The organism is Streptomyces sp. NPDC096132 (assembly GCF_044763345.1).
GTDB lineage: Bacteria > Actinomycetota > Actinomycetes > Streptomycetales > Streptomycetaceae > Streptomyces.
Window position 1 is genome coordinate 110,757 of the sequence record NZ_JBIWGA010000022.1, and the last position, 56,274, is coordinate 167,030.

A 56,274-nucleotide genomic window follows, 5' to 3' on the forward strand; every position below is an offset into this window, starting at 1 on the left:
CAGCGGTGCACCGCCGGCGAACGCCACCTTGAGTTCGTCGAGCCCGACGGTGTGCAGGGGCGTGGCTCCGGTCCGGTGCGCAGCGGCGGCGGCCTGGTCGAGCTCGCCGAGAATCTTCTCCCAGATCCGGGGCATCGACTGGAACACGGTCGGGTGCGAACGCGCGATGACGCGGCTCAGGGCGTCCTGGCGGGGGCTGAACGAGATGATCCCGCCGGCGACCAGCGGGATGTAGACGCTCGTCTGCCGGTCGACGATGTGTGCGAGGGGCAGGTAGCTGATGGTGCGGTAGGGGCGTGGGGAGTGTTCCGTCGTGGCGAAGCCCGAGGCGACGGTGCTGAGGTTGCGGTGGGTGAGCGGCACCGCTTTGGGGGTGTTGGTGGTGCCGGAGGTGAAGATGATGGCGGCGATGTCGTCCGGCGTGACGCGGGTGGCCCGCTCGGTCACGGCGTCCGGCTGTCGCTCCAGCAGTGCGCGGCCCGCGGCGAGGGTTTCGGCGTAGCTCTGCTGCCGGGTTCCCGCGGGGGCGGCGGGGCTGTCCGGGTCGAGGACGACGACCCGGCGTACGTCGGGTGCGGTCAGCGCGATTTCCCATTGTCGGCGCTCGGCCGGGCCCTCGATCACGACGGTGGTGATCCGGGCGTGAGCGGCCTGGGCCCGCACCTGTTCCGGGGCCAGCGTGGGGTAGAAGGTGCTGGGTATCGCGCCCGCGTGGAGCACGGCCTGATCGGTCAGCCAGTGCTCCGGCCGGTTCGCCATCATCAGCGCGACCCGCTCCCCCGGCGCGACACCGGCGGCGATGAGGCCCGCTGCGAGCGTCCGCACGTGCTCGCGTACGGCCTCGCCGTCGAGCACGCACCAGCCCGAGGAGTCGGCGGGCGGGGCGTCCCACTCCGGTGCGGGAGAGAGATCGTCGGCGAACCAGGACAGGGAGGGAGGATCTTGGGAGTTGGTGAGCAGGTCGGTCAGTGTCCGACTGGCCGATGACGGCACTGTCATGGCTGTTCCTCTTGGCTGGACGTGTCGGGACGAACGCAACGCTGTGGGGGCACCGCGGCGGGCGCGGTCAGCGCTTTCACCGGGCGCAGGGGGGCGCCGCCGTGCCGGGGTCGACGGTCACGGCGGCGCGTTCCGGGTCAGTTCTGCCAGAACGTCTTGGACAGCTTCCGGCGCTGCTCGCGCTTGTCGCGGTCGCGGAAGTCGCGGACGCCCTCGGTCAGCGCGCGCCCGATCCACTCCGACTCCAGGGCCAGACCGAAGTCGATGTTGTCGGCGCCGTACTTGAGGTACTTCTTGGTGCGCTCGACGACACGCGGCTCCTTGGCGAGCATCACCTCGATCAGCGACTCGACCTCGGCGTCCAGCTTCTCGGGCGTGGTGAGGCGGTTGATCAGGTCGTGGCGCTCGGCGGTCTCGGCGTTGAACAACGCGCCGATCAGGTTCCACTCCTTGGTCTTGCGGCGGCCTGCGAACCACGCGAGACGGTTGGTGCCGCCCCAGCCGGGCGTGATGTCCCAGTCGATCTCCGGCATACCCCACCGCGACCGGTCCGTGGCCACGACGAAGTCGCAGACCAGTGTCAGTTCGAGTCCACCACCCACCGCGATGCCGTCGACCTTGGCGATGGTGACCTGGGTGAGGTCCTCGATGATCTTCGCGGTCTCCTGGTACAGCCGGATCTGCCGACCGATGCTCTCGTCGGGCCAGTCGCTGAACTCGGCCACGTCGTCGCCGGCGCAGAAGGTGTTGCCCGCGCCCTGGAACACCACGATGCGGCACTCCACGTCGTCGCGGATCTCCCGCACGGCCTCGTTCAGCTGCTGGGACAGGTCCCGGTCGAGGGCGTTGTGCACCTGAGGCCGGTTCAGCGTCAGCGTGGTGACGGGTCCGGATCGCTCGATGATCAACTTCTGCTCGGTGCTCATGCCGACCTCCCTGAGGTGGTTACTTGTAAATCGAGACTTACTTGCAAAACGAGACCTTAGGCACGGACGGAGGCGTGCGCAAGTGTTAGATTCGAGATCGCGTCAGACGTTTTCCGGCAGCAGACACCTACCGGCTAGGGGAGTTCAGGGTGAGTGACATCGACGTGCGGCCGGACGCCGTCTACCTGACCTCGCAGGCCGTCGGCAACGCCTGGTCCTGGCTGGTGATGCGAGAAGCCGTGCTCCACGACGTCCGACGGTTCGGGGAGTTCCAGAGCCGGCTGGACCTGGCCCGCTCCACCCTCAGCGCACGGCTGTCGCAACTGGAGGAGGGTGGGCTGCTCACACGTGGCCCGGAACACGCGAGTTCGGCGGAGGAGTACCGACTCACGGCCGCCGGCGCGGACTTCTTCGACTGCCTCATGGTGGCGATGGCGTGGGCGGACCGTTGGTACTTCGCCGACACGACTCCGCCGCTACGGGTCACGCATCGGGGGTGCGGTGGCCCGGCGTCGCCGGAGTACCGCTGCGGGGCATGTCAGAAGGTCGTGGTGGCGCAGGACGTGACCGCGCAGCATGCCGAGCGCCGGCTGGGCGTCACCCGGCTGCCGGGCCAGTATCACCGGGCACCCGACTACCGACTGCTCGAACGCAACCGGCCGTGTTCCATCGCCCGCTCGCTCACGGTCATCGGGGACTGGTGGAGCAGCATGGTCGTGCGTGAGGCGTTCTTCGGGGTACGCCGTTTCGACGAGTTCCGGAGCAACCTGGACGTGTCGACGAACATCCTGGCGAACAGGCTTGCCCACCTCGTCGAGCAGGGGATCCTGACCAAGGTCCCGTACCAGAAGCGCCCGATTCGTCATGAGTACCGGCTGACGAAGAAGGGGCTCGACTACTACACGATCCCGCTGGCGGCCATCACCTGGGGCGACCGCTGGAAGAATCCGGGCGAGCCGCTCGTTCCACTCCGGCACACGCCGTGCGGGGAGTCGCTGCGTCCCGTCCTCAGCTGCGGAACCTGTGCGGCGCCCCTCTCACGGGCCGAGGTCGAAGTGGCTCGTTGAGAAGGGGCGCCGTCACGTGCGTGGCGTCGTGTCAGAAATGGCACGGCATGGCGCGGACGGCGTGCACGAAGTTGCTGGTGAGGTGTTCCGGCTCACTGGCCTGGATCTTGGGAACCTGGGTGAGCAACTCCCGGAAGATCGCCCGCAGTTGCGTCTTGGCCACCTGGTTGCCCAGGCAGTAGTGGGCCCCGCCGCCGCCGAATCCGACGTGCGGGTTCGGGTCACGGCTGAGGTCGAACCGGTCCGGGTCGGCGAACACCTCGCCGTCCCGATTGCCGGACGGGTAGAACATCACCACCTTCTCGCCGGCCGCGATCGGCTGACCGCCGAGTTCGAAGTCGGCGACCGCCGTGCGGGCGAAGGTGTGCACGGGCGTCGCCCAGCGTACGAACTCCTCCACCGCGGTCATGATGCGGCCGTCGAAGTCGGCCTGCAGCCAGGCGCGTTGGTCGGGGAACTCGGTCAGGGCGCGCAGCGTGTGACTGGTGGTCTGGCGTGTCGTGTCGGTGCCGGCCACCGAGAGCAGGACGAAGAACGAGGCGATGTCTCCGCTCGTGAGCCGCTCGCCGTCGATCTCCGCCTGCACCAGGCTCGTCATCAGGTCGTCCTGTGGTGCGCGCCGTCGCTCCTCGGCCATCTCGAACGCGATGCGGTGCAGATACTGGCGGGCCTCGCCCATCACCTGTGCGCGCGGCCGCCCGGCCAGGAACTCCGGGTCGGCCGCGCTGAGCAGGGCCTCCGCGGCGTTCGCGACGTTGTCGCGCTCCTCGTCCGGGATGCCCAGCATGTCGCCGAGGGTGCGGACGGGCAGCTTGGCGGCACACTCGCTCACGAAGTCGGCACCGTCTCCGGCCTCGATGAGGCCCTCGACGATCTGCTTGGCGTTGGCGTCGATCTGGTCCTTGAGACGACCGACCTCCTTCGGCGTGAAAGCGGCGCTGACGAGCTTGCGGATCCGGGTGTGCCGGGGCGGGTCCATCACCAGGAACGACTGCGCCTGCTCCATGATGTCCTGCGGGAAGACGTCGAACATGACGCCCTGGCCGGACACGAACACGTCGTTGCGGCGGCTGACCTCGACGATGTCGGCATGGCGCACGACGGCCCAGAAGCCCGGCATCGGCGGCTGCGGCAACGTGCTCTCGGCCTGCGGGTGCCACGACACCGGGCGCTCGGCGCGCAGCACCGCGAAGTCGAGCTCCCGCTCGGCGGACTTCCGCGACCAGAACGAGAAGGTCGACAGGTCGATCGCGTCGTAGGGCCGTTCGGCGGCGAGGGTCATGGTCATCGTCTCCTTTGTGGTGCGCCGTACTTATCGCCGAGGCTAGGCAGACGGTTCCCCCCGCAGAACGCCGTGCCACGAGATTCCGCTCTGCGGCACACGTATGCCGGTCCCGCTCAGAAGGAGGCCTCGTCGACCTCCATGAGGGAGTCGTCGGTCGACTCGGCGACGCGGAGACGGACGGCCAGTTCTGGCAGCACGGTCCGCGCGAAGAACTGGGCGGCGGCGACCTTCCCGGCGTAGAAGCTCCGGTCCGCCTCCGGCACATCCGCGGCTTCGAGACGGTGTACGGCGACCTGGGCCTGGCGGATCAGCAGGTATCCGACCATCAGGTCGCCCATGCCGAACAGCAGGCTCGTCGTGTTCTGCCCGACCCGGTGAATCGCTCCGGACCGGTGCACCCGCCGTAGCTCCGCAACCATCGCCTCCACAACGCGCACCGCATCACTCAGGGTGGTCGCGGAAGCCGTCAGGGATTCCTCACGCACGGACTCGGCCAGCCCGAGTATCTCGGCGCACAGGGCGCCGAACGCCCGCCCTTCGTCTCGGACGATCTGGCGGAAGAAGAAGTCGTTGCCCTGGATCGCGGTGGTGCCCTCGTAGATGGCGTCGATGCGGGTGTCCCTGACGTACTGCTCCAGGGGGTAGTCGCGCAGGTAGCCCGAGCCGCCAAGGATCGTCAGCAACTGGCCGAGCTGTTCGTACGAGCGCTCGGATCCGACTCCCTTGACCAGCGGCAGCAGCAACTGGCTCCGTGCCATGTCCGCGGACGGATCACCGCCCGTGTCCCGGGCGATGGCGATCCTGTCCTGCACCGAGGCCGTACAGCTGACCAGTGCCCTCAGCCCTTCGGCGTACGCCTTGGCCAGCATCAGGCTCCGACGCACCTCCGGGTGCCGGATGATCGTCACGCGGGGCGCGGTGGGATCGGACGACGCGGCCAGGTCGGCCGACTGGATGCGCGTCCTCGCGAACTCCAGGGCGTTGAGGTAGCCGGTGGACAGGGCCGCCATGGACTTCGTCCCCACGTTCATCCTGCTGTGCTCGATGAGCTGGAACATCTGCGCGATGCCCCTGTGCACGTCTCCCAGCAGCCGGCCGACGGCCGGGCGGCCCGCTTCCTGACCGAAGCCGAGTTCGCAGGTGGCCGACCCCTTCAGACCCATCTTGTGCTCGATGCCGGTGGCGAAGACGCCGTTGCGGGCGCCGAGTTCACCGGTTTCCAGATCGACATGGAACTTCGGTACCACGAACAGGGACAGTCCCTTGGTGCCGGGACCTGCACCGACCGGGCGGGCGAGCACCAGGTGGACGATGTTGTCCGCGAGGTCGTGCTCGCCGTTGGTGATGAAGCGCTTGACGCCCTCGATGTGCCAGGAGCCGTCGTCCTGGGGCACGGCACGGGTCCGGATGGAGCCCACGTCCGAACCGGCGTCCGGCTCGGTGAGCACCATGGTGGTGCCCCAGCCCCGGTCGACGACGAGCTGCGCGAGCCGGCGTTGCTCCTGGGTGCCGTTGCGATGGATCATCCCGGCGAACGCCGGGCCCGACAGGGCCATCTGGAGGGCCGGGTTGGCTCCCTGAAGCAGCTCCGAGACCGCCCAGACCAGCGTCTTCGGTGCCACCTGCCCGCCGAGTTCGGGCAGGGTCTCCAGGTTCCACCATTCGCCGGCCCGCAGCAGGTCGTACGACGTGCGGAACGCCTCGGGCAGGGTCACCGAGTGGGTGGCCGGATCGAACACCGGCGGTTCTCGGTCGGGGACCGAGAACGTGTCGGCGAGCGGCCCTTCGGCCAGCTCCGCCACCTCGCCGATGATGTCCCGGACGAGTTCCTCGTCGAAGTCGCCGTAGGGCCCGGCGCCCAGGTGGGCCCGGGAATCCGGCATCTCCAGAAGGTTGAACAAAAGGTCACGGACGTTGCTCTTGAAATGGCCGGACATCGCGGGCCGCCTCCTGTGTTCTGACTCTTGGGGCATGCCGACGAGAACTCGGGGCCACGTCGTGCAGGCCGGTGCTAACTGGCGGCTTCCTGGAGCACGCGCCGGTACAGCAGGCGCGAGACTGCGCGTGCCGTGTCGACGACGGGCTCGCCCAGCTCCATCAGTCGGCGGTACGGGGTGCGCATGCTGGGGGCCGCGAGGGCGATCGCCGCCACCCCGCGTCCCGCGGAGTCGAAGACCGTCGCGCCGACAGCGCTCACCCCGTGCTCGGTCCCCTCGACGTTGATCCCGAAGCCACGACGGCGCGTCAGCGCCAGCTCCCGCAGCAGTGCCGCGAACTCCGGACCGGCCGCCTCGGTCCTCAGCCGTAGCCCCTGGGGGTACAGCTCCGACAGTTCCTCGTGTGTGAGGGTCGCCAGCAACGCCTTGCCACCGGAGGTCAGATGGGCGGGCAAGATCTTGCCTACGCGGGTCCGGACCCGTCCCGGACGTACGTTCTCCGCACCGCCGACGAACCGGGTGCCGGTTCCTTCCAAGGTGACCAGATGAACGGTCTCCCCCGTGACGGCCGACAGTCTGTCCAGGTGGTCCTGGGCCTTCTCGACCAGTCCACCCGGTGCGTGTGATTCCGTGGCCACCATTCTGAGCGCCGGTCCGGGCCGGTAGACATGGCGGCGGTCCTGCACCGCGAAGTCGTGGTGCACGAGCATCGCCAGCAGTCGATGGGCCGTGGACGCGGCGATTCCGAGATCGCGTGCGACGTCCTGGACGCGGAGCGACTCGCGCTCACCGAGCAGGAAGATCAGACTCAGTGCGCGGTCGACCGAGTTCAGCGGGTATGCGGGAGTGGACAACGACCTCACCGTCCCTTCCTCAGTGTGCGTAGCGGTCCAGGAGCACACGCTTGACGAGCTTGCCGGTGGGTGTACGCGGCAGCTCGGTGGCGAAGTCGATGCTGCGCGGGACCTTGTAGCGGGCGATCCGCTCACGGAGGTAGCCGGTGAGTTCCTCGGCGAGTTCCTGACCGGGCTCGGCTTGCGGCGCCGGCAGGACGACGGCCTTGACCGACTCCCCCATCTCCGCGTCCGGCACCCCGATGACGGCGACGTCCTGGACCTTCGGATGCAGCGCGAGGGCGTCCTCGATCTCCTGCGGGTAGATGTTCACCCCGCCGGAGATGATCATGAAGTCCTTGCGGTCGGTGGGGAAGAGGTAGCCCTCTTCGTCCAGGTAGCCGATGTCGCCGGTCGTGGTCCAGTTGGGATGCCGGGGGTGCTGGGCCCGCGCCGTCTTCTCCGGGTCGTTGTGGTATCGGAAGGCCAGCAGTTCCCGCTCGAAGTAGATGAGGCCGACCTCGCCGGGGGGCAGTTCCTCGCCGTCCTCGCGGCAGATGTGCGGGATGCCGAGCTTGGACTGTCCGACCGAGCCCGGCTTGCGCAGCCATTCCTCGGTGCTGATGACGGTGAACCCGTTGCCCTCGGTCGAGCCGAAGTACTCGTACAGGATCGGACCCCACCAGTCGAGCATCGCCCGCTTGACGTCGACCGGGCACGGCGCCGCCGCGTGGATGGCGACCCGCTGGCTGGACACGTCGTACTTGTTCCGGATCGCTTCGTCGAGCTTGAGCATGCGGACGAACATGGTCGGCACCCACTGGCTGTGCGTGACCCCATGGCGTTCGATCGCCGCCAACGCCGCCTCGGCGTCGAACTTCTGCATGAGGACCACGGTCCCGCCCAGGGCGTGCACGATGCCGCCGAAGCGCAGCGGTGCGGCGTGGTACACCGGCGCCGGGGACAGGTAGACGGTGTCCCGGTCGAAGCCGAAGAGCGGTCCGGAGGTCGCGACGTTGATGTCGCCGGGCTCGTGGACCTGGTGGGTGGGCAGCGCCGGCTTGATGCCCTTCGGCCGGCCCGTGGTGCCCGACGAGTAGAGCATGTCGATGCCGCGGGGCTGCGACGGCAACGGCTCCTTCGACGCGCCGGCCAGGGCGTCGGCGTACGAGTCGTAGTGCTCGACAGGACCGTTGTAGGCGAGGCGGATCGTCACACCGGGTGTCTCGGGCACGATCTTCCGGGCGACCTCGGCGACCCCCGCGGAGACCACCAGCGCCTTGGCCCCGCAGTCGTTGACGATGTAGCTGACCTCGGCAGCCGCCAGATGCCTGTTGACCGACGTGATGTAGAGACCGGAGCGCAGTGCGGCCCAGTAGACCTCGAACACCTTCGGATCGTTGTCGGTCAGTACGGCGAGGTGGTCGCCCGGGCGCAGACCCTCGTCGTAGAGGTGGCGGGCCAGCCTGGTCGAGCGCTCCTCCAGTTCGCGGTAGGTGATCGTCTCGTCCGTGCCGGCGACGATGACCGCCGGCTTGTCGGGGAACTCCGTTACGTAGGCACCTGGGTACATGTGCGGCTCCTTACAACAGCGTGGTTCGGCCAATCAGCGGGACGGTCGTCCACCGTCGCGGCTGGAGGTGACGTGGTTGGTCAGCGCGCCGACCCCTTCGATCTCGATGCGGATCTCGTCCCCGACCTTCAGGAAGTCGCCGGTGGCCGCGGCCACTCCGGCGGGTGTACCGGTCAGCACGAGATCGCCCGGCTCGAGCGTCATCACCCGGGACAGCGCGGCGATCTGTTCGGCGACGGGCACGAGCATCTGACTGGTGGAACTGTCCTGGCGGAGAGCCCCGTTCACCCAGGTCCGGATCGCGAGGCGCTGCGGGTCGGCGATCCGCCAGTGAGGGACGAACGCCGGGCCGATCGGGCAGAAACCGTCCTGGCCCTTGTGTCCGATCCAGTCGAAGCCGAACGGCGGGCCCAACGGGTCCTTGCGCCGGAAGTGGCCGCGGGCGGAGATGTCGTTGGCCACCAGGTATCCGGCCACGTGCCGCATGGCCTGCGCCGGAGTGACATCGCGCAGGCGGTGCCCGATCACGACGCCGAGCTCCGCCTCGTAGTCCAGCCGGACGTCCGGGCCGGTCGGCATGGGGACCGGGGCGCCGGGGCCGGTGACGCTGGTCGTCGGCGGTTTGAGGAAGAAGAACGGCTGGGCGCCCTGCGGCGGATCCGGAAGCCCCATCTCCTTCATGTGGTCGCGGTAGTTGGCGCCGGCGCAGATGACCTTGTTGGGGTAGGTGAGCGGCGCCGCCAGTGGTGTCTCCGACAGCGATCCGATGCGCTCCTCGGGCGACGAGGTGCGCAGGAGGCGGCTCGTGGCGTCCCAGTCGGCGAGCGCCGCCATGAGGTCGAGGCCGGCGAGTTGCGCGGGTGGGGCGAAAATGTCGTCGCCCACGACGACGGCCAGTTCGCACGGAGCCGCGGGCCCGTGCTGGATCTGGACGAGACCGATGATGTCGCCTGTCATGTCTAGGCCCCTGATCGCACTTCGCCCGCGACGGGCGCCTCGTGGGCGAGGTGGTTGTTGTTCAGCCTGTTCTCGACGGCGCGTGCCGTCGCCCGCACCTTGTCGATCACCTGCCTGCGATCGCGCGCCGAGAGCCGGAAGACCGGACCGGCCACCGTCACGGCGCTCGGTCGCCGGCCAGGCCTCACGATGACGGCGGAACAAGCCCACACGCCGGGCTCCAGCTCTTCTTCGCTGGTGGCCCAGCCCTGTCGCTCGGCGTCGGCGATCTCGGCCTCGAAGGCCTCGCGGCGCTCGGCGAACCCGCTGTCGGCGCGGACCCGTGCATCGAGATGGCGGGTGCGTTCCTCCGGCGACATCGCCGCGAGCAGCACTTTGGTGGTCGCCCCCGATCCGAACGGAAAGGTGTGCCCGACGCCGAAGTCCAGGCGCAGCGCGTGTGAGGACACCACGCTCGACATGCAGACGGCCGCGGCGCCCGACTGGCGCATGAGCATCACCGTCTCTCCCACCTCGGCGGACAGGGTTTCCAGATGGGGCTGGGCGACCCGCACGAAGTCCTGCACCGCGATCGCGGCGCGCGCCACGGGCAGGATGCGCGGGGTGACCTGGAGGGCGGAGGACTCCTCGTCCTCCTCCAGTAGGTCCAGCTCGCGGAAGAGGGAGATGTAGCGGTAGATGCTGCTCATCGGCAGATCCATGCGCTCCGCCAGCTCCGCGGGCGTGGCGCGCGGGTTCTCCGCGTCGAAGCTCAACAGCATCTGCAGGGCGCGGCGTGGGCTGGACACGCCCGGCGTGAGCCGAGTGGGCTCTTCTGCCATGTCAGTTCACCGTCCCGGGGTGGGCGGCGAACTGCTGGGAGCGGTGCATGAGTTTCCAATTGCCTCGGAACAACGGGTTGATGGTGTGCGTGCGCCACAGCCACCGGTCGCCGATGTGCTCCCAGGCGCTGTCGAACCAGCACGCGGAGACGAGTTCCGGCTTCCCGGTCGACGGGTCGACGGCGAAGAGGCTGAGGTAGTTATGGGCCTGGGCCCGCGGCGGGGTCGCGGACTCGTCGACGTCGATCGTGACCGTCGAGATCACATGCTGGGTCTGCGCGTCCTCACGTATGACGGTGCGCCCCCACTCGCGGACCGCCTCGGCGCCCGGCGCCTCGCAGAAGTGGTAGCGGCCGTGCTCGAACAGCGCGCCCAGCCGGTCCCAGTCGTGGGTGTCCGACGCCAGGGCGTACTCGAACAGCTGCCGCCTGATCTCCGTCTCGGCGCTCTGCCGCAGGTCAGCCATTACTTGGTTCCTTCCGTTACCTCGTCGCGGCCCCAATATCCCGCACGTTGCCGGTGCTCCGGCCAGCCCGAGCAGACCGCTCCGGTCAGCTGGGTGCGCAGGCACTGGGGCGGGTCGCAGGCGCATACGTGGATGTCGTCACCGGCGGCGGCCTTGGCCACCCAGTCGGGGTCCGCGAGGAGCGGTCGGGCCAGGGCGACGCCGGCCACCTGCCCACCGGCCACCAGGCTTTCCGCGTGCTCCGGGACGGTGATCCCGCCGTTGGCGAGCACAGGGACGGACACTGCGGACTGGATGGCTATGGTCGCGCCGAGCTGGTGTCCCCAGCGCCGTTCCTCGCCGGCGGCGGTGATCGCGCGCACCGTCTCGAAGGTGGTGACGGACGGGAGCAGGAAGTCGGCTCCGTTCGTCTCCAGGATCATGGCGAGCTCGACGGCCTCGTGCAGCGACCAGCCCCCGTGCGCCGCCTCGTCTCCCAGCAGTTGCACGCCGACGATCGGATCAGGACCGACCCGGAAACGAATCTCCGTGAGGCATTCCAGGGTGAAGCGGATCCGGTTCTCGAAACTGCCGCCGTAGCGGTCGGACCGGGTGTTGGTCCGGGGGGACAGGAACTGGGAGGGCAGGAATCCCTGCGACGCGTGCAGCTGTACGCCGTCGAATCCGGCCTCGATGAGCAGGGCGGCGGCCCGGCCGGTGTCGGCCACGGTGTCGGCGATGTCCTGCTCGGTCATCTCCGTCGGGGTGACGACGCGGTCACCGACCAGCCGGAAGGGAAGCGCCGAGGGAGCAAGCCGCGGCTGCTCCTCGTACCGGTCCCAGGGGCCCGCGTAGCGGCCGGCGTGCCCGAGCTGGGCAACGATCAGCGCGCCCTCCTCGTGCACCGCCTTCGCCAGCGCGGCCAGCCCCTCGATCTTCTCCTCGCTGTCCACGACAGTCTGCTGCGGGAGTTGGCGCCCCGCCTCGCTGACCGTGAAGTGTTCGGTGATGACCAGGCCGACGCCGCCCTGCGCGCGCCGGGCATAGTGTTCGATCTCAGCCTGGGAGACCGTGCCGTCGGGGTTGGCGTAGGCGACGGTCATCGGAGCGAGCGCGACCTTGTTCCGGGCCTGCTTCGAGCCCAGACGCAGGGGCGAGAACAGCGTGGGGTAGGCGGAGGCGCTCATCCGTTGAACACTCCCCCGTCCACGTACAGCGTCTTGCCGGAGATGAAGGCGGACTCCGGGCCGAGCAGGAACGCGACGGCGGAGGCGATGTCGTCGGGCTTCCCGTGCCGGCCGAGCGGCGGCAGGGGCAGCGCTGCCGACCGAACCGGGTCATTGAGGAGTTCCGCGGTCATGGGGGTCTCGGTGATGCCCGGAGCCACCGCGTTCACGCGGACACCCGCCGACGCCACCTCGTCCGCGAGGGACTTGACCAGCATCGCCAGCCCTGCCTTCGACACGCAGTAGGGCCCACGACCGACGAGCGGCCGCACCGCGCCGCCGGAAGTGAGGGCCACGATCGATCCGCCCCGTCCGGCCTCGACCATGGCTCTCGCGCCCGCACGCAGCGTGTAGAACCCGCCCGTGAGGTTGACGTCCAGCACGTGCCGCCAGCCGTCGTCGTCCTGGTCGAGCAGCGGCACGAACACCTCCCCGTCCGGTCCCGCCGGCCGGGCGGTCATGATGCCCGCGGCGTACACCAGCAGGTCGAGCCCGCCGTGCTCGGCGGCCGTCTTGGCCACCAGAGCGTCGCACTGGGCGCTGTCGGTGGCGTCGAGTCCCGCGCCGGTGGCCCGGCCCCCCGACTCCGCCGCGGCGGCGCGCGCTCCGGCCTCGTCGCGGTCCGCGAAGACCACGGTGGCCCCGCGTTCCGCGAGCAGCGCGGCAATGTTCCGTCCAATACCGCCCGCCGCCCCGACGACGATCGCGGTCTTCTCGTCCAAGGGCCGCGTCGCGGCCTCGTTCGCCGAGCTCATGGCCAGTCCTTCCGCTCACCAGAATGATTAGACACACTGTCTTGACGCGTCATCTATCGCCAACCTAGCTTTCTCACATCGTGATGTCCAGATCCACAATGTAAGGCGGCTGGGTAGGCAATGATCCAAGACGAAGACGGCAGCCGCGCAGACGTCCTGATCGTCGGCGCGGGCATCGGCGGGCTCACGCTCGCGCTCGAGCTCCACGCGGCCGGGCGCACAGTGCAGGTCCTGGAGGTCGCGGAAGAACTGGGAGCGGTCGGGGTCGGCATCAACGTGATGCCGCACGCGACGCAGGTGCTCGCCGAACTGGGCCTGCTCCCCGCGCTCAGCGCCGTGGCGGTGACCACCCGCGACGGCTACTACTTCAACCGTTTCGGCCAGCAGATCCATCGTGAGACGCTCGGAACCGGGGCCACGCACGCGTACCCGCAGCTGTCGATACACCGCGGCGATCTGCACACGGTGCTCCTGCGGGCCGTCCGTGACCGCTTGGGTCCGGACGCCATCCGCACCGGCGTGCAGTGCGTCGGCTTCCATCAGGACCGTGACGGTGTGGCCGCGCTCGTCCAGGCCACCGCGGACGGTCGGCAGCTGCCTCCCGTGCGGGCGAACGCGCTTGTGGGCTGCGACGGCATCCACTCCGCGATCCGCAAGCAGCTCCACCCGAACGAAGGCGCACCGCGCTACAGCGGAGTCAACATGTGGCGCGGAGTCACCGTGGCCCCACCGTTCCTCGGCGGCGCGGCGATGGTCAGGGCGGGTTGGCTCACCACCGGCAAGCTGGTGATCTACCCGATCCGAGACGACGTCGACGGTCAGGGCAACCAGCTGATCAACTGGGTCGCGGAACTGGAGACACCGGCGCACAAGGCACGCGCCTGGAACACCCCCGGCGACCTGACGGACTTCTCCCTCGCGTTCGCCGACTGGAAGTTCGACTGGCTGGACGTGCCCGCGCTGCTCGCGCAGGCGGAGTCGGTCCTCGAGTACCCCATGGTCGACCAGGACCCGCTGCCGTTCTGGGGCGAGGGCCGGGTGACGCTGCTGGGCGACGCGGCCCATCCGATGGTGCCGCGGGGCTCGAACGGTGCCGCCCAGGCCATCCTCGACGCCCGCGCGCTGCGCGAGCACCTTGCCACCGCCGGCATCGAACGCGCGCTGGCGAACTACGAGGCGGAACGCCGGCCGGCGACCTCCGCGGTCGTCCTGGCCAACCGCGCCACGCCGCCGGACGCGATCCTGCGCGAGGTCTACGAGCGCACCGGGGACCGGGCCTTCGACGACATCTCGGACGTGATCAGCCCGGACGAGATGGAAAAGCTGCTCCAGCAATACCGCCGACTCACCGCCGGCGCCGATCGATAAATCACCTTTTCACAGTTCCACGGAGGATCCTCATGGTCTCCATTTCCCGCGAATTCCCGGTCAACGCGCCCGGCGATACGGTCCTCAATCGATCGCAGCTCTGGCGTGGCCTGGAAATGAAAGCCCGTAATGCCACTCTGTTCGTCCGGCGTATGCAGACCTGCGTCGTCATCGAGGACGGCGAACTCGAGTTCACGCGGGACATCGTCATCCGCGACGAGCCGCACCGTGAGCACATCACGTTCACGCCCGAGGAGAAGGTGCACTTCGAGCGAGTCGGCGGCAACACCAAGGGCTACATCACCAACGAGATCCACGAGGATTCCGCCGGGGAACTTGTTCTTCGGTTCACATTCAACCTCGAGCGGACCGACCTCGAACCGGGCGGCGCGGAAGAGCACGCGTACTTCGCCAAGGTGGAGGCCGAATACGAGGACGCCGTCCGCACCACGCTCGAAACGACGCGGCAGATGGTGCGCGACGAAGCCGGCGAAAACAATGCGAGCCACGCGGGAGCTGCCAAATGACACTGCGAGTGACGGGCCTGCTGCATTTCGGACTGCAGGTCCCGGATCTTTCCCGGGGCGAGAAGTTCTACGCCGATTTCGGCCTCGACACCCAGGAGCGCGACAGCCGGCTGGTCGTCCGCTGCGACGGCCGGGAGCAGGACCAGGCCGTGCTCAGCGAGGGCCCCACCAAAGCCCTCGGGCATGTGGCCTTCGGCATCGAGAGCGGGTCCGCGCAGGAGTGGGCCCGACACCTGGAGGGCCAAGGGCTGAAGCTGCTGGACGCCCCGGCGGGCGGCCATGACGGCGGCCTGTGGTTCCGTGACCTGGACGGCAACCACATCAACCTGCGCGAGGAGCCGCTGGCCGCGTGGCGGTCGTTCGGCGAGCAGAGCTACAACTTCGGCGACGCCACCCCGCGCGTGGACCGGGCCGCCTGGCAGCAGTACATGGGCGGCGTCACCAAGCCACGCCGCATGGGCCACCTGCTCGTCTTCTCCAGCGACAACGAGAAGTCGGAGCAGTTCTACGCCCGCACCCTCGGCATGAAACTGTCGGACAAGATCCCCGGCCGGGCGACGTTCATGCACTCCGCCCCCGGAGACCACCACATCTTCGGCTTCATCCAGAGCACCCATCCCGGCCTGCACCACACCAGCTGGGAGGTCGCCAACATCGACGAGATCGCGCTGGGTGCCCAGACCATGGCCCAGCGCGGGCACCACGAGGCCTGGGGCCTGGGCCGACACACCCTGGGTTCCAACCTGTTCACCTACATCCGTGACCCGTGGGGCAGCTGGGTCGAGTACTTCAGCGACATCGACAAGATCGCCGAGGACTGGGAGCCGCGCAGCTACGACGTGCCGCCTGCCGTGTGGTGCGCCGTGATGCCCAAGGAGTTCCACTCCAACCTCGAAGAGCCACGGCGGTCGTGACCGAAAGGAGCGCAACGATGCGCGAGTACGACTCCCTGTATGTCGACGGCCAATGGCGCAAGCCGTCGGGTGGTGGGACGATCCCGGTCGTCTCCCCGGTGACCGAGGAGCAGTTCACCAGCGCGCCGCTGGCCGACCGCTCCGACGTGGACGACGCGGTCGCCGCCGCACAGCGCGCGTTGCGCTCCCCGGAGTGGGGCGCGATCAGCCCCGATGAGCGAGCGGTGCTCCTGGAGCGGTTCGCCGACGAGATGGAGAAGAACGCCTCCGAACGTGCCGCGCTGACCACGGCGCAGAACGGCATGCCGATCGGCCTGGCCGAGGGCTACGAGGGCCAGGGTCCGATCTATCTTCTGCGGTACTACGCCGGACTCGCCCGGGCCACGCCCCTGGAGGAGCACCGGCCGCGGTTCGGTGGCGGAGGCACGACCGTGGTGCGGCGGCAGCCCGTCGGCGTCGTCGCGGCGATCGTGCCGTGGAACTTCCCGCAGTCGCTGACCATGTTCAAGGTGGCTCCGGCACTGGCCGCGGGATGCACCGTGGTGCTCAAGCCCTCCCCCGAGACGACGCTCGACGCACTCGAACTGGCGGCCACGGCGGAACGTGCCGGACTGCCGGCCGGCGTCCTCAACGTCGTCACGGGTGGCGTCGACATCGGCCGGCACCTGGTCGCCCACCCCGGGGTGAACAAGATCGCCTTCACAGGTTCCAGCGCCGCGGGGCGTGAGATCGGCGAGGTGGCGGGGCGCCTGCTGCGGCCGGTGACCCTGGAACTCGGCGGCAAGTCGGCGGCGATCGTCCTCGACGATGCCGACCTGAGCGACTCGGTCGCGGGCATCGCCATGGCGGGGCTGCTCAACACCGGTCAGACCTGCTTCGCGTCCACCCGCATCCTCGCCCCCCGGTCCCGGCACGACGAGGTGCTTCAGGCAGTTGCCGCGTTCGCGTCGAACCTCGTCATCGGCGACCCCACCGACCCGGACACGAACGTCGGCCCGCTGGTCAGCGACCGGCAGCGGCAGCGCGTGGAGTCGTACATCGCGGCGGGCAGGTCCGACGGCGCGACGCTCGTGACCGGCGGCGGCCGCCCGGAGCGGGACAAGGGCTGGTTCGTGCAGCCGACCGTCTTCGGCACCGGCAACGACACGAAGATCGCCCGTGAGGAGATCTTCGGTCCCGTGCTGGTCGTCATCCCCTACGGCGACGAGGACGAGGCCGTGGCCATCGCCAACGACTCCGACTACGGGCTCGGTGGCACCGTCTGGACCGGCGACCCCGAGCGGGGCCTGGACGTGGCGCGCCGGGTCGAGACAGGCGTCGTCGGGATCAACAACAGCATGCTCGACTTCGGCGCGCCCTTCGGCGGCGTCAAGTCCAGCGGCATCGGGCGCGAACTCGGGCCGGAGGGGCTGCACGCCTACTTCGAGCTCAAGTCGGTCTTCCTCCTGGATTAGAAAGGTGCCCTCAGGCATGACCAGCACCGTGACCACCATCCGCAGCGCGGACGAGGCACGTAGCCTGATCGGCGTGGATCTGCGGCCCAGCGACTGGCTGGAGGTGACCGCCGAGCGGATCGCCGCGTTCGCCGACGCCACCGGTGACCACCAGTGGATCCACCTCGACCCGGTACGCGCCGCTGCCGGCCCTTTCGGCAAGCCCATCGCGCACGGCTTCCTGACGCTGTCGCTGCTGCCCGTCCTCACACCGCAGATCGTGCGGTTCGACGGCTTCGGCATGGTCGTGAACTACGGCACCGATCGCGTGCGCTTCCCCGCTCCGGTGCCCGTCGGCTCCCGGGTGCGGGGCACCGGGCGCATCGAATCGGTCACCGAGGTGCCCGGCGGCATCCAGGTCGTGATGGCCGTGGTGATCGAGATCGAGAACAACAGCAAGCCGGCTTGCGTGGTCACGTCCGTCAGCCGCTACTACCTCTGAGGCCAGACATGCACATTACGGGTTCGGTCGCGCTGGTCACCGGCGCCAACCGAGGACTGGGCAGGACCTTCGTCGACGAACTGCTCGCCGCCGGGGCCGCGAAGGTCTACGCGGCGAGCCGCCGGCCGGAGGAGATCGACGACCACGGCGACGACCGGGTCGTCCCCCTTCACCTGGACCTGTCCGACCCCGCGTCGGTCACGTCCGCGGCGACGCAGGCCGGCGACGTCACGCTGCTCGTGAACAACGCCGGCATCAACACCTTCACACCGATCCTGGGCGACGAGGCCGAGATCCGCCGGGAGTTCGAGACCAATGTGTTCGGCACCCTGGCGGTCAGCCGGGCCTTCGCGCCCGTGCTGGGCCGCAACGGCGGGGGCAGTCTGGTCACCGTCCTGTCCTCGCTGTCGTGGTTCGTCACCCCGGACAGCGGCGGTTACGCGGCCGCCAAGTCGGCGTTGTGGTCCGTGACCAACGCGCTGCGCCTGGAACTGCTCGCACAGCACACGAACGTGGTCGCCGTGCACTGCGGCGCGATCGCCACGGACATGGCCTCGGACACAGCGCGCAACCTGATCGCACCCGAGGACGTTGCCAAGCTCACCCTGGAGGGCGTCGAAGCCGACGCCTACGAGGTGTTGACCGACGAGCTCTCCCGCCGGGTCCGTCGCCTGCTCGGCGAGCCCGTCGAGGCGATGTACCGCGCGCTCCAGAACCGGCCCACAAGCTGATCCACAGCCCTCGGTGCGTGTGCTGATCGGCACGTGCCCTACCTGACGGGCCCGGCCGGACCCCGGCGCGGGTGCGGACGCGCCGCCGGTTCCGGCTGGGCCCGTCGAACCCCATCACTGCAGTTCACCCAGTACAGCGGAAGGATTGCCATGCAAGGACTCAAGGGAAAGCGGGCCATCGTCACCGGCGGCGGCCGTGGCATCGGCAGAGCCGTCGTGACGCGCCTGGCCGCCGAAGGCGTGGCCGTAGCGGTCAACTACCGGTCGGACCGTGAGGCGGCGGAGTCCCTCGTCGCCGATCTGACCGAGGCCGGTGCCGATGTCCTCGCCATCCAGGGCGACGTCAGCGACCCCGCCCAGTCGCGTGAGGTGATCGACCGGGCGGCCGACGAGCTCGGCGGGCTGGACATCCTGGTCAGCAACGCCGGTATCGAACACTTCGGCTCCCTCGACGAGCTGACCCCCGAGGACTTCGACCGGGTCTTCGCCACCAACACCCGGGGACAGCTGTTCGCGGCCCAGGCCGCCGCACGGCATCTCTCCGAGGGCGGCCGGATCGTGCTCACCTCGTCGGTGAGCGCCCACAAGGCGGTGATGCACCACACCCTCTACGCGGCCAGCAAGGCGGCGGTGGAGGCCATGGTGCTCAACCTCGCCCTGGAGCTCGGCCCGCGTGGCATCACCATCAACGCCATCGCTCCCGGCGGCACCCGCACGGACATGGCCGTCTCGGCCCGCGGGAAGTACCGGCATCCCGCGCTGGACATCACCTCGGAGGTGTACTTCAAGTCCCACATCGCCCTGGGACGGCTCGCCGAGCCGGAGGAGATCGCGGCCACGGTGGCCTTCCTGGTCTCCGACGACGCCCGGTACATCACCGGCCGGACCACCCAGGTCGACGGCGGCTACTGACGAAACGGCGGCCCATTCTGTGGAGCGGAATCGCCGACGACCCCGTCGACCAGGCCGTATGTCCGATCGCAGAGTGAAAAGCGCAGGAGCCCGCGTCACGGCGAGTCCGAGGCGCGGTGCTGAGGAAAGGGAATTCGCATGATGTTGGAAGGCAAGGTGGCGGTCGTCACCGGCGCCGGCCGCGGCCTGGGGCGCGCGTACGCCGTGGCACTGGCCGCCGCCGGTGCCTCGGTGGTGGTCAACGACCTCGACGCCGAGGCACTCGACGAGACCGTGGAGATCATCGAGGCGGCAGGCGGCACAGTCACCGGCCTGGTCGCGGCGGTCGGCTCGGCGGAGGTCGCCGACAAGCTGGTGCGCACCGCGGTCGGCGTCTACGGCAGGCTCGACGTGATGGTCCCCAATGCCGGGGTGTTGCGGGACCGCACGCTGACCAAGCTGTCGGACGAGGACTTCGACCTGGTCCTGGAGACCCACCTGCGGGGCACGTTCACCTGTGCCCGGGCGGCGGTGGCCCGGTTCCGTGAGCAGGGCACCGGCGGACGTCTGATCCTGATCGGCTCGCCCGCCGGCCAGTACGCCAGCTTCGGGCAGACCCCGTACTCGGCGGCGAAGGCCGGCATCGTGGGCATGGTCCGCACCCTCGCCGCCGAATGCGGCCGAATGGGCGTCACCGTCAATGCCGTCATCCCCACCGCGCTGACCCGGATGGTCGCCACCATCCCCGGCCTCGGTGAACTGGTGACGGCAGTGGACGCGGGCGAGCCGGTCCCGCCGGTGGCCCGGCGAGCCGGGCTCGGCTCCCCGGACGACGTGGCCGGCCTGGTGGTCTTCCTCGCCTCCGACCTTGCCGCCGACATCACCGGGCAGGCCATCGGCGCGGGCGGGGACCGGCTGTCGGTCTGGTGCCACCCGACCGAGGTCGTCGTCGCCTCGAAGGAAGGTGGCTGGAGCGCGCAGGACATCGCCGAGCAGGCGAACTCGCTGCTGCGCCCGCATGTTCAGTCGTACGAGGGCGCCCCGCCGCCCGACCTGTCGGGTGCCGCGGCGTCGGTCACCGAGAAGGAGAAGGTGTCGGCATGACCGGTTACGTTCCGCGGATCGATCTCGACTCGCTCGTCGCGATCGACGTACACACCCACATCACGGCCTCGGTCAGCGGCGCCAAGGACGAGGTCGCCGAGAGCATGGCGGGCTACTTCGGCAAGAACGACCTGGGCGACGGCACCCTGCCCGCTCTCGCCGCCTACTACCGCGCCCGCAACATGGCGGCGGTCACCTTCCCGGTCGACCTCGGCCCGGACGGCGACGACATGACGATCTCCAACGAGGAGATCGCCGAGCTCGCCGTCGACCACTCCGACGCCGTGATCCCGTTCGCGAGCGTGCACCCCGCCCGGCGTGAGGCCGGACTGGCCCTGGCCGAGAAGCTCATCACCGAGTACGGCGTACGGGGCTTCAAGTTCCACCCGAACACGCAGGGCTTCTTCCCGAACGACCGGATCGCCTACCCGCTGTACGAGTTGCTCCAGTCGCACGGCATCCCGGCGCTGTTCCACTCCGGGCAGGCCGGCACCGGCGCCGGGACCAAGGGCGGCGGCGGAATCCGGCTGAAGTACTCCAACCCGATCCACCTCGATGACGTCGCGGCCGACTTCCCCGACCTGCCGATGGTCATCGCGCACCCCTCCTTCCCCTGGCAGGAGGAGGCGCTGGCGGTCGCGACGCACAAGGCGCAGGTCTACATCGACCTGTCGGGATGGTCGCCGAAGTACTTCCCGCCGATCCTTGTCCAGTACGCGAACACGCTGCTCAAGGACCGCATGCTCTTCGGCAGCGACTTCCCGATGATCACCCCCGACCGGTGGATCGCGGACCTGGAGAAGACGGGCATCCGCGACGAGGTCAAGCCCGGCATCCTCAAGGACAACGCCATCCGTTTCTTCGGACTGGACCGGGTGGCGGGGACAGCGGGTTCCTCGTGAGCGGGCCGGTGCCCGGGGCGAACCCGAGCGGGGCCGTCGGGCGCCATCTGCTGGCCGTCGCCGACGCCTGCGCCGATCGCCCCGCGATCATCCAGGGCGAACGCGTCGTGCGGTGGCGGGAGTTCGCGGCGGACGCGGCTCGGCTGGCGGCCGATCTGGACCGGCTCGGCATCGGCGCGGGCTCACGCGTCGCGCTCTACTGCCGCAACCGCCCCGAGTATCTCGTCGCCCTGTTCGCACTGTTCACCCTGGACGCTGTGCCGGTGAACGTGAACTACCGCTACCGGGCTACCGAGTTGGCCTACGTGCTGCGCGACTGCCAGGCCGCGGGGGTGATTCACGCGGCCGAACTGGGCGACGTCGTCGACGAGGTCTGGTCCGGCCCGCGCATCGCCGTGGACACCGAGCGCGGCGGCTTCGACCTGGCCTCGACGTCGGCCGACGCCGGGCCGCCGTCAGGGAGCCCGGCCGGCCTCGATGAGTGGCTGCTCTACACCGGCGGTACGACGGGCATGCCCAAGGCGGTCGTCGGCAGCCAGCGCGAGCGCCTCGGTGTGAACTACGGCATCGGGCTCGGCCACATCGGCTGGCCGGGCGAGCCGGACCCGCCGGTCCACCAGGTCGTCGCCTACCAGCGCGAGAACGGCATCGAGCCGGTGTACTTCGCCGTCGCCCCGCTCATGCACGGCACCGGGCTGTACTGCGCGCTGATCGGCATGACGATCGGCGCGACCGTCGTCCTCACCGAGTCCCGCTCCTTCGACGTGACCGAGATCGCGCGGGTCATCGGGGCGCGCCGGGTGACCGACATGCACGTGGTCGGGGAGGCGATGCTGCTGCCGCTCGTCGACGTCCTCGACGAGGCGCGGCAGGGCGGCACTCCCTACGACGTCGGCAGCCTGCGCCGGGTCCAGAGCAGCGGCACGGTGTGGACGCCGCGTACCAAGCGACGCCTGCTCGCGCACGCCGACGCGGAGCTCACCGACATGATCGCCGCTACGGAGGGCGGGCCGTTCGCGCTGTCCGTCACCTCCCGGACCCGGCCGCCCGCCGACGACACTCCGTTCGCCCTGGTGCCCGGCGCCCGGCTGCTGCGGGACGACGGCACGGACGTCACACCGGGATCCGGCGAGGCGGGCGTGCTCGCCGCACCGACGGCGGCCGGCGCTCACTACCTCGGAGATCCGGCCCGTACCGCCACGACCTACCGCGATGTCGACGGACAGCGCTATGTGGCGCCCGGCGACCTGGCCACGGTCGACACCGACGGCACGGTCACCCTGCTCGGCCGCGGGAGCTCCGTGATCAACACCGGCGGCGAGAAGGTCTACCCCGACGAGGTGGAGGACGCGCTGCGCCGGCACCCGTCCGTCCGCGACGTCACGGTGGCCGGCCTGCCCCACGAGCGCTTCGGCTCCGTGGTGGGCGCCGTCGTCGTACCCGCCGACCAGCACGCTGACCCGGCCGAGCTCACGCAATTCGTCGCGGCCCGACTGAGCAGTTTCAAAAAGCCACGGGTGGTCGTCTTCGTTCCGGAGATCCAGCGGCTGGCAAGCGGCAAGACCGACCTCAGCTGGGTTCGAAAAAAGCTGGAAAGCAAGGGAGTTGAGGCGAATGTCTGACGCCGGAGTCACTGCGAGCAGACTCCTCGTGGCGGACGCGCTCCGTATCGCCCGGAGCCTGAAGCCGGAGGAATGGCAGGCACAGAGCGCGGCCGAGGGCTGGCGGGTCCAGGACGTCTTCTGTCACATGGCCGTCTTCTTCAACATGGTCGCGGATCCGTCCATGCAGCTGCCTGAGAACCCCTCGGGCAAGGCGGAGCGGATGAACGACCTCACCGTGGACGAGCGCCGGCATTGGACCCCCGCTCAGGTGCTCGACTACTACGAAGCACAGTCCGGCGCCGGCCTCGCCGCACTGGAGGCGCTCCAGGGCCCGGGGCTGGCGAACGCGCCGATGCGGATGGCGGAACTCGGCACGTACCGGATGTCCGAGCTGAGCGATGCCATGGCCTTCGACCACCTCGTGCATCTGTCGGCGGACGTCCTCATGCCGAGGGGCCCCGTCGGCGGAGCCGGTGTTCCCCTCGACGAGGAGCGGGTGGCTCCGGCTCTTGAGTGGATGCTGTCCGGCCTGCCGAAGATGTGCGGCGGTGCACTCTTCCCGGTGCTGACGGAGCCGGTGCGGATCGTCCTGGACGGCCCGGGGGCGCTCGAGTTCGTCCTGGCGCGAGCGGAGACCGGCACTCAGCAGGTCGCGGTGCGTCGGGACGGCGGCTCGGCGCGGTACACGGTGCGCAGCTCCACCACCGACTTCCTCCTGTGGGGCACGACCCGTGAACCGTGGCAGAAGTCGACGGAGATCGACGGGGGCAGCAAGTACGTCGCGGATGTTCTCTCGGCGATCAACATCGTCTGACACAGGAAAGGCTCTCGCCACCATGGCCAACTACATCGAGGGAAAGGTCGTCGTCGTCACCGGAGCCGGAGGCGGCTTCGGTCGGCTGACCGCGGAAGCGCTCATCGGGATGGGCGCCAAGGTGGTCGGAGGCGATATCGACGCCGAGGCGCTCAAGGTCTTCGAGGAGGAGACGGCGGCCGGTACCGGCTCTTTCATCGGCGTACCGACCGACGTGACACAGCGTGCTGACGTCGAGCGACTCGTCCGGACCGCCGCAGACACCCACGGCTCGGTCGATGTCATGATCAACAATGCCGGCACGATGCCTCTGGCGTTCTTCTCCGACCACGTGGAGGCGTACACGGCGTGGGACCGCTGCATCGACATCAACCTCAAGGGCGTGCTGAACGGCATCACCGCGGTCTACGACCGGATGATGACGCAGGGCCACGGCCACGTCGTCAACATCTCCTCCATCTACGGGAACTTCCCCGTTCTGGGCGCGGGTGTCTACGGCGCCACCAAGGCCGCTGTGAACGTGATGTCGGAGTCCCTGCGGGTCGAGGCCCAGGGGAAGATCAAGGTCACCGTGGTCAGGCCCACCGGTGTCGTGGGGACGGGAATCGGCTCCACCATGATCAACCCGCAGGCGATCACAGGCATCGGTGGTCAGAACACACCGCGGTTCTTCGAGAACTACCAGAAGTACGTCGCGGGCACTTTGCCGCCCGAGATGACGGATCCCGGCAACACCGCGTACTGGACGATCGACCCGCGTGAACTGGCCGAGAACGTCGTGTACGCGATCAACCAGCCGCTCGGCGTGTCGATCAGCGAGATCACCGTGCGCGCGACCGGCGAGAACTACATCCTCTGATCCCGGTTCGACGGCTCATCAATTGTTCGAACAACAAAATACGCAGCGCCTGTACGTGTGCCCCCTGCCGGCCGGTCGGCAGGGGGCACGCTCACGTCGTCATAAGCCCACCCGAGGGTCGGGGAGTCGGTGTACCCCCCAAGTAAATCGTCCACCGGCGTCCCCCCGCACCTGCGATCCGCCCTGTCGGCCAAGGCCGGGTAGCGTCTTTCTGTTCAAGCAGGTTCGGCACGCGCAGCGAGGACGACATGGCCCAGCCGGAGAACACGGACGCCAGCGGCTCGATCACAGCACACGGCAAGGCGTCGGCGGACGGCCCGTTGCCGCTGCCGCCCTCCGTCGCGGCCGGGCGGCTCAGTCACGCGATCTTCCGTGTGGCCCGAGTGCACCACATGCTCGCCGGGCAGCTACTGCGCCGCGTCGGCCTGCACCCCAGCCAGGAGCTTGTCATGATGCAGCTGTGGGAGCGCGGTCCCCAGCGGCAGACGGACCTCGTCCGTCTCCTCGGCTCGGACGCCGCCACCATGACCCGCACCATTCAGCGTCTTGAGCACGCGGGCTTCGTACGCCGCCAGCCCTCCCCGACCGACAAGCGGGCCACCATCGTCGAACCCACGGCCGCCGGCAACGCCCTCCGGCGCGAGGTGGAGAGCGCGTGGCTCGAGCTCGAGGCGAGCGTCGTCTCCGATCTGCCCCCCGAGGAGCAGGCCGAGGTTCTCGCGGTGCTGGGCCGGATCGAGGCCAGTCTCACGCGAGCCGCGACGCAACCCGCTTGAGCGACCACGCCACGGATCGGGGAACGGTCAGCCGCCGTGGGCCCGGGACATGGGGCGCTGCCGTGGCAGAAAGAGGGCCAGGACCAGTCCGACGGCCATGGCGGCGGTGGCGATCAGGAACGAGAGGCGGAAGCCGTGCATGGTCGGAATCTCCACACCACCCGCTGTGTCCGCGGTGTTGGCCAGGACCGTGCCGATGACGGCGCTGGACAGTGACGTGCCGATGGACCGCATGAGGGTGTTGAGGCCGTTGGCCGCACCCGTCTCCGAGGGGTCGACCGCGCCGGTGATCAGCGCGGGCAGGGAGGCGTAGGCGAGGCCGATCCCAGCGCCGAGAACCGTCGAGATGACGAGCGTCTGCCAGACGGCGCTCATCAGACCGGTCCCGGCGCCGTAGCCGATCGCGATGACCAGCAGGCCCAGCACGAGGGTGGCCGTCGGGCCGTACTTGGCCGACACCCGGGCGTAGACGGGGGTCATGAACATCATCATCACGCCCATCGGGGCCATGCACAGGCCCGCGACGACCATGGACTGGCCCAGTCCGTAGCCGGTCGCGGTGGGCAGCTGAAGCAACTGGGGCAGGACGAGCGTCTGCACGTAGAAGGCGACGCCGACCATGATCGAGCCGAGGTTGGTGAGCAGCACCTGACGGCGTGCGGTCGTCCGCAGGTCCACCAGCGGGGCCTCGCGGCGCAGTTCGAGCACACCCCACAGGACGAGGACCACGACCGACCCGGCGAACAAGCCGAGGGTGGTGCCCGACGTCCAGCCCCAGTCGCCGCCCTTGGTGATCGGGAGCAGGAAGAGCAGGAGGCCGAGGGAGAGCCCGAGCGCGCCAGGCAGGTCGAAGGAGCCCTCGGCCCGGACCGGGGACTCGGGTACGGCGAGCAGGACGAGGCCGATCGAGACAGTGCCGAGGCCGGCCGCGCCGTAGAACAGGGTGTGCCAGTCGGCGTGTTGGGCGACCACGGCGGCGGCGGGCATCACGAGGCTGCCGCCGACGCCTATGGAGGAGCTCATCACGGCCATCGCCGAGCCGAGTTGCTCGCGGGGCAGCAGATCGCGCATCAGGCCGATACCGAGCGGGATCACGCCCATGGCGAAGCCCTGGAGGGTACGGCCCGCGATCATGACGGTCAGGTCGCTGGTGACCGCGCTGATCAGGGCGCCGACCACCATGAGGGCCAGGCTGGCGACGAGCATGCGCCGCTTGCCGTAGAGGTCGCCGAGACGGCCCATGATCGGGGTGGCTACGGCTCCGGAGAGCAGCGTCGCGGTCAGGACCCAACTGGCGTTGCTGGACGTGGTGTTCAGCAAATGCGGCAGGTCCTTGATGACCGGGACCAGCAGGGTCTGCATCATCGAGGCGAAGACCCCGGTGAAGGCGAGCACCGGGATCAACGGTCCGCTCGTTCTGCGTGCGTGCCGTCGGGACGGCCGTTCGGTTGTCGTCTGAGTCATGGGAAACAGGCCTCCAGGCCGGAGCGGTGGGGTGGGCGGGGCGGATCCGGGCAGCACGCGATGTCCCGTGGAGCAACGGGAGATCACGGCCGACGGCTGCGCGGGTGCGCAACCTCGGTGCCGGAGAAGGGAGTTCTGACTCGACGGCGTTCCTGGCCGCCGAGTCGTCGGCTCCCGCCCTGCGCCCGGCCGCTCAGGCCGTTCGGCGGCGCGGGCGGGCCAGCATGCGCTCGGCGGCCACCTGCAGGTGCTCGCGTAGCTCGTCGTCGCCGACCTCGGGGAAACCGACCGGTGCGATGGCAAGGCCCCGGATGGCGGCGGCGAGGTAGAGCCGCTCGCTGAGGTCTTCCTCGTTGCCGCAGATGAGCTGGGCGAACTGCTCCCCGACCCGTGGCCACTGGCGCATCACGGGCTCGGGGTCCCGACGGTCGCCTTCCTTGGCCAGGAACGCGAGGAGAGCGCGGTGCTTGACCAGGAGGGCCACGTAGTCCGCGATCGCCGCGCGTCGCCGCGCGGGCTTGAGCGGGCCGGGCCCCCACTTCTCGAAGTACGCGTTCAGGTCGGTGAAGGCGGGCTCCACCACCGCGTTGAGGAGGTCCTCCTTGGTACGGAAGTGGTAGGTGACCGCCGCCTTCGTCAGCCCCATGCCAGAAGCGATCATTCCGATCGACGCGCCCTCGTAGCCGAGCTCCGTGAACAGTTCGAGGGCTCGACGCAGCATCCGCTCCCGCGTCTGCTCCTGGTCCTTTGCCTCCGACATGGCTCCTCCTCGTTACGTCGACCCCCTCGTACCGGGGCTCACTGGACGGTCGTCCAGCATAGGTTTTCATGATCCCCGGCCCGGGCGAGAGGGAGTCAGGCACTAGGCCGTCGGCAGGAGGACGGACTTCACCTGGAAGTACGCCAGCAGGCCCTCGACGCCGTTCTCGCGGCCGAGACCGCTGGCCTTGTAGCCGCCGAACGGGGCGGCGTTGTCCATGCGGTAGCCGTTGATACCGACCGTGCCGGTGCGGATGCGCCGGGCCAGTGCCGTACCGCGCTCGGTGTCGGCGGTCCACACGCTGCCCGCGAGGCCGTACTCGGAGTCGTTGGCGAGCGCGACCGCCTCGTCCTCGTCCTGGAAGGGGATCACGGCGATGACGGGACCGAAGACCTCCTCGCGGGCGATGACCATGTCGTTGCTGACGTCACCGAAGACGGTGGGCTCGAGGAACCAGCCCCGGTCCAGGCCGGTCGGACGACCGCCACCCGTCGTCAGCCGGGCGCCCTCGCCGCGACCGGTGGTGATGTAGCCCTCGATCCGCTCCCGCTGCCGGGCGGAGACGACGGGACCGATGGCGGTCCCCGGGTCGAGCGGGTCGCCGACGGTCATGGACCGGGCCATCTCGGTGATCGCGTCGAGAACCTCGGTGTAGCGGTGGGCGGGGGCGAGGACGCGGGTGTTGGCAGTGCAGGTCTGCCCGTTGTTGGGGAACGACACCCGGGCCAGGTCGGCGACGGCCGTGTCGATGTCGGCGTCTTCGAGGATGACGGCCGCGGACTTGCCGCCGAGTTCGAGGGTGACGGGGCGCAGCAGCCGTCCGGCGACCGAGCCGATGATGCGTCCGGTGGCGGTGGAGCCGGTGAAGGAGACCTTGTCGACGCCGGGGTGGGCCACCAGGGCCTCGCCCGCCTCCACTCCGCCGGGCACGACGTTGAACACGCCGGGCGGCAGTCCGGCCTCGGCGGCGGCCTCGGCCATGATGTTGGCGTCCAGAGCGGTCTCCAGCGCCGGCTTGAGCACGACGGTGCAGCCGGCCGCCAGCGCGGGCGCGACCTTCATCATGGCCAGGGCCTGCGGGTAGTTCCACGGCACCAGGGCGGCCACCACACCCAGAGGCTCGCGCCGGACCAGGATCTCGCCGGGCAGGAAGCCCGGCCGTACCTCTTCCAGCGGGAGGGTGCGGATCAGCCCGGCGTTGTAGCGCAGCAGGCTCGCGCCGGCCAGTCCGTTCGCCCCGGCGGAGAGAGTGATCGGCATGCCGTTCTCGGCGGTGACGGTCTCCGCGATGAGGCTGGAGCGCTTCTCCAGCTCCTCGGCGAACCGCTCCAGGGCGTCGGCCCGTTCGGCCGGCGTCAGGTCGGACCAGCGACCGTCGTCGAAGGCGCGGCGCGCGGCGGCGACGGCGGCGTCGACGTCCGCGGCGTCACCGATGGGCGTGCGGCCCATGGCCTCCTCGGTGGTGGCGTTGATGACCGTGTTGACGTCGGTGGAGTGGGGCGCGACCCATTGGCCGTCGATGAACAGGGAGTTGTAGTGGTGCGTCATGGCTGCTCCTGAGGGAGGGAGTGATGGGCCCGGGTCAGGCCGCGTGGGCTTCCGGCGAGATGTGCGCCTGGTAGGCGGTGTGGTCCGGCATGCTCTCGGCGACGACCGATGTGATGACGGCGGTGAACTCCTCCCGAGCCACCGCAGTGGTCTCGGGCGTGCGGTGTTGCAGTTGCCAGGACTGCGCGCTTACGGCACCGAGCAGAGGCAGCAGCGCGGCGTTCCGCGAGTGAGGAAGGTGCAGGCCGTCGGCGAACCGGTCGCCGTGGACGTGGCGGAGCAGACCGTTGAAGAGATCGCGCACGGTCTCCCGGTCCAGCATGGCAAGGGGCCCGGCGGACATGGTCGTCGCGTTGGATTCGAGCATCGCCTCGGTCAGCGCACGGGCGTTGTCGTCGGGTTCACGGACGGTGGAGTCCAGCAGATCCAGCAGCTCCTCCGCCGCGACGTCGCTGCGGATGTGGAGGTGGAACCGCTCGTCCAGGCCGAGCACGTGCGCGAGGTAGGACCAGAACCGGTAGTGCTGGGCCTGCTCCTGCTCGCTGAAGACCATGCCAAAGGCGCGGGAGTACAGGAACGGCACGATGGTGAAGCCGAACCAGGTGCGCGCGACGTCGGTCTGGTTGATGGGGACGCCCCACTCGGCGCTGTCCCAGCCGTGCTTCATCGCCGTGTGACGCACCCGTGCGTGCAGCAGCCGCACCTGGACCGTACCCACGTAGCCGGGCGCGCCACGCAGCAGGGCGCCGGGCAGCACGGCCTGGTTCTTCCACATCCCGGTCTCGACCAGTCGCCGCTCAGCCATGGTGGTGAGCTGCCCCGTCTGGACGAGCAGCTTGGCGATGCTGGGCGAGGCGTACACATGGGCCAGCGAGAGCCCGGACGAGGCCAGCGCCTTCCACACCGGGGGAAGCGAGAGATCCGGTACGTCGCCCGCGGCCACGGTTTCGTGGTCGATCCACTCCGGCATGGTCTCGATCTGCGTCAGGAACGCGGTGATCGCCGGCGGCGGGTTGTCCAGGCTGTCGAGCCCGTGGACGATGCCCTGGTTCAGTTGCCGCTTGGCCTCCTTGCCGAGCTCGTTGATCTCCAGGATCACCGCGTCGGCCAGAGGGTCGCCCACCTGGAGCATGTCCAGCATGAACTCGGCCCTGGAACCGTGCTTTGCCCGGGCCTCTTCGAAGTTGATGACTCGCTCGGGAAGCCTGACGTTGCTCGCTGTCGACACCACGATGTCGCCTCTTTTCACTGGCTGGGGAACTACCGACCCGTTTCGACCAGGGGATTTCATGACCAGAAGCTGGTCACCTGCTGGCCGATCAGACAGTTGAAAGGTACACCCAGAACTGTACGACCGTAAAGTCAAACGCCTTACGGTCGTACAGTGACTTACCTTACGACCGTAAGGCTCAGACCGACCTCGGGACTCACCCGCAGGAAGGCCTCAGGAGCGGCCGCGCACCACGCGGACGGGAGCCGCCTTGGCGATGACCGCCACCTTCCGCAACGGCGCCTCCTTGATGAACAACGTGGCCAGGAAGGCCATGAAGGCGAGCGGCGCGACGTACAGGAAGACGTCAGCGATCCCGTGCCCGTACGCGCTCTCCATCCAGGTGCGCGCTGGCGCAGGCAGCAGATCCATGTCGGGCAGCTCGCCGGTGCTCGTGGCCTCCACCGCCGCCACCCGGTCCGCCCCGCCAAGTGTGCCGAGGGTGTCCCCGGCATGGTGGGCGGTGCGACTCGACATCACCGAGCCGAGCGCCGCGACGCCCACCGCACCACCGAGCGAGCGGAAGAAAGTGACAGTCGAGCTGGTGGCACCGAGTTCCTCTGTGGCGACCTGGTTCTGGGTGGACAGGACCAGGTTCTGCATCAACATGCCGATACCGAGGCCGAGCAGCGCCATGAAGATCGAGACTCGCCAGTACGCGGTGTCGTACCGGATGGTCCCCAGCAACCCGAGTCCGGCCGTCAGCAGCGCACCACCCACGACCAGCCAGGCCTTCCACTTCCCGGTCCTGGTGATGAGCCGCCCGGACCCGCTCGACGCAAGGAACAGGCCCGCGACCATGGGGATCGTCATCACGCCCGACACGGTGGGGGACTTGTCGCGCGCCAGTTGGAAGTACTGACTGAAGAAGACGGTGCCCGAGAACATCGCGACACCGACGAAGAGTGAGGCCACCGAGGCCAGCGTGATGGTGCGGTTACGGAAGAGATGCAGCGGCATGATCGGTTCGACTGCCCTCGCCTCGACGAGCACGAAGAGCGCCGCGAGCACGAGCGCGCCGCCGACCATGACACAGGTCTGCGCGGACAGCCAGTCGTACTTCTCGCCGGCGAAGGTCATCCAGACCATGAGCAGCGACACAGCCGTGGTGATGACGGAGGCACCGCCCCAGTCGACCTTGACCTCACGCCTGCTGTACGGCAGCCGCAGCGTTCGCTGAAGCACCACCAGGGAGAGAACGGCCAGAGGTATGCCGGCGTACAAGCACCAGCGCCAGCCGAGCCAGGCCGTGTCGGTGATGACACCGCCGATCAGCGGGCCGCCCACGGTCGCGACGGCGAACGTGGCCCCGAGGGAGCCGGAATAGCGACCGCGTTCCCTGGGCGGAACCATGGCGGCCAGGATGATCTGGCTCAGCGAAGCCAGGCCGCCGGCGCCCAGGCCCTGGACGACCCGGGCACCGATCAGCATCCCGGAACTCTGCGCCAGCCCGGCGGCGATCGAACCGGCGATATAGACACTCAGAGCCGTCTGGACCAGCGCCTTCTTGCTGACCAGGTCGGCGAGCTTGCCCCACAGGGGGGTCGAGGCCGTCATCGCCAGCAGGCCCGCGGTCACGACCCAGGTGTACGCGCTCTGCCCGCCGCCGAGGTCCTTGATGATCTCGGGCAGCGCGCTCGAGACGATGGTGGAGGACAGGAGGGCCGCGAACTGGCCGAGCAGCAGCCCGGAGAGCACTCGCATGATCTGCCGGTGCGCCGTCGGGGCAGTGCCGCCGGGGGCCACTCCCCCGAGCTCGGCATGGGGCCGTGCACTGGCCGGTGTCGCAGCCATGGGCTTTCCCTTCCTTACATGTTCAAGACATGCTCAAGCGAGCGAGGCGAATTACTTGTAACACGCACACACTATACGACCGTAAAGCATCTTGCTTTACGATCGTCCAGCGCAGATTGCGATTTCGGAGAGCAGAACCGGCGCCACCGCCGGGTGAGCCACGGCTGCGCCCCACTCGTCTTGCCATCCGTTTCCCCCGGGACCATCGTGGATGGTGCCTGCCCCTGTGGCAGGAGGCTCCGGGGAAGGCACCATGGACGGATTCGACAAAGTGGTCGGCCGGCTCACTCGTCGGTGGACCGACGCTGGTCCGGCGCCGTCCGAGCCCGTCGCCGTGACCGACCGGGACGGCCTGGTGACCTCCTGGAGCAGCAAGGCGCAGGATCTGCTCGGCTACACCGCCAGGGAGATGGTCGGCAGGCCGATGACTCTTCTGCTCGCGGCCGACGACACGGTGCTGCACCGCGACGGACGCCCGCTGGACGTCCGGCTACGCCTGTGGCCACTGCTGGACACCGACGGGGAAGCAGGGTTTCTGCTGACGGCACAGCACCCGGCGGGGGGTGGAGAACCGTCGGGTCACGGCGCCCTGGTGGGGTGGGGGTTCGACCAGAGCCCGACCCCCGTCGCCCTTTACGACCGGCAGGCCCGACTGCAGCGGATGAACCAGCAGATGATCCATACCAGCGGACATGCCGAGGACGAGCTTCGCGGGAAGCTTCTCCACGAGACACTGCGGACCGTCGAGTTCGCAGAACTCGAGCAGCGCATCCTCCGGGTGCTCGAGAGCGGCAGTCCGCAGTTCATCGAACGCTACGTCAGGGCTCCCGGCGAGGCGAAAGCGCACGCGTGGGCCGTGGACATCTACCCGCTCAAAGACGCGGACGGCCGGACCCAGGGTGTCGGCGTGGCCGCGTCCGACTACTCCCAGCAGTACGACTCCCGGGAGCGGCTGGCACTGCTGAGCGAGGCCCGCACCCGCATCGGAGCCAGCCTCAACGTGGCCGGGACCGCCCGCGAGCTGACCGAGGTCGCCGTGCCGCGGTTCGCCGACATCGCCGCGGTCGACCTGCTCGACCCCGTGTCCCAGGGTGACCTGCCCGCTCCCGTCCTCACCGGGCCCGTCCAGGTGCGCCGGGCCGCGCTCCGGACGGCGTTTCCCGTCGTCTGGGAGGCACCGGCCCCGGGCGAACTCACCCGGCATCCGGTCTCCTCGCCCCTCACCCGGTGCCTCACCACCGGCCAGGCGCAACTGCACCACATCACCGACCCCGAGATCGCCCGCTGGTTCGCCGACGACCCCGCCCAGGCGGCACAGGCCGGGGCGAGCGGCGCGCACTCACTGATCGCGGTGCCCATCCGCGCCCGTGGCACCACCCTCGGCGCGGCGCTTTTCCTCCGCTGCGGTGCCACCCGGGACCCCTTCGGCCCCGACGATCTCACCGTCACCGAGGACCTGGTGGCACGCGCGGCGATCTGCCTGGACAACTCCCGCCGGTTCACCCGCGAACGCGGCATCGCCCTGGCCCTGCAGCGCGCCCTGCTCCCCCACGGCCTGGCCGCACACCCGGCCGCCGAGACCGCCGCCCGCTATCTGCCCGCGGGCGGCACCACCCAGGCCGGCGGCGACTGGTTCGACGTGATCTCCCTGCCCGGGGCACGGATCGGCCTGGTCGTCGGCGACGTCGTCGGCCACGGCATCAACGCCTCGGCCACCATGGGCAGGCTCCGCACCGCCGTGCGGACCCTCGCGGACATCGACCTGCCTCCCGACGAGCTCCTCACCCACCTCGACGACATCGTCACCCACGCCAACGACGAACAAGCCACGGACCCCGCGGGTGAGATCCCGGGGGACCTCGGAGCCACGTGCCTGTACGCCGTCTACGACCCGCTCTCCGGCACCTGCGCGATGTCCCGGGCGGGCCATCCCGCGCCGGTGGTGGTCCACCCGGACGGCACCGGAACCGTCGTCGAGCTGCCCTCCGGTCCCCCGCTGGGTCTCGGCAGTCTGCCGTTCGAGGCGACGGAGCTCACCCTGCCCGAGGGCAGTGTGCTCGTCCTGTTCACCGACGGCCTCGTCACAGGCCGCGACCAGGACATCGACGAAGGTCTCGCGGCCCTCCGCGGCGCTCTCGCCCGGCCCGCCGACTCGCTGGAAACGCTGTGCGACACCGTGCTGGATGCGTTGCGGCCCGAGCAGCAGGCCGACGACATCGCCCTGTTGCTGGCGCGCACCCGCATCCTCGACGACGACCATGTCGCCTCCTGGGACGTCCGGGTCGATCCCGCGGCCGTCGCCGAGACCCGCCGACGCGCCTCCGACCGGCTGACCTCCTGGGGCCTCGACGAGGCCGCCTTCATCACGGAACTGATCGTCAGCGAACTGGTCACCAACGCCATCCGGTACGGCAGCGGCCCCATTCGCCTCACGCTGATCAAGAACGAGACACTCGTCTGCGAGGTCTCCGACGGCAGCAGCACCAGCCCCCACCTACGCCGCGCCCGCGTCTACGACGAAGGGGGCCGCGGCCTGTACATGGTCGCCGAGCTCACCCAGCGCTGGGGCACCCGTTACACCCACGAGGGCAAGACCATCTGGGCCGAGCAGGCCCTACCCTCGCCGTAGCCGATACCCGGCTCAGCCCCGGTACTCGGCCTGCCCCTCCCCCACGACGACCGCGCTGGTGCGGTTGGTGCTCGCGTCCTCGATGCAGCCGCGCAGCCGCATCACGTCGTGCGGCGGGAGCGCCGGGCGGACGACGCCCGCGTAGACGCCGTCCCTCATGTGGTTCAGTGTGGCGTTGCCGTTCTCGGCGGCGGTGGAGCGGCGGCAGGTCTCCCACAGGTCCTGCGCCGCCAGTTGGACCGCCTGCGCGCTCTCGTCGCCGCGGGTCTCGACGCGGAAGACCATGGTGGTGCTCGCCGAAGCGGGGGCCTTCTCGGCTCGCGTCTGGGTGGCGTCGGCCAGGGCAGTCCACAGCACCGGCACCATCGCCAGGGCGGCCACGGCCGTCACGACGGCGATCACCTTCCGTCCGGTTCGCGCGGGCGGGACGGCCGGCTGGGCCTCCAGTCGGGCCGTACTACCGGCGACCGGCGGCGCGGCCAGTGCCGCCAGCCGTCCGGCCAGACGGCGCTCCGCACCGGGCCGTGCGGTGGCACCGGCCACTTTCTGGATGACCAGGGCGAGACCCGACAGGGCCGCGCCGGCCACCATCAGCACGGGCACGAAGACGAAGGTGCGCTGGGCCCCGTTCAGCTCCGTACGGTTCACGGAGGACAGCCAGTTGAAGCGGTTCGGCGCCGGGGCCCGGGTCTGTTCGAGCCGCTTGCGTACATCCTCGATGCGGGCGTCCGACTGCTCCAGCCGCTCCTCCAGCCGGGAGAAGCGGGTGAGCAGCAGGACGGTGGCGAGGAAGACCTCGACGATCAGGAGCAGGGCGGCGGAGATCAGGGCGCGCTGCCACTCCCAGCGGGTCAGGTAGAGGACGGTGTAGTAGCCGGCGTAGACGGCGGACAGACCGCCGAAGGTGTAGCCGACCAGTCTGATGGCCTTCATGCCGCCGGCTCCTTTCGTGTCGTGGTGGCTCGGGGAGCCGTGTCGGTGGTGTGGTCGTCCGCGTCATCCATGTCGGCCTTGGCGACCGCGCCGGTGCCGCCGTCGACGCTGAGGGAGGTGCCGACCGGGTAGCGGTCGACCGCTCCGGGAACGCCGACCGCCGTGGGCACCCGGTATTCACGGGCGAGCACGGCCAGGTGGGACAGCGCGCTGCCGGTCTCCGCGACCAGTCCGGCCAGGCCCGGCAGCAGTGGGGCCAGGGCGGGGTCGAGGGAGCGGACCACCAGGACGGCGTGCTCGGGGCGTCCACCGTGTCCGTCCCAGGCCGTGCCGGTACCGAAGCCACCGCCCGCTCCCTGGCCCTCGCCCGAGGTCCGGTGCCCGGGCGGGAGCTGGGCGACGGGGCGGCCGTCGGCGAGGCGGAACGCGGCGGGCAGCGGGCCGGTGTCGGGACGGGGCGGCCGCTCGGTGAGATCGGCCGGCAGTCCTTCGCCGTCCGCCGCCTTGACCAGCTCGTCCCAGCGCAGCAGCACCAGACGGGACAGTCCGAGGGTGCACTCGCCAGGTCCCATCCGGTGCCCCATCTCCCGCACCATCTGGGCCTGCATCTCCTGCACCCAGCGGATGCGCAGCCGCAGCCCCTCCCGCACCGGCAGGGCTCCGACGCCGCGCGGCACTGTGGTCCACCCGGTGGTCGCGGGGAGCGGGGCACGCTCTCCGAGGGTGGGCGGCAGCAGAGCCAGTAGCACGGGGTGGCGCTCGATCAGTTCGACGTCGCTCAGGCCGCGGGTGCGGCCTTCCGCAAGCTCGGCCAGTGCCTCCCCCGCGGCGGTGGCGCCGGTGCCCGGACCCAGCAGGGCGCCTGCCAGGGACTCCTGCGCGTGCAGGGCGGACAGCACCTGCCGCCCCCATGCGACGGCTTCGAGCATCTGGCCGCTGAGCATCTCCTCGGGCGGCGGGAAGTCGGCGAGCGCCTGGTCGACGTCCGCCATCAGATCGATCGCCAGCAGCGGCAGCGCGGAGCGCAGCCGGCCCACGCGCCAGGCCGCTCCGGCCCGGCGGGCGCCGGGGGCGGGGTTGATGAAGTCCAGTACCGGGTGCGCGGAGGGTACGGCGCCCAGCAGCCTCAGATCAGCGGCGGCGCGGCCCTGCACGGTGGTGACGAGGGGCAGCTTGCGCAGCCGGCGGCGGGAAGCGGCGCCCGCGATGTCGAGGGCCCGGGTGAGGCCGTGGGACATCGGGGCGACCCACAGGTCCTCCTCCAGCGGCTGGAGGACTCCGGGCAGCGTCTCGGCGACCGGGCCGGGACCCAGCAGCCGGGCGCCGCGGGCGGGCCGGGCGGCCATAGCGGTGATCGGCCGGGCCTGGAAGAGCCAGAGCTGTCCGTCGGCGTCGAACCCGAACTCCATGTCCTGCGGGCCGCCGAACACCCGCTCGGCCTTCTTGGCCAGCGCCACCAGCCGCACCTGCTGCCGGTGCGACAGCGTCCGGTCGCCGCGGGCTTCGGCCGGCTCGATGCGCACCAGCCGGGCCATACGCGTCAGCTGGTAGCGCACGCCCTGGGTGCTTCCGTCGACCAGCTGGTCCGGTCCCCCGCGCACCGCGCTCACCAGGATCCGGTCGGTGCGGCCCTCGACGGGGTCGGCGCCGAACATCACTCCGCCGGTGGCCGCGGTGAGCATCGGCTGCACCAGCACCGCCATCCCGTCACCGGGCGGGGCGTCCTCCGGCGGCCGCAGGGGTCGTACTCTGCGGGCGGAGTCGAGCACGGTCTGCACGGCGGTGGTGAAGTCCTCCCAGCCCCGCACGTCCAGCACCGACTCGAAGCGTCCGGCCATCGAGGAGTCCTCGGTGTCCTCGTGCGCGGAGGAGGAACGCACGACGAGCGGCCGCTCCTGTCCTTCCGGTCCCGCCAGGTCCCGCCACGCGGCGAGCACCGCCGCGTCGCCGGTCGGCGCCCCGGGCGCCAGCTCGGTGGGCACCAGCACGAATCCCGGCAGCGTCGGCAGACCCGCCACGGCGGCACGCGCCAGATTCGCGGCCTTGGCGCCGGTGACGGTCGTGTCCTCGGCCCGTTCGCTGTCCAGCGGCACGACCGCCAGCTCCGCACCCTCGAATCCCATGGGTCAGCCTTCCTTCGCATACGTGAGCATGTGCGGCGGTTCCTGGGCGGGAACCCGGATCTCCGCACCGACCGCGACCACCGTGGAGCGGGTCCGCTCGATACGGCGACGGCGGGTGTGGATCCGTACAACGGTGAAAACCGTGAGCACCGCGGCGGCGCCCGCGGCGAGCGCGATCAGCCCGACCGAGTGGAGGAGGTCGATGACGGCCGCGCCGGCGAAATAGCCGAGCAGCACGTTGCCGATGCCCCAGATGACGGACGCGACCGTGCTGTAGAGGAGGAAGCGGCGGTACGGCATTCCGGAAGCGCCGGCGGCGAAGGGCAGGAAGGTCCGCACGAAACCGATGAACCGGCCCGTGATCACCGCCGTGCCGCCATGACGCAGCAGGAACGCCTGCGCCCTGCCGATCCGGTTGTCCGGCCGGGCATGGCGCGCCATCCGTGCGTTCGGGCGGCGCTTGCACCGGCGTCCCAGGGCATGGCCGAGACTGTCACCGGTCATGCCCCCGGCCACCACGACGGCGGCGAGCAGCAGCACGTTCAGCTCTCCGTGGCCCGCGAGCGCGGACGCGAAGAGAATGGCCGCCTCGCCGGGCACCAGCAGGCCGACGAAGGCGCTGGTCTCAGCCGCCGTCACGGCGAACACCACCAGGTACGACCACCATCCGGCGGCTTCGAGCAGGGCGTCGACGTTCATGGTGTTCAGCCCGCCCGCCGTACGGACACAGGCGCTGCTCCGGCCCACGGCCCCGGCGCCTCGGCGCGGGACGGGAGCGGAACGACCTCCGCCTCCGGTGCTTCGGCCTGTGCGGCGCGCACGGCCGTGCCGCGTCGGGAACCGTCCCGGGCCGGGACGCCCGCGACGAACCAGGCCACGGCCGGCGTGGCCACGGCCAGCAGTGCGGCAAGTAGATGGCGGTCCGTGGACAGCACCTCCCACGCGACCGCGGACAGTGCGACCAGCAGCACGGTGGCCCGTACGCGGGGCCGGGCCACGGTGGTGGCCACCGCGAGGGCCATCAGCACGTACCAGCTCGCTACGACTCCGGGCAGCGCCAGGTAGTCGCGCAGGAGGGAGGTCTGGCTCTCGGGGAAGCCGTGGGACGAGACGAAGGCGGCGAGTCCGGCCGCACCGGACAGCAGCAGTGCGAAGGCGGTGCGTGCGTAGCGGGCCTGGTTCCGATGGGCCAGCCAGGCCAGGGTCAGCGCCATCAGCGGCCAGGGGGCCAGGGTGTGGATCCGGTCGAGTACCTGCGCCGCGTCCTGCCCGAACGCCGAAACACTGTCCGCCAGGGCGGAAGCCTCGGGGCCGAGGCGCTCGGCGCCGGATGTCATCAGACCGGCGCCGAAGACGGCCGCCGCACCCGCGGCCAGCAGGATGACGACGTACACGACCACGGTCGACGCCACGGCCACCGCGCCGCGTCCGATCTTCCGTGGCACGTTGAGCCTGCGTGCCGCGCAGACGGTCACGGAACTCACCGGGTCGCTCCGCCCACGAGGACGGCTGCGCCGTGGCCGTCCGATGCGCAGCGCGCCGGAGTGGGGTTCAGGCCGTGGGTCTCGGCCGCGCGCCACAGCGGTATGACGGCGCCGAACTGCCGCACCGGTGTGCCCTGCGACGGGGACACGCCGTCCCTCACGGTGGTGGGTGGGTTCACGGCAGCCTCCTGATCAGCTCGGGACGCATCTAGATCGTTGATGCATCAACGACTCCATCCTGAACCTGCACTGTTGATGTGTCAACTTGAAATAGGCGTGCCTCAGTGTGTCGGCCGTCACCCCCACCCCACCCCGCGTTCCGGGATCACGACGGACACGAGAGAGGCGGGCACCGGTTGGAACCCGCGCCCGCCTCTCTCTGCTCGCCCCCGCCCGCTCAGCCTTCGTCCGGGAACTCACCCGCGAACGCCGCGGCCAGGCGGAGCCAGGGGCCCGCCTCGTCCCGCCGCCCCTGGCGCTCCAGGGTGCGCCCCAGCATCAGGTGGGCGTAGTGCTCCACCGGGTCACGCTCGATGATCTCGCGCAACTGCTGCTCCGCACGGCCCAGTTGGGCGGAGTGGTAGTAGGCGCGCGCCAGCAGCAGCCGGGGGCCGTTCTGTTCCGGCGCCTCCTCCACGACGACGGCCAGCAGCTTGGCGGCGCCGATGTAGTCCGTGGCGCCGAAGAGCAGCTGAGCCCGCTCCCAGCGCTCGACGGTGCTCTCCTCGCGCGGCCCTCCGGCGCCGTTGTCGAACAGGTGCAGCGCACTGGCCCACCGGTCGGGCGCCACCCCGTCGTACGACGGGTAGGTGTTGAAGTTGTCAGTCATGGGTCCTCCGCCCTCCTTCGGGCTCTCGCGTGGGTGACACGTGTCTTCACGCCGACCGGAGTGCGGCCAGCTGCTGTTCGAACGGCACGACGGTCTCGGTGGGCTCGGCCACGGCGGGTCGGCCACCCATGAGTCCGGCCGGCTCATCAGCGGCCCGGCGGACCCTATGGGCGAGAGCGTCGGTACGGCCGTCACCGCCCGCGCCCCAGTCCTCGGACGCTCCGTACACGCCGGTGGGTACGACGACCGCGCGGAGGTACGCGAACAGCGGACGGTGGGGGTGCCCCCGCGCGAGCGAATTCGAGCGTGGGGGAGCGTACTCCAGGACGAGCGAGTGCCGGGAACTGCCACCGGTGGCGCCGATCAGCACGGGCTTGCCGACGAGCGCGGTGTTGTCGAGCAGGTCGAAAAACGACTTGAACAACCCGCTGTACGACGCCGAGCTGAATCCATTGGCGCGCCTCCGGCACGACCCAGGCGTGACGGCGATGACGCCGTCCGCCTTCTCGACGGCCTCCAGCGCACCGCGCAGAGCGGACCCGGGAAGCCGTTGACCAAGTGATGGGCGATGTCCGTGGCCAGGTCGCGCAGCTCCAGCACCTGGACGTCCACCTCGCGACCCGCGTCCGCCAGGCTCTCGCGGGTGGCGTCCGCGAGACGGTCGGCGAGCAACCGGGTGGAGGAGGGCAGGCTCAGGCCCGCCGAGACGAACACCAGCTTCAGGGGGTTCATGGTCAGGTCCCTTCCTGCCCTTCGTCGTTCGGTCTCAGGCCACCGGGTCGGCGGTCTGGGCGCGGCCGGAGTCGCGGGCCGCGAGCAGCGAGGCGTGGGTGGGTGCGTCGGGCACACCGGCCGACCGGTTCTTCGCGAACTCCTCGCGCAGGACCGGAACGACCTCCTCGCCCAGCATGTCCAGCTGCTCCAGCGCGGTCTTCAGCGACAGGCCGCCGCCGTCCACGATGAACAGCTGGCGCTGGTAGTCGCCGGCGTACTCGCGGAAGGTGAGCGTCTTCTCGATGACCTGCTCGGGGGTGCCGACGGTCAGCGGGGTCTGCCGCATGTACTCCTCCAGGGAGACGCCGCCGCCCATCACGGGCGACCGGTCGAATACCGGGCGGAACTCACGGACGGCGTCCTGCGAGTTGTGCCGCATGTAGACGTGCCCGCCGAGCCCGACGATGGCCTGCTCGGCCGTGCCGTGCCCGTAGTGGGCGTACCGCTCGCGGTACAGCTCGATCATCCGCTGGGTGTGCTCCTTGGGCCAGAAGATGTTGTTGTGGAAGAAACCGTCGCCGTAGTACGCCGCCTGTTCGGCGATCTCCGGGGACCGGATGGAGCCGTGCCAGACGAACGGCGGTACGTCGTCCAGAGGCCGCGGCGTGGAGGTGAAGCCCTGCAGCGGCGTGCGGTAGCGGCCCTCCCAGTCGACGACATCCTCGCGCCACAGTCGGCGCAGCAGGGCGTAGTTCTCGATGGCGAGGTTGATGCCGTCGCGGATGTCCTTGCCGAACCAGGGGTAGACGGGCCCGGTGTTGCCGCGGCCCATCATCAGGTCCACCCGGCCGTCGGCCAGGTGCTGCAGCATCGCGTAGTCCTCGGCGATCTTCACCGGGTCGTTGGTGGTGATCAGGGTGGTCGCCGTGGACAGCATGATCCGCTCGGTGCGCGCGGCGACGTAGCCGAGCATCGTGGTCGGCGACGACGGCACGAACGGCCGGTTGTGGTGCTCGCCGGTCGCGAAGACGTCGAGACCGACCTCCTCGGCCTTCTGCGCGAGGGCGACCATGGCCTTGATGCGCTCATGCTCGCTCGGGGCGCGCCCCGTCGTGGGATCGGAGGCCAGATCGCCGATGGTGAAGATGCCGAACTGCATCGCCTTCACCCCTCCTCTGAGGTTGATACATCAACTAATACGTCACAACGAAGCACTACCGGTCGCTATTCCGGTTACGGAGAGGGGGCGCCCTCGACCTGCTCGATGACCCGGTTGGCCACCAGGGCGAACTGACGGAGCTCCTCCGGCGTCAGGAGGTCGACGAACAGCTCACGGACGACCTCCACATGACGTGGCGCAGCCGCCTTGATCGTCTCCATTCCCTGAGGGGTGATGACCACGAAGGCACCGCGTCCGTCCTCCGGACACTCCTGCCGAGTTACCAGTCCCCGCTTCGCCATACGGGTGATCTGATGGGACATCCTGCTCTTTTCCCATTCCAGGCACTTCGACAGATCCACGTGACGCATGCGGCCACCCGGAGCCTCGCTGAGGTCGACGAGCACGGCGAAGTCGGCCGGGGACAGATTGGCGTCCTGCTGCAGATGGCGGGAGAGTCGACCGGCCAGCTTCTCGTACATACGGACCACACCGCGCCAGGCGCCCTGCTCCTCCGGGGTGAGCCATTTCGGTTGTTGAGTCATACAACGAGAATACCCGCTTGTTGACTCATCACCTACCACCAGGGATGTGAGCCGCCCGACCTGACGGTCGACACCCCGAGCGGCCGTCCCGGGCGTTGACGCGTCAACCGTGCACTCCTAGAGTTCGGGGTGCAGCCCGGAAAAAGGTCGGCCGCTCGCGCGGTCAGGTCGTCAGATCAGGACGCGTCCTCGTCCAGTTTCTTGACCACCCGCTCGGAGATCTGGCCCAGCGTGCGCAGCTCCGAAGGAGTGACATGGTCGAGGAACAACGCCCGCACGGCCTCCACATGGAGCGGAGCCGCCGCCTCGATCGCCGCGCGCCCTTGCTCCGTGACCACCACGAAGGCACCCCGCGCGTCCTCGAGGCACTCCTCCCGGACGACCAGACCCCGTCCGGCCATCCGCGCGATGTGATGGGACATCCGACTCTTCTCCCACTCCAGGGCACGAGCCAGATCCTGATAACGCTGCCGCCCCTCCGGCACGTCCGTCAGATTGACGAGCACCGCGAAGTCGGCGGCCGACAGACTCGACTCCGTCTGGAGCAAGCGCGACAGGCGACCTCCGAGCTTCTCGTGCAGCCGGACGAAGCTCCGCCAAGCATGCTGCTCCTCCGCCGTCAACCAACGCACGTTTTCCTCCATGCGGAAAGTGTAGACGTGGTTGACAGTTCACCAAGCACACCCCTCCGGACTGCCCTCTTTTGATGGGAGCCCGCCATTGCTCCGGGGGCGCGGCACGTCCTGTCCTGCCCTGACTGTCCGCGCCGCGCCTCCGGGCCCGCCGGCACCACCCTCGACCCGTCGGTTGCCACGTCATCTAGTCTCACGCTAATTTGGATGACACATCAAGTAACCCTGTGAGGCCTGCCCCCGACGGGTCCGTACACCCAGCTCTCGAAGAGGTATCCCATGAACGTCGCCCTGTGGGTCGTCGCGGCCCTGCTCTCCCTCGTCTTCCTCGGCGCCGGCGCCATGAAGCTCACCCAGTCGAAGGAGAAGATCCTCGCCTCGGGACCGAACATGGCCTGGGCCGAGGACTTCTCGCCCGGGATGATCAGGTTCATCGGTACCGCGGAGGTCCTGGGCGCCATCGGCCTGCTGCTGCCGCCCGCGGTGGACGTCGCCACATTCTTCGTCCCCCTGGCCGCCACCGGCCTGGCGCTGGTCATGATCGGCGCCGCGATCGAGCACGGCCGGCGCAAGGAGTACCAGAGCATCGCCGTCCCCGTGGTTCTGCTCGCCCTGGCCGTGTTCGAGGCCTGGGGCCGCTTCGGTCCGCACTCCTTCTGACGGCAACCGCGAGAAACGGAGAGACCCATGCCCGCGATCACCGTGGACGACGTACTCGTCCTGCCGCGACTGCCGGAGCCGGATCCGACCGCGACCCGCTACCGGCCCGTCCGCCGCCTGGCGAAGGCCGAGCGGGGCTTCGAGGGCGAGGGTTTCCCCGTGCGCCGAGCCTTCGCCGGTGTGACGTTGCCGGAACTCGACCCGTTCGTGCACATGGACCATCTCGGCGAGGTCGAGATGGCGCCGGGCGAACCCATGGGCACGCCCTGGCATCCGCACCGCGGCTTCGAGACCGTCACCTACCTCATCGACGGCGCCGTGGAGCACCAGGACTCCAACGGCGGCGGCGGAAGGCTCAGCGACGGCGACACCCAGTGGATGACCGCGGGAGCCGGCATCCTGCACATCGAGCAGCCGCCGGAGCAGCTGGTCAGGAACGGCGGGGTCCTGCACGGCGTGCAGCTGTGGGTCAACCTGCCCCGGGCGAAGAAGATGAGCCCGCCGCGCTACCAGGACATCCGCGGCAAGCACACCGGACTGCTCACCACCCCCGACGGCGGCGCGCTGATCCGGGTGATCGCCGGGGACATCGCGGGGCACACCGGCCCCGGCGTGACCCACACCCCGATCACCGTCGCCCACCTCACCCTCGAGCCCGGCGCCCAGGTCGACCTGCCGTGGAACCCCGACTACAACGCGCTGGTCTACGCCCTCGCGGGCCACGGCACGATCGGCGCCGAGGCCCGTCCGTTCCAGGAGGGCCGGCTCGCCGTGTTCGGCGAAGGTGACGCACTGCGGCTGACGGCCGACCGCGTCCAGGAGTCCCGCGCACCCAAGCTGGAGCTGTTCGTGCTGGGCGGTCTGCCCCTCCGCGAACCGGTCGTCCAGTACGGCCCGTTCGTGATGAACACCGCCAAAGAGGTGCAGCAGGCCTTCGAGGACTACCAGGCGGGCCGCCTCGGCGTCATCCCGGCCCAGCACCTTCCCCACACTTCCTGAACATCCGTTCAGGACAGCACAACCATCCACCCGACTAAGGAAATCGATGACCAGGATCGGCATCATCCTCGGCAGCACCCGCCCCAACCGCAACGGCGAGCAGGTCGCCAAGTGGGTCTACGACATTGCCGCTCGGCGCGGTGACGCCGAGTTCGAGCTCGTCGACCTCCGGGACTACCCGCTGCCGCACCTGGACGAGCCGCTTCCCCCGTCGATGGGCCAGTACCAGGGCGAGCACACCAAGAAGTGGGCGGAGAAGATCGCCTCCTTCGACGGCTTCGTCTTCGTCACCCCGGAGTACAACCACAGCACCTCCGGCGTGCTGAAGAACGCCATCGACTACCTCTACAACGAGTGGAACAACAAGGCGGCCGGCTTCGTGTCCTACGGCGGCGTCGGCGGCGCCCGGGCCGTGGAGCACCTGCGCCTGGTCGCCGGCGAGCTCCAGATGGCCGACGTGCGCCAGCAGGTGGCGCTGTCGCTGATGACGGAGTTCGAGAACTTCAGCGTCTTCAAGCCCGGCGACTACAACGTGGGCGCCCTGGGCACCCTGCTCGACCAGGTCGTGGCCTGGAGTGGGGCCCTGGCCCCGCTGCGTGCGGCGACCGTCACCGTCTGACGCGGTCTGTCCTGATGCCGGGTCCGGTACCACCGGGCCCGGCATCCCGTTTTCGCCCTGATGGCCTGGTGATGCCGCACACATAGGTCCTGAGCTGCGCCGACCCCGTGTTAGCGTCCGGCCGTGATCTTCCCGGTTCTGGATGTACCCGCACTCCGCGGCGGAGCGGCGGGGGCCGCCGCGGCGGCCGGCCCCGGATCTGCCGACCCCCGTGATCCTCTCGGTCTGCTCGACCTGTTCGGCGCCCCGTTCGTCCAGGACCCGTACCCCTGGCTGGACCTGCTGCGGTCCGAGTCGCCGGTGCACCACGACCCCGGCACGGGGCTGTGGCTGGTCAGCCGGCACCAGGACGTGCGGCAGGTGCTCCTGGAGCCGGGTGTCTTCCTCCCCGACAACGCCCAGAACGCCGTCACCCCGCTGCCCGTCCCCGTGCTGCGGGTCCTCGTCCGGGGCGGCTTCACGCTGCCTCCCGCGCTCGCCAACAACGGCACCCCGAGCCATCCCGGCCTGCGCCGACTGGTCACCCGGTTCTTCAACGCGGAGCGCGTCGCGGCCGCCGTACCGGTGATCGAGCGGATCGCCGACGAGTTGCTCCAGCCGGTGCGGTCCCAGCTCGACTCGTCCGGCCGCGGCGACCTGTTCGCCTCGTTCGCCCAGGTGCTCCCCTGCAGAGTGCTGATGGAGCTGCTCGACATACAGGGCGTCGACCCGGCCACGCTCATCCGCTGGAGCGACGCCTCGCTGGAGCTGTTCTGGGGCAGGCCCGCACCGGAACGGCAACGAGAGCTCGCGGAGCTCGTCGTGGCCTTCCATCAGTGGCTCACCGAGACCGTGCGCGACGGTTCGGCCCCCGCCGACTCGTTCATCGGGGCGCTGGCCCGCCATCGCCTGCCCGACGGCAGCCCGCTGGACGTCGAGACCGCGGTCGGCATGTGCTTCTTCGTCTTCATCGCCGGTCAGTCCACCACCGGGCAGCTCATCGCCACCGTGCTGCGCCGGGCGCTGACCGAGCCCGGCATGTGGGCGCGCGTGGCGGGAGAGGCGGGTCCGGCCGAGGCCTGGGTGGAAGAGGTCCTCAGGCGCGAGCCGCCGGTGACCACCTGGCGCAGGGTCGCCGCGCGGGCCACGGAACTGGCCGGGGTGCGCCTGCCGGCGGGCGCACAGCTGCTGCTCATGCTCATGGGCACCGGTTCCGACCCGGAGGTCTTCCCGGAGCCGGAACGGATGTGCCCGCACCGCGAGAACATCCGCCACCACCTGGCCTTCGGCGTCGGCCGCCATCGCTGCCCGGGCGCGTCCCTGGCCCGTACGGAGGCGGCGGTGGCCCTCCGGGCGGCGGCCCGCCGCCTGCCGCGGATACGGCAGGCGGCGGGCGCGGCGGACTCGCCCGTGCTGGGCCTGCTGTCGTTCCGCGCTCCCCTGCGAGTGCCTGTGGAGCGGAGGTAGCGACACACGACGTGAAAGGCCGAGGGTCGGCACACCCGAAACCCGTTGGCGCCGCGCTTGCCGACCCTCACCGTCGGTGCGCTCTCACGCCCCGGTCGTGTCGGGCACCGGGGTGTTGAGGAGCTGGAACTCCCACGTGGTCACGATGCCGGTGGCTCCGGCATGCCCCAGTGACGCCAGCTGATCCTCGATCTTGATGATGTCCGTCCGGGCCCAGTCACGCTGCCACTCGCCCGTGACGGCCAGCCAGGTGATCGGGACGACCCCGGCCTGGGCCATGCGCTGTACGGCCATGTCGTGGGCCTCGGTCGACACGCCGCCGGAGGCGTCGGTGACGGCGTAGACCTGGAATCCCTCCGCGGCCGAGTGGAGGGCGGGCATGGCCACGCAGATCTCCGTCCACAGGCCGGCGATGATCAGCTTCTTGCGTCCGGTGGCCTTCACGGCGTCCACGACACGCTGGTCCTCCCAGGTGTTGATGAACGTCCTGTTGATCGGCTTCTGGTCAGGAAAGACGTCCTGGAGCGGCTGTATCAGATTGCCGCCGCGCTCCTCCATGACCGTGGTCAGGATTGTCGGGACGCCGTAGCCCTTGGCGGCCTTGGCCAGGCCGACGACGTTGTTGGCGATGAGGGCCGGCTCGTGGCTATGCAGGTTGGCGAACTGGTACGGCTGGTGGTCGATCAGCAGCAGAACGCTCTCCTCGGGCGTCAGCAGGGCTTCAAGACCGATCTTCGGCGACGTACTCATGGGTCTCCTCACAGATGCGAAGCATGCGGTCGGGTCGGCCGTGTGGGGCACTCCGGACCGTGACCGGTGTCGGACGGTGCCTGGTCGTCGGGTTCGGCCGGTGCCGTCTGCCCAAACATCCGGCAAGGTTTTCGATACGTCAAGACGTTTTCGAAATTATGCAAGAGTTCCGGCATCACCTCACCCCCGGTCGGCCAGGATCCATAGTTGACATATCAATAGATGTTGATGTGTCATCTTCATGGGCGCGAAAACCCCCCTGCCCGCCCGAGGAGATGCCATGAGCACGTCGCCGACGAGCGCTCTCGCCAGCCTGCCGACGCCCGACGAGCGCGTCCCGCCGCTGATCGACCACCAGCCCCTCCCATACCTGCACAGCCACGACGCGACCACGGTGTCCGACAACGCCCTGGGGCTGGCCGGAGCGGCCGGGGAACACCACGTCCCGACAGTCCTCACCACCGTCGTGGAGGAGCACAAGGGCGCCCTCCTGCAACCCCTCCCGGACGCCGTCGTCCACCAGCGGCCGATACAGAGGCACCCCATCAGCCCCTGGGACGACCGCCGCGTGGTGGACGCCGTCGCGGCAACCGGGCGCACGAAGCCGGTCGTCGCCGGACTGCACACAGAGGCCGCCGTGACCATGTCCGCGCTGCGGGCGAGCGCCGGGGGACTCGACGTGATCGTCTCGCGTCCGGTCAGGGCCACAGGATGGGGCGCTGCGGGCACGTCCACCGCGGGATGGGACGACGAGGCCGCCCTGACGGCCTTCGCCTGGGCACAGCGGCTCCTCGCCGCCCCCGCCGCCCGTACATGACGGCGCACCCGCACCCGATCAGGAACCTGCCGTGACCACGAAGGGCGCGCGGAACAACGCAGTACCCCCCGACCGGCCCGACCCGCCCTCCGGGCGACCGCGACGAAAGGCCGCAGGACTGCACCCCGCGCGACGCTGGGCCGTGGGAGTGGCCGTGACCGTTCTCGTGTACATCGCGCTTCTGACGCTGACCGCGGGTGCCAGGTCCCACCCGTGCTGCCACTGAGCGGCACCTGCGCGACCGCCGCGGAAAGCGCCGGTGGGCGCCTACTCGAATCCTCTGCCGAAGCGGACGACGGGCCCTCGCCGAGCCCGACCCAGGAGGTACCGACTCCATGACCACTCCGAAGCTGGTCGCGACCGATCTGGACGGCACGCTCCTGCGCAGTGACGGCACGCTGTCGCAGCGCACACGAGCCGCGTTGTCGGCGGCCGAGAGAGCCGGAATACCCGTCGTACTCGTCACGGGCCGCCCGCCACGCAGCGTGCCGGCACTGCTGGAACGTATCGGTCCCCATGCCGTCATCGCCGCGAACGGTGCCACGGTCCACTCCCCCGACGGGAGCATCGTCCGCGCCTCCCCCATCCGGCTTCACACCGCCCTGCGACTGGCGCAGCGGATGCGCGCGGCCATCCCCGGCGTGTCCTTCGCCCTCGAGTTCGACGGAGCCTTCGGTCACGAACCGGCCTATCCGGACTGGTCGTTCGACGACGAGGCGGTCGAACTGGTCGGCTCCGTCGAGAAGATCCTGGCCCACGCCGCCCCGGGCGGCCCCTTGCTGAAGACGCTGGCCCACCACCCGGCGCTTCCGCTCGACGCCTTCTACGAGCAGGCGCGACGCATCGCGGGACGGGACGCCGAGACCACCCACTCCACCGGCCTGTCCCTGGTCGAGTTCAGCGCACCCGGCGTCACCAAGGCCAGCACCCTCCTCGCCTGGAGCGATCGGCTCGGCGTCGCCGGCCACCAGATCGCCGCCTTCGGCGACATGCCCAACGACCTGCCCATGCTCGGCGCGGTGGGCCACTCCTACGCCATGTCCAACGCCCATCCGGACGTGCTGGCCGCCGCGGGCCGGCGCGCTCCTTCCAACGACGAGGACGGGGTGGCACAGGTGCTGGAGGGGTTCGTCGACACCCTCGCCGGGCGCCCTGGCGAGGGCCTCGGTGTTTGTGGAATCCCTGCGACCGGTCCAGGATCGAATTAAAGGTGATGTATCAACTTACTGTCTGACCTCACGGCTCACGATTCACATCTCACGACTCACGGATGGAGCCCACCCGCCATGTCTCTCGCAGCGCAGTTCTCCTCGTACGGCACCACCGACGGCCTGCGTGCCGTCCAGGTGCAACCCCCGACGCCCGGCCCCGGCCAGGTACGGCTGGCCGTCCGCGCGGCCGGGGTGAACCCGTTCGACTGGAAGGTTCTCCTGGGCTGGATGCGCGACCAGGTCCCGCTCGACCTGCCCGCCGGACTCGGTTCCGACGTGGCCGGTGTCGTGGACGCGGTCGGTGAAGGAGTGAGCGAGCTCGGCGTCGGTGACGAGGTGCTCGGATCCTCGATCACCCCCTCCTACGCCCAGTTCGCCTTGGCCGAGCCCGCCAAGCTGACACTCAAGCCCGCGGATGTGCCCTGGCCGGTGGCGGGCAGCCTTTCCGGCGCGGGCGGCACCGCCCTGAACGTCGTCGACCGGCTCAAGGTCTCCGAAGGCGAGACGCTGCTGATCCATGCCGCCGCCGGTGGCGTGGGCACTTTCGCGGCCCAGATCGCCGCGGCCCGTGGCGTACGGGTCATCGGTACCGCCGGCGAGCGCAACCACGGTCGGCTGCGCGGGTTCGGAGCCGTACCGGTCACCTACGGCGAGGGGCTGGTCGACCGGGTGCGCGCGGTCGCCCCCGACGGTGTGGACGCGGTGCTCGATGCCTCCGGCCGGGGTGAGATCCCGGACTCGATCGAACTCGCGGGCGGCCCCGAGCGGATCCTGACCATCGCGGCGTTCGACGCCGCCGACAAGGGGGTCCAGATCTATCAGGGACGCGCGGCGGAGACCCGGGAGCTTCGCACCCTCCTGGGCCTCATCGAGGAGGGCCGTCTTCGCGTGCCGATCTCCCGCACCTATGGCCTCACGGAGGCCGGTGCGGCGCTGGACGCGAGCCATGCGGGCCACGTCAGCGGCAAGATCGTCATCGTGCCGGAGTAGGACGCGCATTCCCATCGCGTGAATCCCCACAGCGTGAGAGGCTGGCACCGGTCCACCGGTGCCCGCCTCTCACGGGTTTCAGCCGAGCTGCGACTCCAGCCACCGCAACACATCGGGCGTGACCTGGTCGGTGATGTCGGCGAACTCGTCATGGCGCTTGAGGAACTTCGCCACGTAGGGGCAGACCGGCACGATCCGCTTTCCGGACGCACGCACATCGTCGAGCGCGTGCTGGACCAGCTGTGCGCCGAGCCCCTGGCCCGCGTACGCCGTGTCGACCTCCGTGTGGAAGAAGACGCGCTGCTCCCCGTGGTCGCGGTAGGCGGTCACACCGGCACGCCGGCCGTCGACCAGGATCTCGTAGAGGTTTTCGGCGTCCACTCGCTCGACGACCGGCGTGGCAGAGGACTGGCTCATGGGATGCCCTTCTGGGGAGAGGTCAGTGGCGCGGCTTGTTGCCGCGCGGCGTGATGACGGCGTTCGGGAGAGGCGGAGCGGGGATGCGGCCCCCGGGGAAGTCCTCGATGACGCCGAAGCGGTCGGAGGAGGCTTCCCACTCCTCTCTCGCCTTGACGATCTCGTCGTGACTGCGCACGACGAAGTTCCACCACATGACGATCTCCTCCTCGAACGGTGGCCCGCCGAGCAGGATCGTCCGCGCCGCGGTGTCCGACTCGTTCACCAGTGTCAGAGTGTCTTCGCCGCAGGGGACGTAGCCGAGTTCGGCCGGCTTCAGCACGGTGTCGATCAGGCGGACGTCCCCGCTGTCCACCAGCAGGCCGTGCTCGAAGGCCGGGTCCACGTCGAACATCACCGACGCACCCGGCGCGAGGAGGATCTCGGCGCCGAGGAGAGGTGTGAAGGTCCGTACCGGGGAGACGGCTCCGGCGAGGGTGCCCAGGAAGACCCTGATCTCGGCCCCGTCGAGGCGTGTCAGCTCGGGGACGTAGTGCTCGAAGGCCCGCCCGGCGTCGCGATGCTCGTCCGGCAGCGCCACCCACAGCTGCACGCCGTGGATGATCGTGGTGTTCGGGGTGGAGACCTCCGAGTGGGCGATGCCGTACCCGCCGGTCATCAGGTTCATCTCACCGGGCCGGATCAGGGTCCGGCTCCCCAGGGTGTCACGGTGCTCGATCTCCCCGCTGAACAGCCAGCTCACCGTCTGCAGCCCGGTGTGCGGGTGGGGACCGAGGTCCATGTTCCCGGACGTGGTGATGTCGTTGGGGCCGTAGTGGTCGGCGAAGCACCACGCGCCGATCAGGGTCCGGTCCCGCTGCGGCAGCGTCCGCCGCACATGCATCGCGCGCGGACCGCCCAGGGGGACGTCCCGGGCCGGCAGCACGTCGACCCGGGGCGCCCCGGCCGGCCGCTCGCCGTCGACCGTCGCACCACAGCGCAGCGCCACGGGGTCGGTTTCCACATTGCTCACCGATCGCACCTCCCACATGCTCTAGTTGTCACATCAACTACTATGCCACGAAGGGCCAGTCGATCACCACAACCGCCGCCCGACACGCGGCACTCAGACATCAGACCCTGCGGTCAAGCCCTTCCGCAGCGCGGCCGTGATCCGTTCGGCCGCGGCGAGCTCGTCCGGACCGAGAGGACGGACGAACAGCTCACGGACGTCGCGCAGATGCGGCAGGGAGGCGCGACGAAAGGCTTCCACCCCTTCGTCCGTGAGCACCACTTCGGCACCTCGGCTGTCGGCGGCGAAGCCTTCGCGCCGCAGCAGTCCACGCCGCTCCATGCGCCCGAGCTGATGGGAGAGACGGCTGCGCTGCCAGCCGATGCGGTCCGCCAGCACGGAGGGGCGCAGCCGGCGCCCCTCCGTTTCACTCAGGGCGAGGAGCACCGCATAGTCCCCGGGCGAGAGCGCCGACTCGCTCTGCAGGCGTGCGGCGAGTTCGGAGCGCAGCACTTCCGTCGTCTCGATGAAGTCCCGCCAGATCCGCAGTTCCTCGGCGGTCGGGAGTGCCCTACACCGCTCTGTCATGGCACCCACCCCTTCCTTGGTTGACACGTCAATTATGTTGCGTAATGATTGACACGTCAACAAGCCGGATGCCGGGCGCGTCCGGGGAGTGCAGCAGGAGGAGTCCATGACCGCCACGGAGTTCGAGCTCGGGCTCGACTCGTTCGGAGAGGTCGCGACCGACGACGGCCGCACACTGAGCGACGCCGAGACGGTTCGCCTTCTCATCGAGGAGGCGAAGCTGGCCGAAGAGGTGGGGATCGACGTGTTCAGCGTCGGCGAGCACTACCGCGCCGGCCACACCGACAGCGCCACCCCCGTCCTGCTCGCGGCGATCGCCACCGCGACGGAGCGCATCCGGCTCGGCACCTCGGTGACCGTGCTCAGCACCAACGACCCGGTGCGCCTCTACCACGAGTTCTCCACCCTGGACGCCGTCTCGAACGGCCGCGCCCAGCTCGTCCTGGGACGGGCCTCCGCCACCGAGTCGTTCCCGCTGTTCGGCTACGACCTCGCGGAGTACGAGGAGCTGTTCGAGGAGAAGCTCGACCTGTTCATGCGGCTGCAGCGCGAGGAGAAGGTGAGCTGGTCGGGCAAGTTCCGCTCACCGCTCGTCGAGCAGCGGCTGCATCCCAGGATGCCGCCCGGCGGCATCCCCACCTGGATCGGCATCGGCGGTAGCCCCAACTCCGTGCTCCGCGCGGCCCGCTACAACCTGCCGCTCATGATGGCCATCATCGGCGGACGCCCCCAGCGCTTCGCCCGCCATGTCGAGCTCTACCACCGGGCGCTGGAACAGCACGGGCACGCCCCGCAGCCGGTCGCCCAGCACTCACTGGGGCTGATCGCCGACACCGACGAGGAGGCGATCGAGACCTGGTGGCCGCACTGGCAGCCGGTCGTCGCCACGCTCGCGGCGGAACGCGGCTTCTACCCGCCCACCCGCGAGCGCTACCTGGAGGAGATCGACACCGGCGCACTCTTCGTCGGCTCGCCCGAGACCGTCGCCCGGAAGATCGCCACCATGGCCCGCGACCTGCGGCTCAGCCGCTTCGACCTCAAGTACGACCTGATGAACCTCCCCCGCGAGGCCCGCGCCCGCTCGATCGAGCTGCTGGGCCGCGAAGTCGCACCGCGGGTGCGCCAACTGCTCACGAAGGAGCCCACCCATGTCTGATCTCGTCTTCGGTCTGGACACGTTCGGCGACGTTCCGCAGGACGCCTCCGGCAAGCGCGTCTCCGACGCCCAGGCCATCCGGCAGGTCGTCGACGAGGCCGTCCTCGCCGAGCAGGTCGGCGTCGACGTCATCGCCCTCGGCGAGCACCACCGCCCCGAGTTCGCGATCTCCTCCCCCGAGACCGTGCTCGCGGGCATCGCCACCCGCACCGAGCGCATCCGCCTGTCGTCCGGCGTGACCGTGCTGAGCTCGGACGACCCGGTACGCGTCTTCCAGCGGTTTTCGACCGTGGACGCGCTCTCGAACGGCCGGGCCGAGATCATCCTCGGGCGCGGCTCCTTCACCGAGTCCTTCCCCCTGTTCGGCTACGACCTCGCCGACTACGACGTCCTGTTCGAGGAGAAGATCGAGCTCTTCGCCGAGCTGCTCAAGGAGAAGCCGGTCACCTGGAGCGGCACCAAGCGGGCCGCCCTCAAGGACGCCGACGTCTTCCCCAAGACCGAGTCCGGGCACCTGAGCACGTGGGTCGGCGTCGGCGGCTCGCCGCAGTCGGTCATCCGCACCGCGCACTACGGCTTCCCGCTGATGATCGCCATCATCGGCGGCAGCCCGGAGCGCTTCGCGCCGTACATCGACCTCTACCAGCGGGCCACCGACAAGTTCGGCACCACCGCCCACCCGGTCGGCATGCACTCCCCCGGCTTCATCGCCGACACGGACGAGGAGGCCCGCGAACTGCACTGGCCGCACTACAAGGTCATCCGGGACCGCATCGGAGCGCTGCGCGGCTGGCCGCCGGTCCGCAAGGAGGAGTACGACGCCGAGATCGCCCACGGCTCCCTCTACGTCGGCTCGCCCGAGACGGTCGCCCGCAAGATGGCCGCCGCCATCAAGGCGCTCGGAGTCGGCCGCTTCGACCTCATCTACACCACCGGATCCCAGCCGGCCGACGCGCGCCTGCGCTCGGTGGAGCTGTACGGCACGAAGGTCATCCCGATGGTCCGCGACCTGCTCGCCGACTGACACCGCGAACGGAGAAGACGACATGGACACCACCGCCGTATCCACGATCGGCATCCTGGGCGCGGGCAAGGTCGGCACCGTACTGGCGCGCCTTGCCCTGGCCTCCGGCTACCGCGTCCTCATCGCCGGATCGGGCGACCCGGAGAAGATCGCCCTCACCATCGAGGTCCTCACCCCCGGCGCGGTCCCGGTCACCGCAGAGGAGGCCGCGGCCAAGGCGGACATCGTCATCCTGGCCCTCCCGCTCGGCAAGCACCGCAACGTGCCCGCCGAGGCCCTGGAGGGCAAGCTCGTCATCGATGCCATGAACTACTGGTGGGAGGTCGACGGCATCCGCGAGGACCTCACCGACCCGCGCACCTCCTCCAGCGAGACCGTGCAGGCATTCCTGCCAAGCGCGCGCGTGGTGAAGGCCTTCAACCACATGGGCTATCACGACCTCGAGGACGGGGCCCGGCCCGCGGGCGTCCGCGGCCGCAAGGCGATCGCCATCGCCGGTGACGAACCGGACGACCTGCTCACCGTCTCCCAGCTCGTCGACGACCTCGGCTTCGACCCCGTCGTCGCGGGCCCCCTGGTCGCCGGGGTACGGCTCGAACCGGGCACCGAACCCTTCGGGGCCAACGTCGAGGCCGAGGAGCTGCGCGCGATGCTCCACCGTTTCCCGGAATCGGAGCGCGGGCGGGTCGTCGCCGCGGCCCGGTCGGCCGAACCCCTCGCGTAGACGCGGGTGGCGTCCACTCCGGAGGCCTTGGAGCCCTTGGGCCTTGGAGGACGCCGCCGTCACGGACGGGTGTCAGGGGCGCGGGATGTTGCGGAGGTTGGCGCGGGCCAGGTCGAGCATCCTGCCGACGCCTCCGTCGAGCACGGTCCGGCCCGCCGCGAACGCGAACCCCTTCACCTGGGCGGCCGTGATGTGCGGCGGGATCGACAACGCGTTGGGGTCGGTCACCACATCCACCAGGACCGGACCGTCGTACGCGAGCGCCTGCTTCAGACCCGCGACGACGTCCTCGGGCCGTTCGATGCGGATCGCCTCGATGCCCGCACCCCGCGCGATCGCGGCGTAGTCCACCGGTCCGTGATCGGTCTCGTACTCCGGCAGCCCCTCGACCAGCATCTCCAGCTTCACCATGCCGAGGGAGGAGTTGTTGAACACGATCGTCTTCACCGGCAGATCATGCAGCTTCACGGTGAGCAGCTCACCCATCAGCATGCCCAGTCCCCCGTCCCCGGACATCGAGATCACCTGACGGCCGGGGTAGGCGAACTGAGCGCCGATGGCGTGCGGCAACGCGTTCGCCATCGTGCCGTGCAGGAACGAACCGATCACCCGCCGCCGCCCGTTGGGGGTCACATAGCGCGCCGCCCAGACGTTGGACATGCCGGTGTCGACGGTGAACACGGCGTCGTCGGCGGCCAGTTCGTCCAGCACCGAGGCCACGTACTCGGGATGGATCGGCACATGCCGCT

General features: G+C 69.8%; 53 protein-coding genes and 3 pseudogenes (2 of these 56 running past the window's edge). 25 read left to right on the forward strand and 31 right to left on the reverse strand.

Annotation, left to right across the window (positions count from 1 at the left end; translation table 11 throughout):
• Positions 1-999 carry the 5' portion of an AMP-dependent synthetase/ligase gene (locus ACIRF9_RS38735; protein ID WP_403832318.1) on the reverse strand. It extends 807 nt beyond the left edge of the window, so the window shows 999 of its 1,806 coding nt (coding positions 1-999); its start codon is at positions 997-999; its stop codon lies off the left edge, out of view.
• Between the two features lie 137 nt (positions 1,000-1,136).
• On the reverse strand, positions 1,137-1,925 hold the full coding sequence (locus ACIRF9_RS38740; protein ID WP_403832321.1) for an enoyl-CoA hydratase/isomerase family protein: 789 nt from the start codon (positions 1,923-1,925) through the stop codon (positions 1,137-1,139).
• A gap of 149 nt (positions 1,926-2,074) precedes the next feature.
• Between ACIRF9_RS38740 and ACIRF9_RS38745 the strand changes: the two genes are divergently transcribed.
• Complete coding sequence (locus ACIRF9_RS38745) at positions 2,075-2,992, forward strand: winged helix-turn-helix transcriptional regulator (protein ID WP_403832323.1); 918 nt, start codon at positions 2,075-2,077, stop codon at positions 2,990-2,992.
• Positions 2,993-3,023: 31 nt separating this feature from the next.
• Here the strand turns inward: ACIRF9_RS38745 and ACIRF9_RS38750 are convergent, their stop codons facing one another.
• The 9 genes from ACIRF9_RS38750 to ACIRF9_RS38790 all read right to left on the reverse strand — a co-directional run bounded on the left by ACIRF9_RS38750 (position 3,024) and on the right by ACIRF9_RS38790 (position 12,824).
• Positions 3,024-4,280, reverse strand: coding sequence for a cytochrome P450 (locus tag ACIRF9_RS38750; RefSeq protein WP_403832325.1), 1,257 nt, complete (start codon positions 4,278-4,280; stop codon positions 3,024-3,026).
• Positions 4,281-4,390: 110 nt separating this feature from the next.
• A complete protein-coding gene (locus tag ACIRF9_RS38755) occupies positions 4,391-6,214 on the reverse strand; it encodes an acyl-CoA dehydrogenase (RefSeq protein ID WP_403832328.1) in 1,824 nt (607 codons plus the stop codon).
• 74 nt (positions 6,215-6,288) lie between these two features.
• Positions 6,289-7,068 (reverse strand): IclR family transcriptional regulator, encoded by a 780-nt coding sequence (locus ACIRF9_RS38760; RefSeq protein ID WP_403832331.1) that lies wholly within the window; start codon positions 7,066-7,068, stop codon positions 6,289-6,291.
• 19 nt (positions 7,069-7,087) lie between these two features.
• The gene (locus tag ACIRF9_RS38765) at positions 7,088-8,620 is read right to left on the reverse strand and encodes an acyl-CoA synthetase (protein WP_403832333.1); all 1,533 of its coding nucleotides are present in this window, start codon (positions 8,618-8,620) and stop codon (positions 7,088-7,090) included.
• A 33-nt stretch (positions 8,621-8,653) separates the two neighbouring features.
• Positions 8,654-9,577, reverse strand: coding sequence for a fumarylacetoacetate hydrolase family protein (locus tag ACIRF9_RS38770; RefSeq protein WP_403832335.1), 924 nt, complete (start codon positions 9,575-9,577; stop codon positions 8,654-8,656).
• Between the two features lie 2 nt (positions 9,578-9,579).
• Entirely contained in the window at positions 9,580-10,398 is an 819-nt protein-coding gene (locus ACIRF9_RS38775) for an IclR family transcriptional regulator (RefSeq protein ID WP_403832338.1), read from the reverse strand.
• Position 10,399: 1 nt separating this feature from the next.
• Positions 10,400-10,864: a nuclear transport factor 2 family protein gene (locus ACIRF9_RS38780; RefSeq protein ID WP_403832339.1), complete on the reverse strand. Its 465-nt coding sequence runs from the start codon at positions 10,862-10,864 to the stop codon at positions 10,400-10,402.
• Positions 10,864-12,030: a tRNA-dihydrouridine synthase gene (locus ACIRF9_RS38785; protein ID WP_403832341.1), complete on the reverse strand. Its 1,167-nt coding sequence runs from the start codon at positions 12,028-12,030 to the stop codon at positions 10,864-10,866. The genes ACIRF9_RS38780 and ACIRF9_RS38785 overlap by 1 nt, the downstream gene beginning before the upstream one ends.
• Complete coding sequence (locus ACIRF9_RS38790) at positions 12,027-12,824, reverse strand: SDR family NAD(P)-dependent oxidoreductase (protein ID WP_403832343.1); 798 nt, start codon at positions 12,822-12,824, stop codon at positions 12,027-12,029. The genes ACIRF9_RS38785 and ACIRF9_RS38790 overlap by 4 nt, the downstream gene beginning before the upstream one ends.
• Positions 12,825-12,944: 120 nt before the next feature.
• Here ACIRF9_RS38790 and ACIRF9_RS38795 point away from each other — a divergent pair, with 120 nt between their 5' ends.
• From ACIRF9_RS38795 to ACIRF9_RS38855, 13 genes are all read left to right on the forward strand, one after another.
• Complete coding sequence (locus ACIRF9_RS38795; protein ID WP_403832345.1) at positions 12,945-14,192, forward strand: flavin-dependent oxidoreductase; 1,248 nt, start codon at positions 12,945-12,947, stop codon at positions 14,190-14,192.
• Between the two features lie 32 nt (positions 14,193-14,224).
• Positions 14,225-14,719 carry an SRPBCC family protein gene (locus ACIRF9_RS38800; protein ID WP_403832347.1) on the forward strand — a complete coding sequence of 165 codons (495 nt, stop codon included), beginning with the start codon at positions 14,225-14,227 and terminating at the stop codon, positions 14,717-14,719.
• Positions 14,716-15,633 (forward strand): VOC family protein, encoded by a 918-nt coding sequence (locus ACIRF9_RS38805; protein WP_403832349.1) that lies wholly within the window; start codon positions 14,716-14,718, stop codon positions 15,631-15,633. Before ACIRF9_RS38800 ends, ACIRF9_RS38805 begins: the two co-directional genes overlap by 4 nt.
• A 17-nt stretch (positions 15,634-15,650) precedes the next feature.
• Positions 15,651-17,087, forward strand: coding sequence for an aldehyde dehydrogenase (locus ACIRF9_RS38810; protein WP_403832351.1), 1,437 nt, complete (start codon positions 15,651-15,653; stop codon positions 17,085-17,087).
• 16 nt (positions 17,088-17,103) lie between these two features.
• Complete coding sequence (locus ACIRF9_RS38815) at positions 17,104-17,568, forward strand: MaoC family dehydratase (protein ID WP_403832353.1); 465 nt, start codon at positions 17,104-17,106, stop codon at positions 17,566-17,568.
• A gap of 8 nt (positions 17,569-17,576) precedes the next feature.
• On the forward strand, positions 17,577-18,299 hold the full coding sequence (locus ACIRF9_RS38820) for an SDR family oxidoreductase (protein WP_403832355.1): 723 nt from the start codon (positions 17,577-17,579) through the stop codon (positions 18,297-18,299).
• A gap of 150 nt (positions 18,300-18,449) precedes the next feature.
• Complete coding sequence (locus tag ACIRF9_RS38825; protein ID WP_403832357.1) at positions 18,450-19,211, forward strand: SDR family NAD(P)-dependent oxidoreductase; 762 nt, start codon at positions 18,450-18,452, stop codon at positions 19,209-19,211.
• A 138-nt stretch (positions 19,212-19,349) separates the two neighbouring features.
• Positions 19,350-20,294, forward strand: a complete 945-nt coding sequence (locus ACIRF9_RS38830; RefSeq protein ID WP_403832359.1) for an SDR family NAD(P)-dependent oxidoreductase — start codon at positions 19,350-19,352, stop codon at positions 20,292-20,294.
• A complete protein-coding gene (locus tag ACIRF9_RS38835; RefSeq protein WP_403832361.1) occupies positions 20,291-21,196 on the forward strand; it encodes an amidohydrolase family protein in 906 nt (301 codons plus the stop codon). The genes ACIRF9_RS38830 and ACIRF9_RS38835 overlap by 4 nt, the downstream gene beginning before the upstream one ends.
• A complete protein-coding gene (locus ACIRF9_RS38840; protein WP_403832363.1) occupies positions 21,193-22,818 on the forward strand; it encodes an AMP-binding protein in 1,626 nt (541 codons plus the stop codon). The genes ACIRF9_RS38835 and ACIRF9_RS38840 overlap by 4 nt, the downstream gene beginning before the upstream one ends.
• Complete coding sequence (locus ACIRF9_RS38845; RefSeq protein ID WP_403832366.1) at positions 22,811-23,614, forward strand: maleylpyruvate isomerase N-terminal domain-containing protein; 804 nt, start codon at positions 22,811-22,813, stop codon at positions 23,612-23,614. Before ACIRF9_RS38840 ends, ACIRF9_RS38845 begins: the two co-directional genes overlap by 8 nt.
• 22 nt (positions 23,615-23,636) lie before the next feature.
• On the forward strand, positions 23,637-24,473 hold the full coding sequence (locus ACIRF9_RS38850; RefSeq protein WP_403832368.1) for an SDR family oxidoreductase: 837 nt from the start codon (positions 23,637-23,639) through the stop codon (positions 24,471-24,473).
• A gap of 248 nt (positions 24,474-24,721) precedes the next feature.
• Positions 24,722-25,249, forward strand: coding sequence for a MarR family winged helix-turn-helix transcriptional regulator (locus ACIRF9_RS38855; RefSeq protein WP_403832370.1), 528 nt, complete (start codon positions 24,722-24,724; stop codon positions 25,247-25,249).
• Between the two features lie 51 nt (positions 25,250-25,300).
• On the opposite strand, the pseudogene ACIRF9_RS38860 reads toward ACIRF9_RS38855, so the two are convergent.
• The 5 genes and pseudogenes from ACIRF9_RS38860 to ACIRF9_RS38880 all read right to left on the reverse strand — a co-directional run.
• A pseudogene (locus tag ACIRF9_RS38860) lies at positions 25,301-26,713 on the reverse strand (MFS transporter); the annotation flags it as partial.
• A gap of 193 nt (positions 26,714-26,906) precedes the next feature.
• On the reverse strand, positions 26,907-27,473 hold the full coding sequence (locus ACIRF9_RS38865; RefSeq protein ID WP_403832372.1) for a TetR/AcrR family transcriptional regulator: 567 nt from the start codon (positions 27,471-27,473) through the stop codon (positions 26,907-26,909).
• A gap of 102 nt (positions 27,474-27,575) precedes the next feature.
• Complete coding sequence (locus tag ACIRF9_RS38870; protein ID WP_403832374.1) at positions 27,576-29,021, reverse strand: aldehyde dehydrogenase; 1,446 nt, start codon at positions 29,019-29,021, stop codon at positions 27,576-27,578.
• Positions 29,022-29,055: 34 nt separating this feature from the next.
• Entirely contained in the window at positions 29,056-30,252 is a 1,197-nt protein-coding gene (locus tag ACIRF9_RS38875; RefSeq protein ID WP_403832376.1) for an oxygenase MpaB family protein, read from the reverse strand.
• A 243-nt stretch (positions 30,253-30,495) separates the two neighbouring features.
• Positions 30,496-32,085: pseudogene (locus ACIRF9_RS38880) on the reverse strand (MDR family MFS transporter); the annotation flags it as partial.
• Positions 32,086-32,338: 253 nt separating this feature from the next.
• Here ACIRF9_RS38880 and ACIRF9_RS38885 point away from each other — a divergent pair.
• The gene (locus ACIRF9_RS38885) at positions 32,339-34,714 is read left to right on the forward strand and encodes a SpoIIE family protein phosphatase (RefSeq protein ID WP_403832378.1); all 2,376 of its coding nucleotides are present in this window, start codon (positions 32,339-32,341) and stop codon (positions 34,712-34,714) included.
• Between the two features lie 12 nt (positions 34,715-34,726).
• On the opposite strand, the gene ACIRF9_RS38890 is transcribed toward ACIRF9_RS38885, so the two are convergent.
• From ACIRF9_RS38890 to ACIRF9_RS38935, 10 genes and pseudogenes are all read right to left on the reverse strand, one after another.
• A complete protein-coding gene (locus ACIRF9_RS38890) occupies positions 34,727-35,647 on the reverse strand; it encodes a hypothetical protein (RefSeq protein ID WP_403832380.1) in 921 nt (306 codons plus the stop codon).
• A complete protein-coding gene (locus ACIRF9_RS38895; RefSeq protein ID WP_403832383.1) occupies positions 35,644-37,770 on the reverse strand; it encodes a PEP/pyruvate-binding domain-containing protein in 2,127 nt (708 codons plus the stop codon). Before ACIRF9_RS38895 ends, ACIRF9_RS38890 begins: the two co-directional genes overlap by 4 nt.
• Positions 37,771-37,773: 3 nt before the next feature.
• Positions 37,774-38,517, reverse strand: coding sequence for a DedA family protein (locus ACIRF9_RS38900; protein WP_403832385.1), 744 nt, complete (start codon positions 38,515-38,517; stop codon positions 37,774-37,776).
• Positions 38,475-39,254 (reverse strand): hypothetical protein, encoded by a 780-nt coding sequence (locus ACIRF9_RS38905; RefSeq protein ID WP_403832387.1) that lies wholly within the window; start codon positions 39,252-39,254, stop codon positions 38,475-38,477. The genes ACIRF9_RS38900 and ACIRF9_RS38905 overlap by 43 nt, the downstream gene beginning before the upstream one ends.
• Positions 39,251-39,433: a hypothetical protein gene (locus ACIRF9_RS38910; protein WP_403832389.1), complete on the reverse strand. Its 183-nt coding sequence runs from the start codon at positions 39,431-39,433 to the stop codon at positions 39,251-39,253. The genes ACIRF9_RS38905 and ACIRF9_RS38910 overlap by 4 nt, the downstream gene beginning before the upstream one ends.
• Positions 39,434-39,651: 218 nt before the next feature.
• The gene (locus tag ACIRF9_RS38915) at positions 39,652-40,083 is read right to left on the reverse strand and encodes a tetratricopeptide repeat protein (protein ID WP_403832391.1); all 432 of its coding nucleotides are present in this window, start codon (positions 40,081-40,083) and stop codon (positions 39,652-39,654) included.
• Positions 40,084-40,129: 46 nt separating this feature from the next.
• A pseudogene (locus ACIRF9_RS38920) lies at positions 40,130-40,815 on the reverse strand (FMN reductase).
• A 34-nt stretch (positions 40,816-40,849) separates the two neighbouring features.
• Positions 40,850-41,956, reverse strand: coding sequence for an LLM class flavin-dependent oxidoreductase (locus ACIRF9_RS38925; RefSeq protein WP_403832393.1), 1,107 nt, complete (start codon positions 41,954-41,956; stop codon positions 40,850-40,852).
• Between the two features lie 74 nt (positions 41,957-42,030).
• Positions 42,031-42,501 (reverse strand): MarR family winged helix-turn-helix transcriptional regulator, encoded by a 471-nt coding sequence (locus ACIRF9_RS38930; RefSeq protein ID WP_403832394.1) that lies wholly within the window; start codon positions 42,499-42,501, stop codon positions 42,031-42,033.
• Positions 42,502-42,677: 176 nt separating this feature from the next.
• Positions 42,678-43,145, reverse strand: a complete 468-nt coding sequence (locus ACIRF9_RS38935) for a MarR family winged helix-turn-helix transcriptional regulator (RefSeq protein WP_403832395.1) — start codon at positions 43,143-43,145, stop codon at positions 42,678-42,680.
• 267 nt (positions 43,146-43,412) lie between these two features.
• Between ACIRF9_RS38935 and ACIRF9_RS38940 the strand changes: the two genes are divergently transcribed.
• The 4 genes from ACIRF9_RS38940 (at position 43,413) to ACIRF9_RS38955 (ending at position 46,857) form a co-directional block, all read left to right on the forward strand.
• Entirely contained in the window at positions 43,413-43,793 is a 381-nt protein-coding gene (locus ACIRF9_RS38940; RefSeq protein WP_403832397.1) for a DoxX family protein, read from the forward strand.
• 27 nt (positions 43,794-43,820) lie between these two features.
• Complete coding sequence (locus tag ACIRF9_RS38945) at positions 43,821-44,792, forward strand: pirin family protein (protein ID WP_403832398.1); 972 nt, start codon at positions 43,821-43,823, stop codon at positions 44,790-44,792.
• A 46-nt stretch (positions 44,793-44,838) separates the two neighbouring features.
• Positions 44,839-45,411, forward strand: a complete 573-nt coding sequence (locus ACIRF9_RS38950; protein ID WP_403832400.1) for an NADPH-dependent FMN reductase — start codon at positions 44,839-44,841, stop codon at positions 45,409-45,411.
• Positions 45,412-45,534: 123 nt separating this feature from the next.
• Positions 45,535-46,857, forward strand: coding sequence for a cytochrome P450 (locus ACIRF9_RS38955; protein ID WP_403832403.1), 1,323 nt, complete (start codon positions 45,535-45,537; stop codon positions 46,855-46,857).
• An 84-nt stretch (positions 46,858-46,941) separates the two neighbouring features.
• Here ACIRF9_RS38955 and ACIRF9_RS38960 read toward each other — a convergent pair whose 3' ends face one another.
• On the reverse strand, positions 46,942-47,607 hold the full coding sequence (locus tag ACIRF9_RS38960) for a hydrolase (RefSeq protein ID WP_403832405.1): 666 nt from the start codon (positions 47,605-47,607) through the stop codon (positions 46,942-46,944).
• 280 nt (positions 47,608-47,887) lie between these two features.
• Here ACIRF9_RS38960 and ACIRF9_RS38965 point away from each other — a divergent pair, with 280 nt between their 5' ends.
• The 3 genes from ACIRF9_RS38965 to ACIRF9_RS38975 all read left to right on the forward strand — a co-directional run bounded on the left by ACIRF9_RS38965 (position 47,888) and on the right by ACIRF9_RS38975 (position 50,625).
• A complete protein-coding gene (locus ACIRF9_RS38965) occupies positions 47,888-48,424 on the forward strand; it encodes an isochorismatase family protein (protein ID WP_403832407.1) in 537 nt (178 codons plus the stop codon).
• Positions 48,425-48,759: 335 nt separating this feature from the next.
• Positions 48,760-49,632 carry an HAD family hydrolase gene (locus ACIRF9_RS38970; RefSeq protein WP_403832410.1) on the forward strand — a complete coding sequence of 291 codons (873 nt, stop codon included), beginning with the start codon at positions 48,760-48,762 and terminating at the stop codon, positions 49,630-49,632.
• Between the two features lie 78 nt (positions 49,633-49,710).
• Entirely contained in the window at positions 49,711-50,625 is a 915-nt protein-coding gene (locus ACIRF9_RS38975) for an NADP-dependent oxidoreductase (RefSeq protein WP_403832413.1), read from the forward strand.
• A gap of 78 nt (positions 50,626-50,703) precedes the next feature.
• Here ACIRF9_RS38975 and ACIRF9_RS38980 read toward each other — a convergent pair whose 3' ends face one another.
• From ACIRF9_RS38980 to ACIRF9_RS38990, 3 genes are all read right to left on the reverse strand, one after another.
• On the reverse strand, positions 50,704-51,042 hold the full coding sequence (locus tag ACIRF9_RS38980) for a GNAT family N-acetyltransferase (RefSeq protein WP_403832415.1): 339 nt from the start codon (positions 51,040-51,042) through the stop codon (positions 50,704-50,706).
• A 22-nt stretch (positions 51,043-51,064) separates the two neighbouring features.
• On the reverse strand, positions 51,065-52,054 hold the full coding sequence (locus ACIRF9_RS38985) for a pirin family protein (protein WP_403832418.1): 990 nt from the start codon (positions 52,052-52,054) through the stop codon (positions 51,065-51,067).
• A gap of 93 nt (positions 52,055-52,147) precedes the next feature.
• Positions 52,148-52,621, reverse strand: coding sequence for a MarR family winged helix-turn-helix transcriptional regulator (locus ACIRF9_RS38990; RefSeq protein ID WP_403832420.1), 474 nt, complete (start codon positions 52,619-52,621; stop codon positions 52,148-52,150).
• Between the two features lie 106 nt (positions 52,622-52,727).
• Between ACIRF9_RS38990 and ACIRF9_RS38995 the strand changes: the two genes are divergently transcribed.
• Genes ACIRF9_RS38995 through ACIRF9_RS39005 form a run of 3 tightly spaced genes read left to right on the forward strand, consistent with a single transcriptional unit; the run spans position 52,728 to position 55,525 of the window.
• A complete protein-coding gene (locus ACIRF9_RS38995; RefSeq protein ID WP_403832423.1) occupies positions 52,728-53,777 on the forward strand; it encodes an LLM class flavin-dependent oxidoreductase in 1,050 nt (349 codons plus the stop codon).
• Positions 53,770-54,801, forward strand: a complete 1,032-nt coding sequence (locus ACIRF9_RS39000) for an LLM class flavin-dependent oxidoreductase (RefSeq protein WP_403832425.1) — start codon at positions 53,770-53,772, stop codon at positions 54,799-54,801. The genes ACIRF9_RS38995 and ACIRF9_RS39000 overlap by 8 nt, the downstream gene beginning before the upstream one ends.
• Before the next feature lie 22 nt (positions 54,802-54,823).
• Entirely contained in the window at positions 54,824-55,525 is a 702-nt protein-coding gene (locus ACIRF9_RS39005; protein ID WP_403832428.1) for an NADPH-dependent F420 reductase, read from the forward strand.
• A gap of 72 nt (positions 55,526-55,597) precedes the next feature.
• Here the strand turns inward: ACIRF9_RS39005 and ACIRF9_RS39010 are convergent, their stop codons facing one another.
• On the reverse strand, positions 55,598-56,274 hold the end of the coding sequence (locus ACIRF9_RS39010; RefSeq protein WP_403832430.1) for a pyruvate dehydrogenase. It continues 1,063 nt past the right edge of the window; only the last 677 of its 1,740 coding nucleotides appear in the window; the start codon falls outside the window, past its right edge — the gene reads right to left on this strand; the stop codon is at positions 55,598-55,600.

Coding starts and splice junctions, on each gene's coding strand:
- ACIRF9_RS38825 (WP_403832357.1), top strand. CDS start 18,450: ATGCAAGGACTCAAGGGAAAGCGGGCCATCGTCACCGGCGGCGGCCGT.
- ACIRF9_RS38740 (WP_403832321.1), bottom strand. CDS start 1,925: ATGAGCACCGAGCAGAAGTTGATCATCGAGCGATCCGGACCCGTCACC.
- ACIRF9_RS38855 (WP_403832370.1), top strand. CDS start 24,722: ATGGCCCAGCCGGAGAACACGGACGCCAGCGGCTCGATCACAGCACAC.
- ACIRF9_RS39005 (WP_403832428.1), top strand. CDS start 54,824: ATGGACACCACCGCCGTATCCACGATCGGCATCCTGGGCGCGGGCAAG.
- ACIRF9_RS38950 (WP_403832400.1), top strand. CDS start 44,839: ATGACCAGGATCGGCATCATCCTCGGCAGCACCCGCCCCAACCGCAAC.
- ACIRF9_RS38975 (WP_403832413.1), top strand. CDS start 49,711: ATGTCTCTCGCAGCGCAGTTCTCCTCGTACGGCACCACCGACGGCCTG.
- ACIRF9_RS38865 (WP_403832372.1), bottom strand. CDS start 27,473: ATGTCGGAGGCAAAGGACCAGGAGCAGACGCGGGAGCGGATGCTGCGT.
- ACIRF9_RS38775 (WP_403832338.1), bottom strand. CDS start 10,398: ATGGCAGAAGAGCCCACTCGGCTCACGCCGGGCGTGTCCAGCCCACGC.
- ACIRF9_RS38770 (WP_403832335.1), bottom strand. CDS start 9,577: ATGACAGGCGACATCATCGGTCTCGTCCAGATCCAGCACGGGCCCGCG.
- ACIRF9_RS38750 (WP_403832325.1), bottom strand. CDS start 4,280: ATGACCATGACCCTCGCCGCCGAACGGCCCTACGACGCGATCGACCTG.
- ACIRF9_RS38780 (WP_403832339.1), bottom strand. CDS start 10,864: ATGGCTGACCTGCGGCAGAGCGCCGAGACGGAGATCAGGCGGCAGCTG.
- ACIRF9_RS38970 (WP_403832410.1), top strand. CDS start 48,760: ATGACCACTCCGAAGCTGGTCGCGACCGATCTGGACGGCACGCTCCTG.
- ACIRF9_RS38850 (WP_403832368.1), top strand. CDS start 23,637: ATGGCCAACTACATCGAGGGAAAGGTCGTCGTCGTCACCGGAGCCGGA.
- ACIRF9_RS38830 (WP_403832359.1), top strand. CDS start 19,350: ATGATGTTGGAAGGCAAGGTGGCGGTCGTCACCGGCGCCGGCCGCGGC.
- ACIRF9_RS38815 (WP_403832353.1), top strand. CDS start 17,104: ATGACCAGCACCGTGACCACCATCCGCAGCGCGGACGAGGCACGTAGC.
- ACIRF9_RS38870 (WP_403832374.1), bottom strand. CDS start 29,021: ATGACGCACCACTACAACTCCCTGTTCATCGACGGCCAATGGGTCGCG.
- ACIRF9_RS39000 (WP_403832425.1), top strand. CDS start 53,770: ATGTCTGATCTCGTCTTCGGTCTGGACACGTTCGGCGACGTTCCGCAG.
- ACIRF9_RS38995 (WP_403832423.1), top strand. CDS start 52,728: ATGACCGCCACGGAGTTCGAGCTCGGGCTCGACTCGTTCGGAGAGGTC.
- ACIRF9_RS38960 (WP_403832405.1), bottom strand. CDS start 47,607: ATGAGTACGTCGCCGAAGATCGGTCTTGAAGCCCTGCTGACGCCCGAG.
- ACIRF9_RS38795 (WP_403832345.1), top strand. CDS start 12,945: ATGATCCAAGACGAAGACGGCAGCCGCGCAGACGTCCTGATCGTCGGC.
- ACIRF9_RS38845 (WP_403832366.1), top strand. CDS start 22,811: ATGTCTGACGCCGGAGTCACTGCGAGCAGACTCCTCGTGGCGGACGCG.
- ACIRF9_RS38965 (WP_403832407.1), top strand. CDS start 47,888: ATGAGCACGTCGCCGACGAGCGCTCTCGCCAGCCTGCCGACGCCCGAC.
- ACIRF9_RS38925 (WP_403832393.1), bottom strand. CDS start 41,956: ATGCAGTTCGGCATCTTCACCATCGGCGATCTGGCCTCCGATCCCACG.
- ACIRF9_RS38755 (WP_403832328.1), bottom strand. CDS start 6,214: ATGTCCGGCCATTTCAAGAGCAACGTCCGTGACCTTTTGTTCAACCTT.
- ACIRF9_RS38980 (WP_403832415.1), bottom strand. CDS start 51,042: ATGAGCCAGTCCTCTGCCACGCCGGTCGTCGAGCGAGTGGACGCCGAA.
- ACIRF9_RS38785 (WP_403832341.1), bottom strand. CDS start 12,030: ATGAGCGCCTCCGCCTACCCCACGCTGTTCTCGCCCCTGCGTCTGGGC.
- ACIRF9_RS38945 (WP_403832398.1), top strand. CDS start 43,821: ATGCCCGCGATCACCGTGGACGACGTACTCGTCCTGCCGCGACTGCCG.
- ACIRF9_RS38895 (WP_403832383.1), bottom strand. CDS start 37,770: ATGGGATTCGAGGGTGCGGAGCTGGCGGTCGTGCCGCTGGACAGCGAA.
- ACIRF9_RS38915 (WP_403832391.1), bottom strand. CDS start 40,083: ATGACTGACAACTTCAACACCTACCCGTCGTACGACGGGGTGGCGCCC.
- ACIRF9_RS38890 (WP_403832380.1), bottom strand. CDS start 35,647: ATGAAGGCCATCAGACTGGTCGGCTACACCTTCGGCGGTCTGTCCGCC.
- ACIRF9_RS38835 (WP_403832361.1), top strand. CDS start 20,291: ATGACCGGTTACGTTCCGCGGATCGATCTCGACTCGCTCGTCGCGATC.
- ACIRF9_RS38765 (WP_403832333.1), bottom strand. CDS start 8,620: ATGTACCCAGGTGCCTACGTAACGGAGTTCCCCGACAAGCCGGCGGTC.
- ACIRF9_RS38800 (WP_403832347.1), top strand. CDS start 14,225: ATGGTCTCCATTTCCCGCGAATTCCCGGTCAACGCGCCCGGCGATACG.
- ACIRF9_RS38805 (WP_403832349.1), top strand. CDS start 14,716: ATGACACTGCGAGTGACGGGCCTGCTGCATTTCGGACTGCAGGTCCCG.
- ACIRF9_RS38990 (WP_403832420.1), bottom strand. CDS start 52,621: ATGACAGAGCGGTGTAGGGCACTCCCGACCGCCGAGGAACTGCGGATC.
- ACIRF9_RS38810 (WP_403832351.1), top strand. CDS start 15,651: ATGCGCGAGTACGACTCCCTGTATGTCGACGGCCAATGGCGCAAGCCG.
- ACIRF9_RS38935 (WP_403832395.1), bottom strand. CDS start 43,145: ATGGAGGAAAACGTGCGTTGGTTGACGGCGGAGGAGCAGCATGCTTGG.
- ACIRF9_RS38940 (WP_403832397.1), top strand. CDS start 43,413: ATGAACGTCGCCCTGTGGGTCGTCGCGGCCCTGCTCTCCCTCGTCTTC.
- ACIRF9_RS38790 (WP_403832343.1), bottom strand. CDS start 12,824: ATGAGCTCGGCGAACGAGGCCGCGACGCGGCCCTTGGACGAGAAGACC.
- ACIRF9_RS38885 (WP_403832378.1), top strand. CDS start 32,339: ATGGACGGATTCGACAAAGTGGTCGGCCGGCTCACTCGTCGGTGGACC.
- ACIRF9_RS38820 (WP_403832355.1), top strand. CDS start 17,577: ATGCACATTACGGGTTCGGTCGCGCTGGTCACCGGCGCCAACCGAGGA.
- ACIRF9_RS38930 (WP_403832394.1), bottom strand. CDS start 42,501: ATGACTCAACAACCGAAATGGCTCACCCCGGAGGAGCAGGGCGCCTGG.